Origin of the sequence: Mesorhizobium sp. WSM4976 (assembly GCF_029625685.1) — a bacterium.
In the GTDB taxonomy this organism is placed as follows: Bacteria; Pseudomonadota; Alphaproteobacteria; order Rhizobiales; family Rhizobiaceae; genus Mesorhizobium.
On sequence record NZ_JARTVT010000030.1, the window covers coordinates 1 to 57,671 of the forward strand.

Consider the following 57,671-nt stretch of genomic DNA (forward strand, 5'->3'; position numbering starts at 1 on the left):
GCGCCGCCGACAGCGCCTTGGCGGTCTGGTCGGAGAGGGTTGCGTTGTCATGTTCGGCGATGAGGAGAATTGCCATTATTTTATCCCTGACTTTCGTCTTCGAGGCTCCCTGAAATCCGGTCAGGCCGAGCCGAAAACGGTTGGTTTCGAGAACCGGAGCGGAGCGTACATCCGTACGTGAGCACCGGAAGGGCAGAAGCCAGCCGTTTGCAGGCCGGCCTCATCGGATTTCCTTAGAGCACGCCGGCTTCGTTCTTGAGCTTCTTGACGAGCTCGGCCACCGACTTCACCTTGACGCCCGCCTTGCGGCCACCGGGTTCCTCGGTCTTGATGACCTTGAGGCGCGGCTTGACGTCAGCGCCGAAGTCGGCCGGGCTCTTCTCGTCGAGCGGTTTCTTCTTGGCCTTCATGATGTTGGGCAGAGAGGCATAGCGCGGCTGGTTGAGGCGAAGGTCGGCGGTGACGATCGCAGGCATCTTCAGCTCGACGGTCTGCAGACCGCCGTCGACTTCCCGCGTCACCTTGGCCTTGTCCCCGGCGAGCTCGATCTTGGAAGCGAAGGTGCCCTGCGACCAGCCGAGGAGTGCGGCCAGCATCTGGCCGGTCTGGTTGGAATCGTCGTCGATCGCCTGCTTGCCGAGGATCACCAGGCCCGGCTTCTCGGCCTCGACCACGCCCTTCAGCACCTTGGCGACGCCGAGCGGCTCGGTCTGCTCGTCGGTCTTGACCAGGATGGCGCGGTCGGCGCCCATAGCGAGCGCGGTGCGCAGCGTCTCCTGCGCCTGCTGCGGGCCGACCGAGACGACAATGATCTCTTCCGCCTTGCCGGCTTCCTTGATGCGAATCGCTTCCTCGACCGCGATCTCGTCGAACGGGTTCATCGCCATCTTGACGTTGGCAAGCTCGACGCCCAGTCCGTCGGCTTTCACCCGGACTTTGACGTTGGCATCCACAACCCGCTTCACGGGCACCAAAACTTTCATCCCGGCAATTCCTTCCAATCAGGCCGCCGCTAGCGCTTCGTGTAATGCCGCGACAATCTTGTTCACGTCGCTTGTGGTGATCACGAGCGGTGGGGACAGGATGATGTTGTTGCCTGATACGCGGATCATGACCCCGGCCTCATAAGCCTTCTCGAAGACGAGGCCGATGACCTTCTTGTCGATAGGCTTCTTCGTGGAACGGTCGGCGACCAGTTCCAGCGCCACCATCAGCCCTTTGCCGCGTACATCGCCTACCACTTCGTGCTTTTCCTTGAGAGCCAAGCAACCGGCAAGCAACTCAGCGCCGCGCAGTGCAGCATTGGCCGGCACGTCCAGCTTTTTTGTCTCCGACAGACAGGCAAGTGCAGCGGCAGCCCCCACTGGATGCGCCGAATAGGTGTAGCCGTGGCCGATTGCACCAAATGCTGTGGCGTCATTCTCAAACGCGTCGACCACCTTCTCCGAGATCATCACCGCGCCGAAGGGGAAGTAGCCGTTGGTAATGGCCTTTGCCATGCAGGTGAGATCGGGTTTCACGCCCCAAAGACGAGAGCCTGTCCAGGCACCGGTGCGGCCGAAGGCGGTTATGACTTCGTCGGCGATGAGCAGGATGCCGTGCCTGTCGCAGATTTCGCGCACTTTGGGCATGAAGCTCTCATGAGGAGGGATAACGCCGCCCGCACCCAGAACGGGCTCCATGATAAACGCAGCGATGGTGTCAGCACCCTGGAAGACGATCTCGTCCTCAAGCGCAGCGGCACACAACTCGGCCAGTCTTGCCGGGTCCGTCTCGTTGAATGGATTGCGATAAAGATAGGGCGACGCAATCTGGAAGCAGCCCGGCAATAGCGGCTCATAGTTGCGGCGGAAATTGGTGTTGCCATTTACCGAAGCCCCGCCAAAATGCGTGCCGTGATAGCCTTTCTTCAGGCTCAGAAACTTGGTGCGGTCGCGCTCGCCGCGGATCTTGTGGTACTGCCGCGCTAACCTAAGTGAGGTCTCTACGCTGTCGGAGCCGCCGGACGTGAAGAAGCTGCGCACCAAGCCGTCTTGTTTGAACCATTCGGCGAGTTGATACGAGAGTTCGACCGCAGATCCCGTGGTGGTGCCGCGAAAGGCAGAGTAATAGGGAAGCGCGTTGAGCTGGTCGGCGATCGCCTTCTTCACGGGATCGCAGGAATAACCGAGATTCACGTTCCACAATCCGCCGACTGCATCGAGCGTCCGGTGGCCCTCGACGTCGGTCAGAGTCACGCCCTCGGCCCCAACCAGCACTTTGGGCGGGTGCGCGCGCATCTCGGCTGGATGCGCCATCGGATGCCAGAGATGTCGGGCGTTATTTTCCTTCAGAAAGTTGCTGTCATGCGCCACCATCTCAGTCCTCCGTCTTTGCGCTCAGCCCTAGGAGCCGAAGCGCTTCTGAATAGCTTTCCGCGGGCCGGCGCACGTCGAACTGGATAGCCTTCATTCCGACAGACAACGCCCCGCGCACGTTCTTCAACTGGTCATCAACGAAAACGCATGCGGCGGGTTCGAGCCCGAGCGCGCTCGTCACGGTCCGATATGCGCGCGAATCGGGCTTCAAGATCTGCGTGTAGGTGCCGTCGACGATGACGTCGAAGTCGGCCAGAAAGGGCAAACGCTGGCGAAAATCGGCGCCGTAGAAGAGGTCGAGTTCGTTGGACAGAATGCCGAGCTTTTTTCCAGCAGACTTTGCTTTTTCGATCGCGGCCAACGCCTCCGGCCTGATGACGGAAGCCGGATCGTCACCGCGTACCCGTCGTAGGAACTGAGGCAGCGTCGTCCAGTCCTCTCCTACCAATTGTCCCGTCTCAGACGCGCGACGATACCAATAGTCGCGCTCCGATATCTCGCCTGCTTGCATGGCACGCCAAATCGGATCGGTCCCAGGATCGAACGGCCCCAACCAGTCGAGCGTCCCGACCGGAAGTCCAAGAGCCGTCTCGCTTTGCCGGTGCGTCTCGAACAATGTCCTGGAGATCACGCCGCCAAAGTCGAGCACGAGTGCGCCAGGACGTTGTCTCATGCCGCGGGCCCTTTGTGAGTTTCAAGAAATCCCGAGGGTGGCACGGCCCCCAGGGCCCGCGTAATATCGACGGCGGCTTCGGTCACAGCAGCGGCGACACGGGCCTCTAGCGAAGCAGTGATACGCGAGGCGACGCACGCCACCGCCACCGTCGCCGACGCGAACCCCGTCCAGTCAAAGATTGGGCACGCAATGCCTATAGTTTCCAGCTCAAAGCTCTTGGCAGATATCGCATATCCGCGCTCGCGAATCCGGACGAGTTCAGAACGCAATTCCTTCGGATCGATGACGGTGTGCTGGGTATGAGCCCGGAGTTCACCGGCCGAAAGCGCGGCCTCCACTGCCTCATCTTTGGCGAATGCCAGATACGCCAGTCCAGATGCCGTCGCGTGGTAAGGAAGCGGCTGGGAAGGGTCCACATAAACCCGGGTGGCCCGCTGCGGTGCGACAATGCTGACCGTCGTAAGCGCCTCTCCGTTTGGCACTGACGCATGAGCCGTTTCTCCTGTGGCCTCCGCCAGATTCTCAAGTGATGGCTGGATGACCGTGACAAACGGGAAGGACGCCTCGCGGACCCTTGCGAGCTTCAAGACAGTCGTGCCTATGCGAAATTTCTTGGTTTTGGGATGCTGTTCGACGAAGCCGCCGCGCATCAGGCTGTTGAGCAACCGCAAGGTGGTGGTCTTGTCGTGCCCAGCTTCGCGAGCCAGCTCGCTCAATCCCCACTCTGGATCGGCAACCGTGAAGAATTCCAGCAAGATCAAAGCTTTGTCGACAGTCCCCATGGTCTTACTCATGAAACCGTGCTCCGCCCATCACTTTGACCGCGACCGCCGGTCGGGAGAAATGACTCTGTCACAGATACTCAGCCTTGATTTCGTCCCAGAAAACGGGCGAGCCCGACACCCAGTATCAATGCGCATCCGTTGATCAGATCGTTCACATACACGTCAGCACCGGCAAGGTTTAGCCCGCTATTGAGGGTGGCAAGGAAGAAAACAGCCACAATCACGCCGAACACATTATAGACGCCCGGCTTGATCGACGCTGCGCTCAAGAAGGCTGCGGCCAGCGCAGGCAAGGTGAATGCCTCTCCAACTCTAGGATTAGCCCCACCAGTCCTCGCCACTTGCAGAAACCCGGCGAGCCCCGCAAGCAATCCTGCCAGAACGAAGGTGCGAAACAGGATTCGGTTAGTGTTGATTCCAACCAGGCGGGCAGCAGACGCATTCGAGCCGATGGCGTACATGTAGCGACCGAAAGGTGTATGATACACTAGATACGCCAGAACCAACGTCAGGGCCACGAGAGCGAACATAGGCAAAGGAACGCCAAACAAAACGCCAGACCCAAATCGCGTGAGTTCAGGCGGGATATTGGTAACGATGCTCACGCCATTCGTTTTCCACACAACAATCCCGTGAATGATGATGGAGGTGCCCAAAGTCGCAATCAGCGAGTTTACACCTGCCTTGGTTATCAGCAGACCATTCACCACGCCTACACTTGCACCGACGCTCGCGGCGACCAAAAGCGCAATCGGCCACGGAACGCCAATCGACATGGCTGACGCGGCAAGAATTGATGCCAAGCCAAGATTTGCCCCTACGCTTACGTCAAATTCATTGATGATGAGTGGTGAAAATGCAGCCAACGCAACAATCGCAAGCACAGCTTGGTTTGCGATGACAATTCGAAGATTGGCGGCTGTTGGAAATGTCGCGTGCGTTGCAGGCAGAATCGAAAAGAAGATCGCAATCAACAACATCAATCCGACAAGCGTATACGCTTCGCCGTAGCGAATGATCAGCCCGGCGATTCTGCTGTTAGTTGTCCTAGACCCTTGCGTGGACATCTCGGTCACCATAGGCTCACTCATGCCGCTATCCTCATGTGGGCGAGTTGTTGAAGTTTTTCACTTGTCAGATGATCCGCGGCAAGGTCGGCAACGAAGCGGCCTCGGTTAAGGACGACCACTCGATCGCACAATTCCACCAGCTCAGAAAAATCGGAGGAGACGACGATCGCGCTCGATCCTCCAGAGACGGCATCGCGCACAAGTCGATGGATGTCAGCGCGAGCGCCGACGTCAACGCCCTGTGTTGGTTCGTCTAGAAGAAGCAATCGGGGGCGCCTTAGCAGCCAACGCCCAATTACAATTTTCTGCTGGTTCCCGCCCGAGAACTTGTTGATTGTCAGGTCCGTGCGCCGTGGACGTAGCCCCACCAGATCCGCGACCTTAGCCGTATCGTTGTGCTCGAGCTTCCTCAAAATTCGCATCTTCGACCAGTAGCGGTCGAGACTGGCTATGGAAATATTTCGGCTTACGGAGAGACTGGGAAACGTTGCATCGGCAAGACGATCCTCCGGCACATAAGCAATACCGTGACCAACCGCGTCTCCAGGACTGGCCGGACTATAGCTGGCCCCATCAAACACCAGTGTACCGGCGCTAGGACGAGCAAGTCCAAATAGGGCGCGCAGGAAGGATGTCCTGCCCGATCCAACCAGACCGGCAATTCCCAAAACCTCGCCAGCACGAAGCGTAATGTCCGCATCGACAAGGGGTCCCACGCACAAGCCCTTCGTTTCGAGAATTATTCGATCTATACCGGTCGCGGTTCCATGCTTCTCAACGATGGAAACTGAGTTTCCTGCTATGAGCTGGACCAGGATATCGTGGCTGATCTCGTCGCGAGGCAAATCTCCCACGACTTTCCCGTCGCGCAGAACGGTTACATGGTCAGAGAGATCGAGTACCTCATCGAGCCGGTGGGTGACAACGATGATGGTCTGGCCAGCGGCCGCATATCGTCGCAAAGCCTGCGCGAGACGCGCAACCTCGGCGGAGGACAGGGCTGCCGTAGGTTCGTCAAGGATGAGCAGTCCGGTCGAACTTCCCTCTTGATCCTGCAAAGCCCGCGCAATCGCAACCATTGTCTGCACAGCGGGTCGTAGTGAGGACAAAATCTGATCCGGACCCGCCTCGATGCCGAAACGGGCAAGAACGCGCTGGGCTCTTTCGCGCACGGTGGACCACGAAATCCGACCGCCCGTGCTCGTCTCATATCCCCGCCCAAGCGAGAGATTTTCTGCGACAGAGAGATGCGGGAACGTCGAGGAATGCTGGTGAACAACGTGGATCTGGTTCTTGCGCGCAAGACTGGCGGAGAAGGAGGCGGCATCAAACTGCGTGCCGCCGATGTGGATCCGGCCAGCGTCGGCGTGATCGACGCCGGCCAGAATGCGTATCAGCGTGGACTTTCCTGAGCCGTTGCCGCCAAGCAACGCATGGATCGACCCAGGCTTGACGCTCATCGACACACCGGCGAGCGCTCGCGTCGCACCATATGTCTTAACGATATCGGTTACTGTGAGAGCGGCAGCCGGCGGGTGCATCACTGTGAAATACCCCAGGCCTTCTTGAACCCGGCTATGAAGTCCGTCGAAGAGGAAAATGCTCCCGACGTTCCGGCGTTGTGATCCTTGTCGTAGACCTGTAACCCTGCGCCGGATCCGACCGGTTCCTTGTCCTGGAAGAGCCGGTTGAGCATGTCGACAGCGGAATAACCTTCCCATGCACTGGGAATGCCCACGCCGGCGGTCACTTGCTTGCTGCCAGCCCTCACCAAGTCCATGGTTGCCTGCTGACCCTCAGCGCCCATCACGATGATATCGCGACCGGAGGCCTCGATCGCCGAGCCCATCCCACTGAGGATGAGTGAATCCGCGGGCACGGCAATTCCATTCGCGTCCGGAAAGCGCAGCAGGGCCTGCTCGGCCAATTGCTGCAGTTCCGGCCCCTGCGAGGCATAGCTGAACTTGACTTCGTATACCTCGCACCCGGAGCACCGCTTGAGCTCCGCGATCGTTCCCTCGCTATTCAGTTTCGAGATAAGAACTTCGTCGCTGACAAATACGATAACCTTGGCTTTACCCTTTGTCCGGGCGATTATGTAATCCGCCTGCCACTCGCCATACTTCTTTACCCAGGAAATGACATCGCCTTCTACGTAACTCACCTCTCCGTGGAAGAGTGGCTGCTCTCCTGGGCTCGTCACACTGCAATCGGCACCCTCGATGCCGACGACCTTCATCCCGGCCTGACGGGCCTCCTCAAGGGGTGCCTTCACACCAGCGCAATCAGCGCCGGCAATGACGACGGCGTCATATTTTCCCGCGATCGCCTGCCGTATGCCGTTGCCCTGCGTGGCCGGATCATACTTTCCATCAAAAACAGTTGTCGTCCAACCGAGAAGTTTTCCCGCGTCGGTAATCCCCTGGGCTTGCGCCGCGCAGAGGCTGACGTCCTGACTGCAGGATATTACCCAGATCTTTTTGCCCGTGACTGGTTTCGGCGCACTCGTCGGGGGGCCCTGATACGTGCCCTTGTACAATTCCTCCAGGGAGGGAAAGGCGGCCTTGTCTTCTGCCCAAGCATGGGTCGCGATGGCGGTCGCGATCAGTCCGCCCATGCCGGCCAGCGCCAGCAGTTTGAAACAGGTATCTGAAATTCTCATGCATCTCTCCTCATGCTGCGGGCTTCGCGAGCCCCACTCATTCCCACACAGGCGCTAGGGTTTTCCCTTTTTGATGCGCTCGTTTTTGCACTTCCAAATATTTCTTGACACAAACCTAACCCTCTTGCAACATTATTTTCACCGTCGGTAACAATATTGAACCGATGATGAACTCGTAAACCATCGCATGCGCACCACTGGTCGGCGACGTTACGACGCCAAAGGCCTCGTCACGATTTGCGGCCGCATGGGCCAGGCAGCGTGCTGGTGATCAATGACATGGTCTAGGAAGGGGTAGCGATTGGTTAGCAGGTCCACCCAAGAGAGTATTGATGCGCTGCGCCTGAACTCCATCCCGCCGCAGGGCCTTTTCATCGGCGGGAAGTCGCATGACGCTGAAGGTGGCAAAACCCTGGAGGTGGTGTCACCGATCGATGGCCAGCCTTTGACATCGATCGCAGCAGCCGGCACCGCCGATGTGGACGCAGCCGTCAAGGTTGCGCGCAGAGCCTACGAAAAAGGCGCCTGGTCGCGCGCGGCGCCTGCCGCACGTAAGAAGGTCCTGCTTCGGATCGCCGAGCTTATCGACAAGCATGCGCTGGAACTCGCAGTGCTAGGCGTGCGCGACAACGGCACGGAGATAGCCATGGCGCTCAAGGCCGAGCCCGATAGCGCGGCCGGCACCTTCCGCTATTATGCGGAGGCCATCGACAAGGTCTATGGCGAGATCGCGCCGACGGCGGATAACATCCTGGGCCTGATCCATCGCGAACCCGTGGGCGTCGTCGCTGCGATCGTCCCTTGGAACTTTCCAATGATGATCGGCGCGTGGAAAATCGCGCCTGCCCTCGCGGCCGGCAATTCAGTCGTGCTCAAGCCGGCCGAGACAGCGTCGCTGTCGCTCCTGCGCTTGGCCGAGATCTGTGCGGAAGCGGGCTTGCCGGAAGGTACCCTCAATGTCGTGACCGGGCGCGGTGACGTAACGGGCGAGGCACTGGGGCTGCACATGGACGTCGACGTCCTCGCTTTCACCGGTTCCGGTGGCGTTGGACGCCGGCTGCTTGAATATTCGGCGCGCTCCAATCTCAAGCGCGTCTATCTCGAACTGGGCGGCAAATCCCCCAACATCGTTTTCGCCGATGCGCTGGATCTTGATCAGGCTGCAAAGGTTTCCGCCAGCGGCATCTTTCGCAATTCGGGGCAGGTCTGCGTCGCGGGCTCGCGGCTCCTTGTCGAAAAGTCGATCCATCGAGAATTCGTCGCAAAGGTAGTCGCAATCGCGGCGTCCATGAAGGTTGGGGATCCTCTCGACCTCTCGACTGAGGCCGGCGCCGTCTCAAGCGCTGATCAGCTCGACAAGAACCTGGCTCATGTACGGACAGCATTGGCCGAAGGCGGCGAACTCAGAACCGGCGGCAGCCGTATTCTGGAGGAGACTGGTGGCTTCTACATGGCGCCGACTGTACTCGACGCCGTGCGGCCCGACATGAAACTAGCGTTGGAGGAGGTCTTCGGCCCGGTTCTTGGCGTCATGGCCTTCGATGACGAAGATGAGGCAATCAGGTTCGCCAATTCCACCCGCTACGGCCTCGCCTCGGCCGTCTGGACACAAAATCTGTCACGCGCGCATCGCATGGTGCGGGCCATCAAAGCCGGCGTGGTGCATGTCAACACCTATGGCGGTGCCGACGGGACGGTTCCGCTGGGAGGCGTGAAGCAGTCTGGAAACGGCCACGACAAGTCGCTGCACGCGCTCGACAAGTTCCACGATCTCAAGACCGCTTGGATTCAACTGTGATGACGACAACCAAGGAACTCCTTGAAAAGCGGTCCAAACTGCTCGGACCGAACGTCTCCACCTTTTACGAAGAACCTGTCCATCTGGTCCGGGGCGACGGGGTCTGGGTTTGGGATGCCGACGGGCGAAAGTACCTCGACTGCTACAACAACGTGCCCCATGTCGGGCATTGCCATCCCTATGTCGTCGAGGCGATCTGCCGGCAAGCCTCAATGCTCAATACCCATACCCGCTACCTGCACGAAAATATCCTTGACTATGTCGAGCGGCTGACCGGCACCTTCGAGGGTGGCTTGTCGACCGCGATCATGACCTGCACCGGGTCCGAGGCAAACGACATTGCGTTGCGTATGGCCGAAGCGGTGACCGGCAAACGTGGGTTCATCGCCACCGACCATACGTATCACGGAAACACCACGGCGGTAGCGCACCTTTCACGCACGAACATTCCATTGACCGGGGATGGCAGTCATGTCCGTCATGTGCCAGCCCCAGACAGCTACCGTCCACTGGGCGGAGAGACCGGCCCGGCTCATGCGCTGGCCTTTGCCAACAAGGTGGCCGAGGCGATCGACGACCTGGAACGGTCGGGATATGGCTTTGCCGCGATCATCCTCGACCCCGCTTTCCTGAATGAGGGCTTTCCACGTCTCGATCCCGGGTGGCTGGATCTCGCATTGGCAGAGGTGCGCAAAGCGGGGGGCATCTTCATCGCCGACGAGGTGCAGCCGGGCTTTGGCCGCAACGGAGAGCGGTTTTGGGGCCACCAGCGTATCGGAGCGCAGCCGGATGTGGTGACGATGGGAAAGCCGATGGGCAACGGTCATCCGGTCGCAGCCGTCGTAACCACTCCAGACACAATGGCCGCGTTCCGCAATTCGTTCCGCTATTTCAATACATTCGGAGGCAATCCCGTCTCCTGTGCCGCCGCAAGCGCCGTGCTTGACGTGATCGAACACGACGGCCTGCAGGAAAACGCCCGCCTCGTCGGCTCGTATGCACGCGACGGCCTCAAGAAGTTAGCCGAAAAGTACTATTGGATCGCCGATGTCCGCGGCTATGGGCTGTTCTTCGGTGCCGAGATGGTCGTCAACCGTAAGACCAAGGTGCCCGCGCCGGGTTATGTGGCTCGCGTGGTTAACGAAATGCGCCGCCGCGGCGTTCTGCTGAACCGGCTGGGCATTCATTACAACACGCTCAAGATCCGGCCCCCGATGCCGTTCTCGAAAGAGAACGCCGATCACATGCTCGGCGTTTTGGACGGAGTGCTCGCGGACTTGGGAGCGCCTGATGAATGACCCGCGCGTTGCAGATGCGCTGGCGCTTTGGGGCCTTGAGGGTTGCCTGGTGACACTTGTCGCAGCGCGTGAGAACCAGGTTTTCCGCGTCGAGGCGCTCAGCGGACCGTTGGCGCTGCGCTTGCACCGGCCAGGCTATCGAAGCCGAGCAGAACTAGCCTCGGAACTCGCTTGGATGGCAGCTCTTGAAGGGCGCGGCGTCAAAGTACCGCGCCCGGTTCCGGCAAACGACGGCAGCCTGTGCGTTGCGGTCGCGGGCACCTTCGTCGATGTACTGACCTATCTTGAAGGCACTCCGCTGATCAAGGACGGCCAGGTGGCGCAGGACGCCGATTCTTCCGAGACGGCTTTCAGGCTGGGAGGAACACTCGCTCGGCTGCACGACATTTCCGACGAATGGAATGCGCCCGCCGGCTTTGTCCGTCCCGCATGGGACGTTGAGGGTCTGCTGGGCGATAATCCGCTTTGGGGGCGGTTCTGGGAAAACCCAGCGCTGACGCGGCATCAGGCTGAGCTGCTGACTGGGGCTCGGCGGGCTGCGCAGCGCGCCCTGTCGCGGCTTGGGCCGGACCTCGACTACGGCCTCATCCATGCCGATGCCGTCCCCGAGAACGTGTTGGTTGGCGATGGCGCGGTGTATCTCGTCGATTTCGATGATGGCGGCTTCGGGTTTCGCCTGTTCGATCTGGCGACGACCGTGAACCGCCTGCAACGACATGCGCCCGATGGCGCAGCCAGTCGCCGTTTCCTGGACGGATACCTAAAGGCCCGCCCCATCGATCTGCGACCGCTGCCGCTTTTCCGGCTGCTCAGAAGCTTGACCTATGTCGGCTGGGTGATTGCGCGCATCGACGAACCCGGCGCGGCTGCCCGCTGCACCCGTTTCATCGACGAGGCCATCAGCCAGGCGAAAACGTATCTCGAATACGCGAAGGACTAAGGAACCCAGAATGTCTGCGAGTGAGGAAAAATCAGGGAAAACGCTTCCGGAGACGGCGTCGGTCGTCGTCATTGGCGGCGGCATCATCGGCGTCTCGAGCCTCTATCACCTCGCCAAGAAGGGCATCGAGAACGCGGTGCTTGTCGAGCGCAAGACGTTGGCCTCGGGTACGACCTGGCATGCCGCCGGAATCGTCGGGCAGTTGCGTGAGAGCTCTGGCCAGACGGAGCTATCAAAATATACGGCACGCCTCTTTACCGAACTCGAGGAGGAGACCGGGCAGGCCACAGGCTACAAGCAGAACGGTACACTGCACGTGGCATTGTCCGATATCCGTTGGGAGCAGTTGCTGCGCAACCATGATCACGCGCACCGCATGGAGATCGAAAGCCGTCTGTTAAGCGTCTCGGAAGTGGCCGCCCATTACCCCTACGTAGCGACGTCGGATTTGATTGGCGGGTTTTTCGTGCCGTCGAATGGGCAGGTGAACCCGCTCGACGTAACCCAAGCCATGGCCAAGGGTGCGCGGGCCTGCGGCGCCCAGATATTCGAGAACACCAAGGCCATCCGCATTCTGACCCGCAATGGCCGTGTCAGCGGCGTCGAAACCGACAGGGGCGTGATCGCAACCGAAAAGGTGCTGCTGGCCGGCGGCATGTGGACCTCGCGCTTCGCGGCGCAGCATGGCGTCACCGTCCCGCTGCACGCAACCGAGCACTTCTACATTCTGACTGAGAGCATCGAAGGTCTGCCGCGCACACTTCCGGGCCTCGTCGTTGCCGAGGAACGGCTATACACCAAGGAGGATGCCGGCAAGCTGCTGATCGGAGGTTTCGAGGCGCGAGGAAAGAGCTGGGGCCAGGACGGCATCCCAGAAGTCTTTGAATTCGACGAACTGCCCTTCGATATGGAACATGTCGAACCGATGCTCGAGCGCGCCTTCGCTCGGTTCCCCTTCCTGGCGGAGACTGGAATCCACACCTTCTTCAACGGTCCGGAGAGCTTTACGCCTGACGGGCGTCCCTATCTCGGGCCCGCGCCGGAGATGCCTGGTCTCTTCATCGCGGCGGGAATGAACTCCAACGGGATTCTCAATGCAGGCGGCTTCGGCCTGACGATGGCTGCCTGGATCACTGAGGGCATGCCAGTGCGCGCGGTAGGTCCGATGCTGACCGCACGCGCCCATCCATTCCAGCGCAACGCCGCCTACAACGCCGAGCGTGCGGCCGAATCCATAGGGTTTCACTACGGCCTGCAGTGGCCCGGCCGTCAGATCGAATCCGCCCGGGGCATCCGCCGACTCCCGATGCATGACCGCCTGATCGCCGCAAGCGCGGTGATGGCGGAACGGATCGGCTGGGAAGTGCCGATGTACTACGACCCCTCAGGCCAGGGTTGGCCCTCCCGCCCCTCGATCGGCTGGCAGGACTGGTCACCGCTGGTCCGCGAGGAGTGCCTGGCCGCGCGGGACGCCGCCGTGCTGGTCGATCAATCCATGTACGCCAAGGTTCTGGTCCAAGGCCCTGATGCCGCACGCGCCCTCAATAGGGTATCGGGAGCGAGTATGGACGTGCCGGTGGGAACCTCCGTCTACACCCAGTTCCTCAATGCCAAGGGCGGCATCGAGGCCGACGTCACCGTTACTCGGATCGCGGACACCCAGTATCTGGTTGTCACTGGCCACCCCAGCCAGATCCGGGACCAGGCGCATATCCGTGCTCATGCCGAACCGGACTGGCGGTTCGAGGTCTTCGACGCCACCGCCGCCTATTCCCTGTTGACGGTTCATGGCCCCGCGTCCCGTCGGATCCTTCAGGCGCTGTCGGGTGACGACTTGTCTAGCGAAGCCTTCCCATTCGGCGCGGCGCGGGAGATCGACCTCGCTTTCGCAAGGGCCTGGGCGATACGCCGGTCCTTCTTCGGCGAACTCGGCTACGAACTCATGATCTCGACGGAGTTTACCGCGCATATCTACGAAGCGCTCATGCGCGAGGGCGAGACACACGGCTTGCGTCATGCCGGCATGTTCGCGATGAACGCTTGTCGCCTGGAAAAGGGCTTCCGCCATTTCGGGCACGACATTGCCGAGGAGGACACGCCTTACGAGACTGGTCTTGGCTTCGCGGTCAATCTCGACAAGGATGACTTCGTGGGTCGAAACGCCCTAGCCCGACAGAAGGCCGAACAGGGCGCGGCGACGAAGTTCCGCACCGTTGCGATCAGGCTGCGTTCCGCCACCGCGGAAGGCGGCCCGTATATTATCCATAACGAGCCCATCTGGAAAGGCGAGAAGTTGGTTGGCCACGTCACCTCCGGCGGCTGGGGGTGGCGACTCGGCGCGATGGTTGGCCTTGCTTCGGTCCACAGCGATGGTGGGGTCACCAAAGAATGGATCGCCGGCGGCGGCTTTGAAGTACAGATCGCGGGCAAGCGTTATTCGATCGATATGCAATTGGCGCCGTTCTACGACCCCACCGGCGCGATCATGCGGGGCTGAGGCGGGGATAAGGGGAAGAAGGAGGAGGAGATAATGACCGACACCAAAACCATTCTCGTCATCGGGACGTATGATACCAAGGACGCCGAACTGTCGTTCGTCTGCGACAGGATCCGCGATCTCGGAGGCGCCGTGATCTCGATGGATGTGAGCGTTCTCGGTGATCCGGAACATCCTACAGACATATCAAAGCATGACGTCGCTGCTGCCGCCGGAAAGACCATCCACGATGTTATCGAGGCGGGCGACGAGAACCATGCGATGCAGATGATGGCCGTCGGCGCGGCCGCGCTAACCGCGAAACTGTACGGCGAAGGCCGTATAGACGGGATGATCGGGCTTGGTGGCACAATGGGAACCGACCTGGTGCTCGACTGTTGCCAGGCGCTGCCTTTAGGCGTTCCGAAATACGTCGTTTCGACAGTCTCCTTCTCACCGCTCATCCCCGCCGACCGGCTCTCCCCGGACGTTCAGATGATCCTTTGGGCAGGCGGACTCTACGGGTTGAACTCGGTCTGCAAATCCTCCCTCAGCCAGGCGGCGGGAGCCGTGCTCGGTGCGGCACGTGCAGTCACACCGCCCGATCGTGAGCGGCCAGTGATCGGTATGACGAGCCTCGGCTCGTCCTGCCTGAAATACATGAAGCATCTTCGCGAACCGCTCGAGACGCGCGGATTCGAGGTCGCTGTGTTCCATGCCACCGGTATGGGTGGCATGGCGTTCGAAGCGCTCGCCCGGCAGGGCCATTTCTGCGCCGCGCTCGACCTTGCGTTGCCGGAACTGGGCAACCTTATGGTCGGGTCGGTCGTCAATGCTGGCGCGGACCGCCTCACCAATGCTGGAGCGGCCGGCATTCCGCAGATTGTCAGCCCCGGCTGTGCCGATCTGATTGACTTCGCAGGTTGGCAGGAGATCCCGACAGCTTACAAGGATCGTCCTTTCCATGCCCACAACCGTCTGATCAAATCATCGGCTTTGAATCCTGACGAGCGGCGCGCGCTCGTCCGCGACATCTCAAAACGGCTAAACGAAGCCAAGGCGCCCGTTGCGTTCCTCATGCCGCTTGGAGGTGTGGAAGAATGGGATCGCGAAGGCGGGCCCGCACACGATCCCCAAGGCCTTGCTGCGATGATCGACGAGGCGCGCCGAGCAATCAAGCCGCCGATCATGCTAACTGAGGTGGCATGCCACATTAACGATGCGGCATTTTCGAAGAAGGTCCTAGAAATTATCGATCGCTGGATCTCTGACGGGATCGTGCGGGTGGAGCGATAGAACTCGATGGATCCCCGCTACGAGATTCTGTTTCAGCCCGTGAAGATCGGACCGGTGACGGCACCAAACCGGCTCGTGTCAATGCCTCATGCCATCGGGCACAGTTACCTGATGCCGAACGGCGCCATCGGTATCCGTGAGACTCGAGCCGAAGGCGGCTGGGGCATTGTTTCCATGCAGCTCTCCGAGATCGATCCGACATCCGACCTTTCCGGCCTTCCATATGAACGGCTGTGGGACGATGAAGACGTGCGCGCCCACGCGAAGTCGAACGAACGGATCCACGCTCATGGAGCGCTGGCGTCTATCGAACTGGCCCATACGGGCATCCGCTCGCGCGGGATCTCGAACGGCTATCCGCCCCAAGGACCATCCGTTCTGCCAACGCTAAAGCCGGAGATGCCGCTGATGGCGCGGGCCATGACGAAAGACGATATCCGGCATCTGCGGCAGACCTACCGTGCCGCTGCGCGGCGTGCCAAGCAGGCGGGCTACGACATCGTTTATGTCTATGCCTCGCACGATGCATCGGTGCTCTGGCATTTCCTATCACCCGCCTACAACCGGCGGACCGACGAATATGGCGGCAGTTTTGAAAACCGGCTGCGGTTGTTCCGTGAGGTGCTGGAAGAAACCAAGGAAGAAGTCGCAGACGATATGGCTGTGGCGGTCCGCTTCGCTGTGCACGAGCTGTCGGGGCCAAAGCGCATCCTCAACACCGGTGAGGGTCGTGCCGTGGTCGAGGCGCTCGCCGAGCTTCCAGATCTCTGGGACGTGAATATCTCCGGTTGGAGCCGAGACAGTGGCACGTCTCGCTACGATCCCGAAGGGTTCCAGGAGGAGTTCACCAGCTTCGTCAAGCAGGTTACAGGCAAGCCTGTGCTCGGGGTCGGTCGCTTCACCTCGCCTGATGCGATGGTGGGCCAGATCCGGCGCGGCGTGCTCGACCTGATCGGGGGGGCGCGCCCGTCGATCGCCGATCCGTTCCTGCCAGCAAAGATCCGCGAGGGGCGGGTCGAGGATATCCGCGAATGCATCGGTTGCAATTTCTGCGTCTCGGCCGAGACAATCGGCGTCGAGTTGCGCTGTACCCAGAACCCCACGATCTCCGAGGAATGGCGCCGTGGCTGGCATCCCGAGCGCGTGCCGAAAGCGCCGAGGGCGGAGACCGCACTGATCATCGGCAGCGGCCCTGCTGGACTCGAAGCGGCATTGGTACTGGCGCGCGCCGGCCATGCGGTAACGGTGGCTGAGCGGCGCGAGGAATTTGGAGGTCGGGTTGCGCGCGAGGCGCGGATAAAGGGGCTCGCTGCCTGGGGCCGGGTCAGGGACTACCGGCTTTACCAGCTTCGCCAGATGCCTAATGTCGAACTTTATGCCGGCAGCGATCTCGACGCCGAGGCGATCGCCGAGTTTGGGGCCGACCATATCCTGCTTGCCACTGGCGCGCCTTGGCGCGGCGATGGGGCGGGGCGCACACGCCTCGATGCCATTCCCGGCTTCGTGGGCGTAGCACTGTCGCCTGATGATGTAATGGACGGCGCGCCTCTCGAAGGGTCGGTCGTCATCTATGACGACGACCACTACTACATGGCCAACGCGCTGGCCGTTGATCTCGCGGCCAAAGGGCATGCGGTCAGCATAGTCACGCCGCTACCTTCGCTCGGAGCCTGGATGTCGCAGACGCTGGAGCAGCCTCGCATGCTGGGTCAGTTGAAATCGGCGGGCGTCGAGATGCATCCCAATACCACCGCGATCGCATGGAAGGGAGAAGGACTATCGGTGTTCCGCTCCGATACCGGCGACGAGTTGCCGATGGTCGAAGGACGCACGCTGATCTCGGTCACGACGCGCCTGCCCGATCCGGCCCTGTCGCAGGCTCTCAGCGAACGTGGCGTTGCTCATCGCGTAATAGGCGACGCGGACTGCCCTGGCGTAATCCAGGCGGCGGTCTATTCCGGCCACCGGCACGCGCGGGAGATACTCGGTACGGAACCCGCAGATCGCATCTTCCGCCGTGAACGGCCGATGCTCTTCCTCTAGATGCAGGAACATCAACAATGACAGCCAAGCGGACTCCGCTCTACCATGCATTTCTCGCGCGAAACGCCCAGATGGCGGAGAAGGCGCATTTCCTCACCGCCAACGTCTTCACCGACGCAAAGACCGAGCACCGGGCCGTTCGAAACGCCGCCGGCCTGTTCGAGATTTTCGGTCAGTTCCTCGTCGAGGTCGCCGGCAAGCAAGCGGAACGGTTCCTGAACGAGACTCTGGTGGCGGAGGTCACCAACGTCGCGCCCGGCCGGGGCGTCTATTGCGGCATCCTGAATGAGCAAGGCGGCTACATTGACGATGTCATCACCTATCGTCCCGAGTCGGACCTTTTCTGGGTCGTGCCCGCCCCGCACCGGGTGGATCGCGTGGAAACCTATCTGCGCGAGCGCGGCGCGGCCTATGGCGTACACGCCGTTGCGCTCGGCTATCGCTATGTCTCGCTGTCGCTCCAGGGACCGAGATCGCGCGATTGTCTCGCTGCAGTAACTGACGCCGATTTGTCGAACACTGCATTGCCGGCGTTCGGATTGTTGACAGCGACAGTTGCGGACATTCCTGGCGTTGCCATCACGCGCACCGGCTTCACCGGCGAACTTGGCTATGAGCTGTGGGTGCCGACCGAGTACGTCGAAAGTTTCTACGACGCTCTGCTGAACGCTGGGAAACCCTTTGGCCTCGTGCCCTGCGGCGCAGGCTCGATGGGATCGCTCAGGATCGAGAAACGCTATCCGATCTGGGGCCGTGACATCGGCGAGGACACCACACCGGTCGAAGCCGGCCTCGGCTGGACGGTGAAGCCGAAGGACGCCGACTATCCCGGCAAGGCCGTCGTCGAACGTCAGAAGCGCGATGGCACCGAGCGGCTTTTGGTGTTGCTGGAACTGCCCGAGTGGGCGGCTCTCCCCGAGATGGGCGCCACGGTCACGCATGAGGGCGCAGCCGTGGGCAAGGTGACATCGGTCGCGATGGGCCATACCGTCGGCCGGCCCTTGGCGCTTGCTTATGTGAAACGCGATCTCGTGACCGATGGCCGGGTTGTGAATCTTCCTGGAGACGTGGCGGCTACAGTCCACCCCCGCGCGTTGTATGACCCTAAATCCACGCGCCCCCGCATATGACGTGGGCAGGCGTTGGCCAAGCATCGCGATGAGACAGGTAGGCCACTCGATCTTTGGCGCCATCCAACAAACGGTGACGCAATACCAAGAAGGAAGCATGAAACCATGGCTAAGCAATTCGCATCAGTCGGCGATATGGTAGAGAAGAAGATCTCCTTCACCGAGATCGGCCGCGACCTGTGGGCTTTCACTGCCGAGGGCGACCCGAACACCGGCGTCATCATCGGCGACGAGTCGGTGATGGTGATCGACGCGCAGGCCACGCCGCGACTGGCCGGCAAGGTGATCGAGAAGGTCAGGACCGTCACCGACAAGCCGATCAGCTATGTCGTGCTAACGCACTATCACGCTGTGCGGGTTCTCGGCGCTTCGGCCTATGGCGCACAGCAGACGATCATGTCGGAGAAGGCGCGCGCCATGGTCGCGGAGCGCGGGCAGGAGGACTGGGACTCCGAGTTCGGCCGGTTCCCGCGCCTCTTCCAGGGCCACGAGTCGATCCCCGGCCTGACCTGGCCGACGCTGACCTTCAATGACCGGTTGACGCTCTATCTCGGCAAGCGGCGGGTGGACCTCGAGTTCCTTGGCCGCGCACATACCGCAGGCGACATCGTCGCCTTCGTGCCCGACGCCAACGTCATGTTCACTGGCGATATCGTCGAGTACCATTCGGCCTGCTATTGCGGCGACGGGCATTTTGCCGACTGGCCGCACACGCTAGAGGCGATCCGGTCGTTCGACCTCGACGCGATCGCGCCGGGACGCGGCGACGCGCTGGTGGGCTCGGAGAAAGTCAATGCCGCGCTCGACAACACCGCCGATTTCGTCACCTCCACCTACGGGCCGGTGGCGCGGGTGGCGCAAGGCGGTGGCTCGCTAAAGGAGGCGTGGGACGCGGCACGCGCAGCATGCGATCCGAAATTCGCATCATACGCCATCTACGAGCACTGCCTGCCCTTCAACATCGCCCGCGCCTACGACGAGGCGCTCGGCATCGACACGCCGCGCATCTGGACCGCAGAGCGCGACCGGCAGATGTGGGCCGCACTTCAGGGCTAGCAGTCCGCGCGCGACCGGGAAGAAACATGGCAAAGATATTCGAGACGCCGATTTATCCTTATAGGCGGTCGCCTGATCAGGACGCAGCCGCGCCGGTGCGCCATCCGGTTGTTGTGGTGGGCGCCGGTCCGGTCGGCTTGGCCTGCGCCATCGATCTAGCTTGCCAGGGCATTCCCGTGGTGGTGCTGGACGAGAACGACAAGGTCAGCTTCGGCTCGCGCGCCATCTGCTTCGCCAAGCGGCCGCTGGAGATCCTGGACCGGCTGGGCTGCGGCGAGCCGATGGTCGAGAAGGGGGTGGTCTGGAACGTCGGCAAGGTGTTCTTCCATGACCGGCGGGTCTACGAGTTCAACCTGCTGCCTGAGGCTGGCCACAGGCGACCGGCCTTCATCAACCTGCAGCAGTACCATTTCGAAAAATTCCTCGTCGACCGCGTGCGCGAGCTGGAGGCGGAAGGCAGGCCGATCGAAATCCGCGGCAACAACAAGGTCACGGCGGTCGAACAGGACGGCGATGGGGTGGCGCTGTCGATCGAGACGCCGGAAGGATCCTACTGCCTGCGTGCCGACTGGCTGGTCGCCTGCGACGGCGCCAACTCGCCGATCCGCGCGATGACGGGGCTCGACTTCGTCGGTCGCGTGTTCGAGGACAATTTCCTCATCACCGACGTGGTCATGGAAGCCGAATTTCCGACCGAGCGCTGGTTCTGGTTCGACCCGCCTTTCAACCCCGGCCAGTCCGCGCTTCTGCACAAGCAGCCGGATGGCGTCTGGCGCATCGATCTCCAGCTCGGTTGGAACATCGACAAGGAGCGGGAAAGGCAGCCGGAGAACGTCATCCCGCGGCTAAAGGCGATGCTGGGCGAGGACACCAAGTTCAGGCTGGAATGGGTGTCGATCTACACCTTCCAGTGCCGGCGCATGGAGAGTTTCCGCCACGGCCGGGTGCTGTTCGCGGGCGACTCGGCGCACCAGATCTCGCCGTTCGGCGCGCGCGGCGCCAATTCGGGCCTGCAGGATGCTGACAACCTGGTGTGGAAGCTGAAGCTGGTGATGGACGGCAGGACGCCCGAAAGCCTGCTTGACAGCTACGATGCCGAGCGGATCCACGGCGCCGACGAGAACATCCTCAACTCCAGCCGGTCGACCGACTTCATCACGCCGAAGTCGGAGATGAGCCGGATTTTCCGCGATGCCGTGCTCGATCTGTCCGAGCACTTCGCCTTCGCGCGGCCGCTGGTCAATTCCGGGCGCCTGTCGGTGCCGTGCACCTATGACGGCTCGCCGCTCAACGGCCCTGACGCGAAGGGGCTGCCGCCGCGCACCCGGCCCGGCTCGCCGGCCGTCGACGCCCCGATAAAGGGCGGCTGGCTGCTCGACCGCCTCGGCGACCGCTTCCAGTTTCTAACCATCGATGCCGACGCGCCCGACATAATCGAAAGCGGCGGCATTGCGGCCGAGCGGCTGGCCCTGTCAACCGCGGACGATCCGACCGGCGCGCTGCAGGAGCGCTATCTCGGCGATGCAGGCATGGCGGTCTATCTGTTGCGGCCCGATCAGCACGTCGCCGCGCGCTGGACCGCGTTCGACCGCGCGGAGGTGGAAGCCGCGCTTGCGAAGGCCACGGGACGCTGACGGGAGAAACCGGCGATGATGACACTCAATACGGCTCCGAACATTCCGCAGCCGGACGATTTTTACGCCGAGCTATTGGCCCTGCACGAAGGGCGAAGCAAGGCCGAAAGCGACGCCATCAACGCACGGCTGGTCCTGCTTCTGGCCAATCATATCGGCGACCGCCGCGTGTTGAGCGATGCGCTTAGGGCCGCGGCGGACCCGCAACAGAAGTGATGATCAGGGAAGACGCGGCGGCTCCGGGTCGGTGTGTCTGGAGCCGCTGCCAGGGCAAAGGAGCCATTCCAATGAAGATCGAGAAATCCACCACGTCGCCTATCGCTGCAGGGATGCCAAAGAGACAGTCAACTGGTATGTCAATAACCTGAACCGCGCGCATGCCCGATCCGTCGCTCAGCAACGGGCTCGCGGAGCGCAATATCTCCCATCGTGTCATCGGTGACGCCGACGCGCCGGGAACGATCCAGTCCGCAGTGTTCTCGGGTCATCGCAACGCACAGGAACTGTTAGGACAGGTTCCCGCGTCCGGAAGCTTCAAACGGGAACGCCCAATCTTGTTCGCCTGAAGGCTCCTACTGGATTGTGAGGACCGAAACGTGGGACGAAACGACTGCCCGCGGCCGCAAAATCGGTCGCAGCGAGGTGAACAAATGAACATCACTTGTACCGAAAAATCCGTCGTTCTCATTACCGGAGCCAGTTCGGGAATTGGTGCGGCGGTTACCGCCATGCTGGCCCCCACACATCGTCTTGCAATCGTCGGCCGCAGGGCGGAGAAACTTGGCGCAATCGCCCGCGCGACCGGGGCGACAGCGCTTGTTGCCGACATAACCGACGCAGCGGAGTGCGAGCGCGTTGTCGCGGAAACCATCAGGGAATACGGCCGGCTCGACGGCCTGGTGCTGAACGCCGGAATCTCCCGAGCTGCGCCTCTTGCCGACACGTCGATCGACGACTGGGAGCTAGTCCTGCGCACAAATCTCACGAGCGCGTTCCTCGTCGCCAAGGCTGCGATCCCGCATCTATTGAAAACGAACGGCGCGATCGTATCAGTCTCGTCGCTCTCTGCTCTACGTGTGGGCCCCGGATTGGCGGCCTATTCCGCATCCAAGGCAGGATTGGTGCTGATGACGCAGGCCATCGCCCGTGACTACGGACCCAAAGGCCTTCGCGCGAATGTCGTTTGCCCGGGATGGATCCGCACCGAGATGTCAGAGATGGAAATGTCGGAATATTCGGAAGCCACCGGAATCGACAAAGAAGCGCTCTTCAAGAAGGGCGTCGAGCATGTTCCCGCTCGCCGGGTTGCACAGCCCGAGGAAGCAGCCGCCCCAATAGTATTTCTCTTGTCCCCACAAGCGTCCTACGTGAATGGCGCCGTGGTGTCCGTTGATGGGGGGGCTGCCATGGTCGATGTGGGGACCCTGGTGTTTGGATAGCTCTCCAAGGTTTACGGCAGCCGCTCAACGGCGACATCGCCGCTTGCAGGCCTCGCATACTTCCTCAGGAAAACCGCATCTCGGGATTCGCAGACTGATACATCGGCCGGCGCGAACAGCGGCGACGCGCACTGTCCCGGCGTGATCCGGCGGCGGTTTATTCGGGGCGTCGGCACGCGCGGGAAATCCTTGGCATCTTCCGGCGCGAACTTCCCCAACTCTTCGTCTGAGACAGGCACTGCGATGGTGCCTGCAAAGCGGACACCTCTCTGCTTGCATTTCTCGCGCGAAACGCCCGGATGTAGAGAAGGCACATTTCCTGACCGCAAACGCCTTCACCGACGCCAAGACCGAGCACGAGCTGTCCGTAGGGCTGCCGGCCCTGTTTGAGATACTCGGGCAATTCCGCAAGATCGGCCGGCCTGGCGTCTGTTGCGGCATCTTGGATGAGGAAGGCGGGTTCATCGACGACGCTTTCACACCTATCGTCCCGCGCTTTTCTGGGTCGTGCCGGCGCCGCACCGGGTGGATCGGGCCGAAACCTATCTGCGCGAACGCGGCGCAGGCTATGGCGTATAGACTGTTTCGCTCGGCTACCGCTATGTCCCGTTGTTGCTGCCGGATCGAGATTGCGCGATTGCCTCGCCGCCGCGACCGATGCGGATCTGTCGAATGGGGCATTGCCGGGGTTCGGACTGCTAACGGCGACAGTTGCAGGGAATCCGGGCGCGATCGTCACGCGGACCGGCTTCACTGGTGAATTGGGTACGAATTGCGGCGCAGGCTCCATGGGATCGCTCAGGATCGAGAAACGCTCTCCGAACTGGCCCATGACATCGGTGCGAACACCACGTCCGTCGAAGCCGGGCTCGGCCGTACGGTGAAGCGGACGCCGACTACCCCGGCAATGGCTTCGTCGAACGTCAGAAGGGCCATGGCACCGTGGCTTCTGGTGCTGCTGGAACTGCCCGAGGGCGCAGCTCTCCCTCTGATGGGCCCGGCGGTCACGTATAAGGGCGCCGCCGTCGGTAAGTGACATCGGCCGGGATAGGCCATACCGTCTGCGGGCCGCTGGTCTCGAAGAGCATGCTCACCCAGGGTCGGCGTGCGGCGTTTCTGGCTCGCCGCGAAAGACTTTTGCTTGAATTCGTCGACGCCGAGCATGCCGTCGATGGGTCACCGGCGCTCGAGGAAATCCAGGCGTTAGCCAGAAAGATCTTGTTAGGCGCTACTCGTGGCCAATTGGGCCAGGAGCTGGAAGAGCCGTGAGCGGTTGGCCTGATCGAATCGGTGCAAGCCCATTAGTTCGAGCATCATGATCCCCTCGCATGCCATCCAGACGAGGCGGGCGATATCTACGTCCTTTGCCTCGGCATCGATCATGTGCGCATAGCCCTGGTAGGCTTCCCGAACCGGCCGCATCAGCCTGGGATCTTCGGCAAGGGCAAGCATCATTGCCTCCACGTAAGACGGCGCCGACGGGTCCGTCGCCGAGAACGTTTCGACATAGGCGCGCAGTGCCGCGGCTGGCTCGCCTGAAAGAGCGGCGTGGCTGTGCCTGAAGCGTTCGTCCCAGTCGTCGCAGAGATCCTTCAACAACGCTTCGAAGAGCTTGGTCTTGCTGGGAAACGAATGCAGCACCGCACCTTTGGTAGCGCCGATCTCTCTCGCCACAGCCTCAAGGGTGACGTTTCCCGCCCCGCGCTCGAATGCGATCCGTCTCGCGGCCGCGATCATCTCCTGTTTGACGAACCTGCGCCTTGCCACACTCGATCCCTTCTGATACATACCTTCTGGTCGGTATGAATTCTACAATGCCTTTACCGCCGAAAGCGAACGTCCCAGCACACTTCAAAGCGATGATCAAAGCCAGGATTCTCAGCGTTGAACAATTATCGCCGGATGTGAAGTCCTTCGCTGTCGAAGCCACGACGGGCTAACGGATGTCGCCCGCAGAACCCGGCTCGCATATCGACCTTCACTTGCCCAATGGCCTGATCCGTCAATACTCGCTGTACAGGGAGGCGGACGGAAGCAAGTACGAATTCGCAGTCAAACGCACCCAGGATTCGAGAGGCGGTTCACAATTCATTCACGAGAAGCTGGCCAAGGGCGACATCCTCACGATTTCGCAGCCACGCAATAATTTTGTTCTCGGCCGGCACCCCCATACGCTGCTCATAGCCGGCGGAATCGGCATCACGCCAATCATTGCCATGAGCCGTAAGCTTGCCGCCGAGGGCCGGAGCTTCGCTCTTCACTATTTCTGCCGTGACGCGGAGCCGCCATTTAGGAATTGCGTAGATGAACTGACAAGCCGATGCGCGACCCGGTATGTCGGCCTGGATCCAGCGGCGACTGCGCGCAAGCTCAGCGAACTCGTTGCAGGCGACATCCCTGGGCAAACCCACGTCTATGTTTGTGGCCCAGAACCGCTGATGGACGAGACCGTCAGACTGGCCGCCCCCAAGCTGGGCAAGCACGCCATCCATCTCGAACGGTTCAGCCCGGGAAGCATTGCCGCCGATCGGGCCTGCCAAGCCTTCACCGTGAAGCTCTCCCGCAGCGGAAAGACGCTAGAAGTACCTCCTGACCGATCGCTTCTGTCCGTTCTAGTTGCTGCAGGGGTCCGCATATCCTCATCCTGCCAGGAGGGCATATGTGGCTCGTGCCTCACCGGCGTCCTTTGCGGTACCCCCGATCACCGCGATTCCTTCCTGACCGACGAGGAAAAGGAAGCCGGGCAGGACATTTGCCCCTGCGTGTCGCGTGCCAAGACTCCGGAACTTGTCCTTGATCTCTAACCCACGCAACCTGAATGGAGCAGCATGATGACCATTACAGTCAGTAGCCACGAGCCGCAGGCAACTGGCGACTGGAGGCCGGGTCATTGCCTGCCGCAGGCCCTATACCAGAGCGAGGGCATATTCCGCTCCGACGTGCAGATGCTGCTGGATAGCCAGTGGCTTTTGGTCGACCACGAAAGCCGCATTCCGAGCCCGGGAGATTACTTCCTGTTCGAGATCGGCGAGGAGAGTATCATCGTCCTCCGCTCACGTTCCGGCGCAGTGAACGCCTTCTACAATGTCTGCCGCCACCGCGGCTCGCGGATCTGTCTGGAGCCGCAAGGTAGCAAGCGCATCCTTACCTGCCCCTATCACGCCTGGAGTTACGATCTCGATGGCGGGCTGCGGGCCGCGCATTTAATGCCGGAGGATTTCGACCGTTCGAAGGTCTCGCTTGGGCCCATCAATGTCGGTGTGTTCGAGGGCCTCATCTTCCTTAACGCGGCGTCCGCGCCGCCCCTCTTTGAAGAATTCGTCGCGCCCTTCCATGAGTTGGTGCGGGGTCAGGGCGTGGCGGCCGGCAAGGTCGGTGCGCGTAAGCTCTATCCGACGCTGGCGAACTGGAAGCTGGTCGTTGAGAACTTCTTCGAGTGTTACCACTGCAATACTGCACATCCGACTTATTGCTCGGTTCACGATAGGATGAAGATGCTCGCCTTCGGCGCTGGCGCCGGATCGGGCGACGACGTGGCTGTCCAGGAATATGAGGAAAAGTTGAAGGTCTGGGAGGCCAGATCGGCTTCGCTCGGTTATCCAACCGGTATGTTTGCGGACGGACCGGAGACCCCGTTCTTCAGGTCGGGCAACCGCCTCCCGATTTCGGATGACGCCAGGACGGAGAGCGTCGACGGCAATCCCGTCGCGCCCCTGATGACCGCCTATGGCGAGTTCGACGGGGGTCAGACGGGATGCGTTTTCAATCCCGTAAGCACGGTCCTGGTTAACAACGACCATGCTGTGATCTTCCGCTTCACACCGCGCGGCCCGCAGTCGACGGATGTCGAGGCGGTTTGGATCGTCCGCGGCGATGCGCGCGAGGGCGCCGACTTCAGGCCGGAAGAGCTCATGCGCGTGTGGGATACGACGCTGCGGGAAGACAAAACGATCACTGAAAACAACCAGAAGGGCGTCAACTCCTCCGCTTACAGGCCCGGCCGATACTCCACCCAGGAAAGGCGCATCTCGGAATTCGCTGACTGGTACATGGGGCGGCGCGAACGGCGTTTGGAACGAAGCGCCACCTGAAAGATGTCTCCACCAGGGGCGGAACCCGGATCGACCCGCTGCCGCGGTCTGCCAGAGCGCGCTTTGGTTCGGCCAGTTCCAGGGAGCGGTGGCCTCGAACACCGGGAGTTTCGCGCAACGCTGTGCGATCGCGTTGACGTGCCGCAATAGACCTATGTCCGCATTCCAGCGCCTGGCGTTGTAGAGTTGTGGCACCAGGTACAGATCGGCCATCTTCGGTAGATCGCCGTGGCACAAGAGCCAGTAGCCGGACTGTCGAGCAGCGGTTAGCCGCGACTACTCACGCATCTATCGCGAGTGTTTTGGCCTATTTCGGCCCGAGTGGCACCTCCTGGCCACTCTTGGGCAGTTCGACACGATGACGCGGGGGTCGGGCAGGATCCATGCACAAGACAAAGGTTTCAAGCGCGGTTGCTGCCTTGGAGCAGCGCCGCTGGCTAAAGCACTGGCCTGACGACGCTGATCGCCGAGTGGAGCATCTGACGCTGACCGGAATTGGGCGGAACGTTTATCTGGAGATGGTGCCGCTGAGTGCCGACATTGCACGTGGAATCGTAGGAAAGGTCCGGCCTCGTGTGGACAGCTAAGCGATCAAATCCTTTCACCAAACCAAAGGTCGGCCGTTCACGATGGCCGCTCGGCTAACCTAGAAATACGGCAGCCTCCAAAATCGGCAATCATTGCACTCAGGTGCCGCGAATACTTAAGGGTTTTGGGTGCTGTAAGACGAAAACCTCTAAATCGACGAGGCATTCAGAGAAGCTTCGGCGCAATCGGCCACGGCTACACCTATTCGGGCCATCCGGTTGGGTGCGCGGCCGATCTGGCGGCACTCGCCGAGACGAAGCGGCTGGCTGTCAACGAGAATACGGCAGCCCGCTGAGTCGACCCGTACTCGTCTATTCACTAGCCCTCCGCCATGCCGCAGGCGCCACTCCAACCGCCTGCCGGAAGAAGCGCGAGAAATAGGCCGGATCGTTGAAGCCGGTCTCATAAGCGATGTCCTCGACCGTGCGTATGGTGAACCGCAGCAGACGCTTCGCCTCGACCAGCCGTCGTTCGCCGATCGCCTGGCGCACGCCCGAGCCGAGCACCTGGCGCGACGCTTTGTCGAGCAGATGCCGTGTGGTGCCGAGCTCCTCGACATAACGCTCGACCGACCAGTCGTCGCGGAAGTGGCGGTCGATCAGCCGCCTCAGCCGTCCGCCCAGAGCCACCGCCGCAGGCACGGTCACCGCATGCGACTGGGCGTCGAGACGGGCGACGTGCGACAATGCCACCGCGATCAGCGGCGGCAGGATCTTTTCCGCGCCGGCCTGAGCCTCGACATACTCAGCCTGGATCATTTTGATGGTGTCGGTAAGCCGCTCCCACAGCGCCGCGTCACCTCGTCCGGTCACGAAGACGGGCTGGTCGAGTGGTAGGGTCGAGTGCTCCGCCACTGCCGCGAGCGCCGCATCCGCGACCGAAACGACGATGGCGTCGGTGCCCGGCTCGATGTCGAAGCCATGCACCACGCCGCTCGGCATGAAGCTCACGGTCGGTGCCGAAAAACTCCAGGTTCTGTCCTCGATCCGATAGAGGCCCTGGCCATTCGTCCAGAAGGTAATCTGCGCCATCTGCGGGTGCTTGTGCGCCAGGACCCGACCGCGATGCACAGCGGCGCGGGCCTGCACGGTCTCGACATGCAAAAAGCCAACATCGAGCAGTCGCGCCGGCTCGCCGTAGACGAAGAACTCTGGAATGAGGAACTGGGTCATGACGTCGGAAAAAATCCAACCTATTTCGGATTTTGTCCATAACCTTCGACTGTCGGATTCGATAAATTTAACATGTTAAGGGAGGATCACGAATGCGATCGGAAGATTTTCGGGCCGACAATTCGCGACCGTTCACGGGCGCCGAATATCTGGCTAGCCTGCGAGATGGGCGCGAGGTCTATATCAACGGCGAACGGGTGGCCGACGTCACCAGCCATCCGGCGATGCGTAATTCAGTACGTTCGCTGGCGCGGCTCTACGACGCGCTGCACGATCCCAACCAGCAGCCGATGCTCACCTCGCCGACCGACACCGGCTCGGGCGGCTACACGCACAAATATTTCCGCGTCGCCCATTCCCCCGCCGATCTTGCCGCGCAGCAAGGCGCGATCGCGCATTGGGCGCGCATGACCTATGGCTGGATGGGCCGCACCGCTGACTATAAGGCAGCGCTGATGAACACGCTCGGCGCCAATGCCGAGTGGTACGGGCCGTTCAAGGACAATGCACTCGCCTGGCACAAACGCGCGCAGGAAGCGGTCCTGTTCATGAACCACGCCATCGTCAATCCGCCGATTGACCGCCACAAGCCGGCCGACCAGGTGAAGGACGTGTTCGTCCACATCACCAAGGAGAGCGACGCCGGCATCTGGGTGTCGGGCGCCAAGGTGGTGGCGACGTCGTCGGCGCTGACCCATTATAATTTCCTGGCTCAGAGCTCGGCGACGGTCACGGAGGATCCGTCGCTGTCGGTGATGTTCATCGTGCCGATGAACGCGCCGGGCATAAAGATGTTCTGCCGCGTCTCCTATGAGCAGACGGCGAACAGCGTCGGCCATCCCTTCGACTACCCGCTGTCCTCGCGCTTCGACGAGAACGACGCGATCCTGGTGCTCGACAACGTGTTTATCCCCTGGGAGGACGTGCTGGTGCTGCGCGACGCGCAAAAAATCCTGTCCTTCCATCCAGCGTCAGGCTTCATGCACGGCTACTGCTTCCAGGGCTGCACGCGTTTTGCGGTGAAGCTCGACTTCCTCGCCGGCCTGCTCGCCAAGGCATTGCGCGCGACCGGCGGCGATGCCTTCCGCGGCAACCAGGCCGCGCTCGGCGAGGTGATTGCGCTGCGCCACATGTTCTGGAGCTTTTCCAACGCGATGGCGCACAATCCGATCCCGTGGGCGAACGGCGCGGTGCTGCCCAACCTGGAAGCCGCGCTCGCCTACCGTACCTTCATGTCGGAGGCCTATCCGCGCGTCATCGACACGGTGCGCCGGGTGATCGCCTCGGGGCTGATCTACCTGCCCTCCTCGGCGCGCGACTTCGACAATCCCGAGATCGACCGCTATCTCGCGCAATATGTGCGCGGCTCCAACGACATGGGCCATGTCGAACGCATCAAGATCATGAAGCTGTTGTGGGACGCGACCGGCACCGAGTTCGGCGGACGGCACGCGCTCTACGAGCTCAACTACGCCGGCGCGCCGGAAGAGGTGCGGCTGCAGGTGCTGAAGGGCGCCGAGCGGGGCGGCCGGCTGAAGCAGATGGAGGAGCTCGTCGAGCAATGCATGGCCGATTATGACGAGAAAGGCTGGACCGGCGACACCTGGCTGCCGCCGCTCGGCGCCCAGGCCAACTGACGGAGGCCGGCGATGGAGGCGCCCATGGAGACACAAGTCGCGAGGCTGGAATTCCGCGAGGCGATGGCGCGGGTCTGCGCGCCGGTCAACATCGTCACCACCGATGGTCCGGCGGGGCGCGGCGGCTTCACCGCAACCGCCATGTGCAGCGTTTCCGATGACCCGCCGACCCTGCTTGTGTGCATGAACGAGCGTTCGGCGCAGACCTCAATGTTCCTCGCCAACCAGCGTTTTTGCGTCAACGTGCTGACTCAGTCGCACATGCACTTGGCGGCCAAATTCGCCGGCGCGATCCCCGATATGACCGAGCGCTATCAGGCGGCGCGCTGGCAGACGATGCCATCCGGCATGCCGGCGCTGCTCGATGCGATCGTTTCCTTCGATTGCGAGATCGGCGCGGTGAACAAGGTCGGCACGCACAATGTGATGTTCGGCCGCGTCGTCGACATCCGCCACGGCAGCGACGAGGCGGCGCTGCTCTATGTGGGACGCAACTACATGCAGCCGAGCGCGCTGGGGAGCTTTGGCGGGTGAGGAACGGTTCGCGAAGCGGACGAAAAGCCAATTGCTTGGCTTTTCGAGTGACGAACGCCCGGAGCTTGCGACGGGCCGGCCAACCTTACTCGGGAAGCGACTCCGACTGGATCAGGCTCTCCAGCATGTCCAGCAGGCGCTCGTGCTCCTCGGCGCCATAGCGCTTCTCGATGGCGTCGTAGATGGCGACGCGCTCGGGCGCCAGTTCCTCGATCAAGGCCAGGCCGGCCGGGCTGATGGCGAGCAGCGCGCGGCGTCCGTCGTCCTTGACCTTGTTGCGGGTGATGAACTCGCGCTCTTCCATCGCCTTGATGATGCGGGTCAGGCTCGGCGGCAGGATCGAGGCGCGGTTGGCGAGCTCGGTCGCCTCCAGCGGGCCGGTTTCGGCGAGCACGCGCAGCACGCGCCACTGCTGCTCGGTGATGTCGTGACGGGCGAGCATCGGCCGGAAATGCGCCATGATCACTTCGCGGGCGCGAAGCAGAGCCATGGGCAAGGAGCGGCGGGTGCTGGGCGGTAGCAAAATCAGGTCTCCGAAAATTCCAGTCCGTAGGACTCGCAACAAGGATAAAGGCCCGGATCGCAGCTATATCCGCGATTTTGCCGGGAGCGGCAATCCCACCCCGGAAGCTGCATCCACAGAGGGAACGACGCTTGACATTCCGGCGTCAAGATGTAATTCACATGTTAACTACAAGGTGGAGGAAACCTTGCCCCATATGGCGATCGAATATTCGGCGAATCTCGACGCGAAGGTCGACATGGGCGAGCTTTGCGCGCTGGTCTCGCGCACCATCCTCGAAACAGGACTGTTCGAACCGGGCGCGGTCAGGGTGCGCGCCTTCCGCGCCGAAGCCTATGCCATCGCGGACCGGCTTCCGGAAAACGGCTTCATCGACATGAATTTCCGCATCGGCAAGGGCCGCAGCGCGGCGGAAAAGAAGAGCGCCGGCGAGGCGATCTTCGCAGCCGTGACCGATCATCTGGCATCGCTGTTCGCCACGCCGCATTTCGCGCTGTCGCTGGAGATCCGCGAGATCGACGCCGAGCTGAGCTGGAAGAAGAACGCCATCCATCCGCGCCTGCGCGGCAAGTGATCTAGAACGGGAAAGAAATCATGGCGGCACTGGACGACAATCTGCGGAAGGCCGAGGCCTATCTGGAACGATTCCGGAAAAACGGCGTGCTGAACCAGATCGGCGGCGAAGCGGTGCCTGCCGCGGACGGCTCGACCTTCGAGACGCTTTCGCCCGTCGACCTCAAGCCGATCGCCACCGTGGCGCGCGGCAAGGCCGCCGACATCGACCGCGCGGCAAAAGCGGCCAAAGCCGCCTTCAAGGACTGGGCGGCGATTTCCGGCGACGCGCGCAAGAAGCTGCTGCACAGAATAGCCGACGCCATCGTGGCGCGGGCGGAAGAGATCGCCTTCGTCGAATGCATGGACACTGGTCAGTCGCTGAAATTCATGGCCAAGGCGGCGCTGCGCGGCGCCGAGAACTTCCGCTTCTACGCCGACCGCGCGCCGGAAGCGCGTGACGGCCGCACGATCCGCGCGCCGAACCAGGTCAACATGACGACGCGCGCGCCGATCGGCCCGGTCGGCGTGATTACGCCGTGGAACACGCCCTTCATGCTGTCGACCTGGAAGATCGCGCCGGCTTTGGCGGCCGGCTGCACGGTGGTGCACAAGCCGGCCGAGCTGTCGCCGCTCACCGCCCGGCTGCTGGTCGAGATCGCCGAGGAGGCGGGTCTGCCCAAGGGCGTGTGGAATCTCGTCAACGGTCTCGGCGAGGATGCCGGCCGGGCGCTGACCGAACACCCCGACATCAAGGCGATCGGCTTCGTCGGCGAAAGCCGCACCGGCTCGATGATCATGAAGCAGGGGGCGGAGACGCTGAAGCGCGTGCATTTCGAGCTCGGCGGCAAGAACCCGGTCATCGTCTTCGCCGACGCCGACCTGGAGCGGGCGGCGGATGCCGCCATCTTCATGATCTATTCGCTGAATGGCGAGCGCTGCACGTCGTCCTCGCGCCTGCTGGTCGAGGCTTCCGTCCACGACAAGTTCACCGACCTGGTGGCGGAGAAGGCGAAGCGCATCAAGATCGGTCATCCGCTCGATCCCGAGACGGTGGTGGGCCCGCTGATCCATCCGGTGCACGAAGAAAAAGTGCTCTCCTATATCGAGATCGGCAAATCGGAAGGCGCGGTCGTCGCCGCCGGCGGCGGCAAGTTCGCCGGTCCGGGTGGCGGCTGCTATGTCAGCCCGACGCTGTTTACCGGCGCCACCAACAAGATGCGCATCGCCCAGGAGGAAATCTTCGGGCCGGTGCTGACGGCGATCCCGTTCAAGGACGAGGACGAGGCGCTGGCTCTCGCCAATGACACGCAATACGGCCTGACCGGCTATCTATGGACCTCCGACGTCACCCGCGCACTGCGTTTCACCGACGCGCTCGATGCCGGCATGATCTGGGTGAATTCGGAGAATGTGCGCCACCTGCCGACACCATTCGGTGGCGTCAAGAGTTCGGGCATCGGCCGCGACGGAGGCGACTGGTCGTTCGACTTCTACATGGAAACCAAGAACATCGCGTTCGCCACGGCGCCGCATTCGATCCAGAAGCTCGGCGGCTGACCGGAGACAATTATGGCCCTACCCCAACCCAACCTCTACCCTGCCTTCAACATCGTGCGGCTCTCCCATGTCGAGCTCGCCGTCACCGACCTGGCGAAATCCCGCGCCTTCTATGTCGACACACTCGGCCTGCAGGTGACCGACGAGACCAGCGACGCCATCTATCTGCGCGCCATGGAGGAACGCGGTCACCATTGCATCGTGCTGCGCAAGGGTACGACGCCGGAAGCGCGCGACCTCGGCTTCAAGGTTTTTTCCGACGAGGACCTCGACAAGGCGGAGCATTTCTTCAAGGGAAAAGGCCTGCCGGTGGAATGGGTCGAGCGGCCCTACCAGTCGCGCACCTTCCGCACCCGCGATCCGCACGGCATCCCGCTCGAATTCTATTCGAAGATGGAGCGGCTGCCGCCGATCCACCAGAAATACGCGCTCTACAAGGGCGTGAAGCCGCTGCGCATCGACCACTTCAACTGCTTCTCGCCGAATGTCGATGAATCGGTATCCTTCTACAATGAGCTTGGCTTCCGCGTGACCGAGTACACCGAGGACGCCGAGACTGGGAAGCTGTGGGCCGCCTGGACGCACCGCAAGGGTGGCGTCCACGACATCGCTTTCACCAACGGCCTTGGCCCGCGGCTGCACCATGTCGCCTTCTGGGTGCCGACGCCGCTCAACATCATCGACCTGCTCGACCTGATGGCGACCACCGGCTGGCTGCCCAATATCGAGCGCGGCCCCGGACGGCACGGCATCTCCAACGCCTTCTTCCTCTACATCCGCGATCCCGACAATCACCGCATCGAGATCTATTGCTCGGACTACCAAACGGTCGATCCGGACCTGGAGCCGATCAAATGGGACCTGAAGGACCCACAGCGCCAGACGCTGTGGGGTGCGCCGGCGCCGAAGAGCTGGTTCGAGGAAGGCAGCGTGTTTGCGGGTATCGAGCCGCGCAAGTCCGATCTGGCCGCCTCGCCGATCGTGGCGCCCTAAGACCAAGGAGCATCGGCATGAGCGCGGGACGCCTCGCCACCTTCACCGTCGGCGGCAAGATGCGCTATGGAGCTATCACCGACAAGGGAGTGATCGACCTTTCAGCGCGCCATGCTCAATGGCCAACGCTGCGCGAAGTGGTCGAAGCCGGCGCTCTCCGCCGCCTGGCCGAGGAAGCGGACGCCTTCGCCGCCGACTTCGCGGCCGAGGACATCGCCTATGAAATCCCGGTCCCCTCCCCGGAAAAAATCGTCTGCGTCGGCGTCAACTATCCGGACCGCAACGAGGAGTATAAGGACGGGCAGGCCGCGCCCTCCAACCCGTCGCTGTTCATCCGCTTCCCGCGTTCCTTCGTCGGCCACGGCGCGCCGCTGGTGCGGCCGCCGGAATCGCCGCAACTAGACTATGAGGGCGAGGTCGTGATCGTCATCGGCAAGGGCGGCCGCCGCATCGCGGAAGCCGATGCGCTCGGACATATCGCAGCACTTTCGCTGTGCAACGAAGGCACGATCCGCGACTGGGTGCGCCATGCCAAGTTCAACGTCACCCAGGGTAAGAATTTCGATCGCACGGGTTCGATCGGGCCATGGCTGGTGCCGTTCACCGACGAGGCGCAGATCGCCGACATCAGCCTCACCACTCGCGTCAATGGCGACGTGCGCCAGCTGGACCGCACCAGCCGCATGATCTTTTCCTTCCGAAAGATCATCAACTACGTCTCGACCTTCACCACGCTGGTGCCGGGCGATGTCATCGTGACCGGCACGCCGACCGGCGCCGGCGCCCGCTTCGATCCACCGATCTGGCTGAAACCGGGCGACGTGATCGAGGTCGAGGCCGAGGGCATTGGGCTGCTGCGCAATGGCGTCGTCGACGAAGGGTCTGGCAGATGATGACGGAAAGCCAAGTCGAGGGCGCCGCGCTGCGGCTGTTCGAAGCCGAGCGCGACCGCCGCCAGATCAGGCTGCTCAGTCTCGATTTTCCGCAGGCGACGATGGACGACGCCTACCGCGTCCAGGCGGCGCTGGTGAAGCGAAAGGTTGCATCGGGCCTCGCCATCAAGGGCTGGAAGATCGGCTTGACCTCGAAGGCGATGCAATCCGCGCTCAGCATCGACATCCCGGATTCCGGCATCCTGTTCGACGATATGTTCTTCGAGGACGGCGGCACGGTGCCGGCCGGCCGCTTCATCCAGCCGCGCATCGAGGCCGAGATCGCCTTCGTCATGAAGGCGCCGCTCGCCGGTTCGGACGTGTCGATCAACGACGTGCTCGACGCTACTGATCACATCACCCCGGCGCTGGAAATCCTCGATACCCGTATCGAGCGGATGAACAAGGAGACCGGCAAGATCAGAACCTTCTTCGACACGATCTCGGACAATGCCGCCAATGCCGGCATCGTTGTCGGCGGCCGCTCCGCAGGCCCGCGCGAGGCGGACCTGCGCTGGATCGGCGCCATCGTATCGCGCAACGGCGAGGTCGAGGAGACGGGCCTGGGCGCCGGCGTACTCGACCATCCGGCCACGGGCATTGTTTGGCTCGCCAACCGGCTGCATCGATACGGCATGCAGATCGAGGCCGGACAGGTGGTGCTGTCGGGCTCGTTCATCCGGCCGGTCGAATGCCGTCACGGCGACGAGATCCTCTCGGATTTCGGTCCGTACGGATCGATCCGTATAAGCTTCGCCTGATCAGGCTACGAACCTCCAAATTACCTTCGACGCAAAGGGCCAGCGCAAAGAACTCTGGTCCAGTGACGAAGAATAGATGTTGGGCCGGCGTCGACGTGTCCGCAGCACTGCTCCGCTGTTGCCAAGACGAAGCACTGTCGCCTTTGCGTCCGCCACGCGGTGTCGCGGCTGGGACGAACTGCCCTGCTTCCTGCACAATGGTCGCAACGCGCTCCAACCAATCCTGTCGAGCCCGCGATCAGGTACGTCGCGCTCGGCCGCAAGCTTTCCTGGTAATCAACACGTTAGGCTGCGTCAGGTTTGTGAATTGCTTTTACTTCTTGAAAGTCTTCAAGACCAAACTTGCCACCCTCGCGGCCATTTCCGGACTGCTTGTAGCCGCCAAATGGACTTCCGTAGCGGTGCGGCGCCCCGTTGATATGAACCATGCCGGCCCGCAGACGCGAAGCAACTCGTTCTCCTCTGATCGGATCACCGGTTTGCACATAGGCGGCAAGGTCGTAAATCGTGTCATTCGCCATCGTGATAGCTTCTTCTTCGCTGTCAAAAGGAATAATCGCAAGAACCGGCCCGAAAACCTCTTCGCGTGCGATGCGCATCCCGTTCTCGACGTCGACGAAGATGGTTGGCTTTACGAAGTAGCCAGCTTCGAAGCCTGCCGGTTTGCCCGGGCCGCCGACGATCAATTTCGCACCTTCATCGATCGCAGCGTTGATCAAGGTTTGTACACGGTCAAACTGAATGGCGCTCACCAGAGGTCCAATATGCGCCCCACCCTTCATGGGATCCCCAACTTCGGCGGCCATGCCGGCGCGACGCGCTATCTCGATTGACGGGTGATAGACGGAGCGCTGCACGAGAAGGCGGGTCGGAGCATTGCAGGATTGGCCAGAATTGTTAAAGCAGTCAGCGACACTGGCGGAAATGCGCTCTTCGAGATCCACATCTTCGAAAACGATGTTCGGTGACTTGCCACCAAGCTCCAGGGTCACCCTTTTAACAGTGTCCGCAGCATCTTTGCTGACTGCGATCCCTGCTCTCGTTGAGCCGGTGAACGACACCATGTCAACGTCATTGTGCTTGGAAAGCGCCGCGCCGCAGTCGGCGCCACCATTGACCAAATTGAAGGCACCCGCGGGAAAGCCTGCCTCATCAATCATCTCAGCGTACAACATAGCATTGAGAGGCGTGAGTTCGCTGGGCTTCAGGATGCATGTGCACCCTGTCGCGAGGGCCGGCACCACCTTCAATGCGATCTGATTGATCGGCCAATTCCATGGCGTAATCAGACCACAGACGCCGATAGGTTCGCGCAGAACGAGATCGCCATTCGGCAGCGTCTCGCGGACTTTCAGATCGCGCAGCGCATCGACGAAGCCGCGCAGATGGCCAACACCGACATCGGCCTGCTGCTCGCGGCTCATGGTGATAGGGGCGCCCAGCTCCAACGTGATCGTTTCAGCCATCTCGTCGTAACGACGCTTGTAAATGGCCAGGAATCTTTCGAGCAATCTAAGTCGCTCTTCAAGAGGAGTTCGGCTGTAGGACTCGAACGCATTCTTTGCCGCCTTGACAGCCTTGGCGATATCCTCTTTCGAGCCCATGGAAATGACGGCAATCGGCTTTTCGGTTGCAGGGTTCAGGACTTCGAGGTCCAGCGCCGCGATTGGAGATACCCACTCGCCACCGATATAGAACTTCCGCTTATCGAGCATGACGATGCTCTCCCCAATTCGAAAAAGCTCACAGCCGACTCATTAGGGATGGGCTAAACGTCAGTAGGCTCAAAATTTCAAAGAGCACCTGAGCCCCCACCTGCGCTGTGTTGGTTGTCGCGTCGTATTGCGGGGCCACTTCGACGACGTCTGCGCCGACAAGATTGACGCCCTTCAGTCCCCTGATCAGCTCCAATACCTCGCGCGTCGTGAGCCCGCCAATCTCTGGAGTGCCTGTCCCCGGTGCGAATGCCGGGTCGACGCTGTCGACGTCAAAAGAAAGGTAGGTCGGGCCGTCGCCGACAATCTCCCTCGCCTTGCGGATCACGGCTTCGATTCCAAGACCCGAAATTTCTTCGGCGTGGATGACCGTCATGCCGGAGGCATAGGAGAATTCCCACAAATATTCCGAAGGGCCGCGAATTCCGATCTGGATTGTCCGGGCAGGATCGAGCACGCCGTCCAGGGCCGCGTTACGCATCGGCCCTCCGTGATGGAACTTAGTCTGGTCGAAGGGGCCGCCGGTGTCGCAATGCGCATCTATATGGATCAGTCCGACCGGGCGATCGCGGCCGACGGCCCTAAGGATAGGGTGAGTGACCGAGTGATCGCCGCCAACAGAGACGGGAATTACGCCCGCAGCGACGACCGCCGCAATCGCCGCGTGGATATCATCGTGACTTTGCTCCAGGCGATAGCGGCTTTTAAAAGGAACGTCGCCTATGTCGGCTATCCTGAGATCGAACGCGGGAGCGCATTCGAGGACATGATTGTAGGGCCCAATCCGCTCGATTGCTCGTATCGCTCGCGGCCCGAAACGCGATCCGGGTCGGTTGCTTACACCAAGGTCCATTGGCACGCCGACCACCGCCACCTGGAGATCGCCGAAGTCGGGCGCGTTAAAATCGATTGTCTTCATTGGCAAGCTGGCAAAGGTTGAGATGCCGGAATACGGCGCCAGACGGGTTCCCCCGCTGAATATCTTCTCACCAACCTTGCGAAAGTTTGGATCGTGAAACTCGAGACTGTCGGCGAATTTCGCCCGCAGCGCTGCAAGGCGCTCATTAAACTCAGACATTGCGAAACCCTCTCCTTGTGTCGCGTTGCTTCTCAGGAATCACGACATGAAACTGGCCGACGGCGCGTCCCGCCATCCAGGCCCTGAATGGCTTCAACGTGGCGCCCTCAATGTTCATATTTCCCACCCGTAGGGGGAGCCGGAGCATAGATGATCATCATGATCTGGGGCGGGGTGACCCGGGGGCGTTCAAACTCTCCGCGACCGCGCCGACATAGCGGTCCAGGATGATTGCCAGCGCGGAAATCGCGAGGCCCGCAAGCAACCCTCTGCCGGGCTCGACGCGAGCGATGGCATCCACGGTCTCCAGTTCAAGCCCTTGTGAGCCAACCAGCGCGGTGATGACCACCATCCCAACGCACATGAGGATGGTCTGGTTGAGACCCAGCATCAGACCGGGTCGGGCAAGAGGTAGGCGAACCTTCCAAAACGTTTGAAGCGGGGTGGCCCCGAACGCCACCGCGGCTTCGATCGTGGTCGGATCGACATTGCGGATGGCATGGTCGGTGTATCGCACCGTCGTCGCCACGGAGTAGAGCGCGATGGCGATCACCGCAGTTGCATCTCCGGGGCCTAGAAGCATGACAACGGGCACCAGGTATACGAAGGAAGGCAACGTCTGCAGGGTCGTGACGATAACCTCCGAGACCGCGTGCACGCGGCGAGAAGATCCGGCCCATATGCCCAGCGGCGCCCCGACAAAAAGGGAGAGCAGCGTCCCGACCGTCACCAGATTGAAGGTGATCAGCAACCTGTCCCAATAGCCGATGGCGGCGATCAGGATGAGTGTGGCGCAAGACAGGACAGCCAGAGAAGGCCGCCTCAGCGCTAAGCCGAAACAAAGGATGCAGGCAGCAATCGACGCCCAGCCGAGATCCCTCAGTATCGTCAACAAGGGCCGAATGACGCCGAGCGTGATGATCAGCCGGGTGGCTTCGAAACCATCGCCCCAGTTGCCGTTCAGCCAAGTGATGACGCGTGACCAGAAATCAGCGGTCGAGATTGTCAACGCGGCTGGATATTGCGCCAGAGGTGAGATTGCGACGCCCGCGACTGTGGGAATGATCAGGATGGCGGCCACAATCGCGAGATGCGTCATCGGTTGTGGTCGGGACAGATGAGAAGGTCGACGCACAGCGATGGAATGTCCATAGCCGTAAAGCAGTACGGCGAGGAGAGTTATCGCAATCCCCGCCTCCAACCCGCGACCGATCTTGAGAGATTGGATCGCGCGAAGCACTTCCGACCCCAGACCACCTGCGCCGATCATGGAAGCCAGAATGACCATGGCCAGCGCCATCATCACCAGTTGATTGACGCCCAGAAGGAGGTCGTCCCTCGCGCTTGGCAAAAGGATCTTCGATGTGGCCTGCCAACGGGAGGCACCGGTCATGCCCGACAACTCGAACGTATGGTCCGGCAGCCGACGCAGGCCATAAACCACCGCTCGCGCCATCGGCGGCAAAGCGAAGATCAGTGTTGCCACCAATGCCGCGACGGGACCAAACCCGAAGAGGATCAGGACTGGGACCAGATAGCTAAATGGCGGAATCGTCTGCATGGCGTCGAAGACGGGGTTCAATAGGGTTTCGAGCGAACGCCAACGAAACAGCATCACGCCCAGCGCGAGCCCAAAGACCACGCCGACGACGATCGCAAACGCCACGGAAGCGAGCGTCAATGTCGCTTCTGCCCAAAGATTGAAAACAAGAAAGTACGCGAAAGTGGCAAACGCCAGGACAGCCAGGCGGCGCCCACCGGCGAGCCAACCCAAGTAGGTTGCAGCCAGAACGACCGACACCCACGACAATGGCGGCAGAGTAACCGTTTCGGACGCAGTGCGACCCGGAAAGGACCAGCCGGCGGTCAGAAGGTTCTGCAGGCCACGCATCGGAAGGCCGATCGCCTCCCCGCCCGCGCGCGTCCAGACACGGAGAGGCTCGCCAAAGATTTCAGATCGGCGAAGCAACTCGTTGAGCACATCATTGGACATTTTTAGCAGTGGCAACAGCCATTGCTTCGGCCAGACATACAAAACTTCGGGTAGCGCCGCCCGCCCGACATAGGCGGCGAACAGCAAAAAAAGGCCGAATGCTCCCCACAAACGGCCGCTCGGCAGCCATTTGGGGCGAAGGAGCGGCGCCATTGATGTCACGCCGAAGCTTATTGAAGCCACGGCGACCACTTCTTCTGGTTCTCAGAGATCCACTCAGCCGCGGCCGCTTCGGGCGTGAGCCCGCCCTTATCCTGCTTGAGGATGCCCCAGGCAACATCCTCATTGGTCAGAACAAATTTCTTCAAGAGCCCTGTGACGTTGGGCTCTCGCTTGGCAAAATCATTGTTGATCAACTCGATGATATCGCCCGTGGGCAACGCGCAGTCACCCACGAGATCGGGGTTGACGCCCCAGGCGGGATCGCTGCGGCACGCATCTTCATAAGGCGGAAAATCGACAAAGGTGCCCTCGCCGGAGCCGTACAACCAGTGAGGCACGAAACCAAAGCCAATGATCGGTTTTTTCCTCTCGATTGCGCCCTGCATCGTGGCGACCATGGCCGCCATGGTGCCCGGCAAGGTTATGTGAACGTTGAGGCCCAGCGCCGCGATGCGGCGCTCGTCATCGGAGTCGAAGTCTGCCGGTGTGCCGAGATAATTGATTTTTCCGTCCGTCTCAGGGTTGGATAGTGCTTTGATGCAGGCAGGGTTCTTGAGCGCCTTCCAGTCCGGCAGCCCCGGACATAGCTCAGCAACATAGTTGGGGTACCACCAGGTTTCCCTGATCTTGACGCCGACCGACCCCACCTTCGTCACAGAGCCCGACGCAAGCGCAGCTGCGATCAATTCGGGAGAAGACGACCAGATTGCCGGACTGATCTCGAGGTCGCCGAGTTCTATGGCCGTGAACTGTGCCGTGTAGTCGGTATGCACGTACTGGATGTTGTATCCGGCCTTCTTGAGCAGGGTGCCGAAGACATTCGTGATAAAGTCCGCATCGGGCGCACTAACGATCGCTAGCCGTACCGGATTTTGGGACTCGGCGGCGGCGAGCGCCTGGCCGGAAGAAATGCACAGACTGGCGCAAAGCACAGAAGCGAACGAAACCGACGAGAGTGGAAACCGCATGGCGAAACACCCTTTCAAATGTCCTATGGACCAAGGTTAGGGCGCAATTCTTATCACATGTCAATCACAAAAATCAAAAAACTTGGTTGCATTGCCAAGGCTTATCGAGTTGAATGAGGCATGAGCCTAGATGATAAAAATCACAAATGAGTCACAAATGACGAAGAAGGACGAGGAGAGCACGACCGCTTCGGACCGCGTGTACAAGCTTGTCCGTCAGGATATCCTTGAGTGCCGTTGGCGGGCTGGTCAGCGACTGAAGATCCGCGACATCGCCGCCGAACTGGGCGTCAGCCCGATGCCGGTCCGTACGGCGTTCCGGCGTCTGGGCGAAGACGGCATTCTCATCATCGAGGAAAACCGGTCAGCTCGTGTCCCCTTCGTTTCCCGGCAGAGCTTCAACGAGTATCTTGAAATCTCGGTGAGCCTCGAATGCCTGGCGCTCGAGAGGGCAGCCGCGCGCATTTCGGGTGAAACGATCCAGGCGCTCCGAAACGAAGCCGAGCGCATGCAGCGCGACATCGAGGCTGGCGACACTGTTGGCTACGCCCGTCGGTTCAACGGCCTTTTGATGAAGATCTATGTGCGAGGGGAATCTCAGGCGCTCATCGAGATGATCGAAAGCGTCTGGATCAAGACAGCTCCGCCGGCGCGCGAGGCCTTCGAGGAAAAGGGCATGATCACGCGGCTGAATGCGGCCCTGATTGCGATCATCGACGCTTTGGAAGCGTCAGACGCGGCCAGCGCCAAGGCTATTCTGACGTCGGCCCTGCAGTATGCCTGCAAGGGCGTAAATCTGTTCCTTGAAATGGATCAAGACCAGAAACTGAGGCCAAAAGCCAAAAAGAGGATCGAAGAGCAATATGTCGAATCCAAGTGAAGTTCCGATCGCGCTGGTCACCGGCGCCTCCCGCGGTATCGGGCGAGCGACAGCAGAAATGTTGCTTCGAGACGGCTACGAGGTGCATGCCACCTACCTCAACGATGCAGCAGCGGCAGAGAACCTCGTTTCATATGGCGAGGAATTGGGGCGCAAAGTCACGCTTCACCATTTTGATGCCGGTGCGCGAGAGAGCCAGGACGCGTTGATGCGGCGCCTGCAGGGCGTCCAACTTCGGGGCATCGTTCACAATGCGGGAATCGTCAAGTTCGAGAGATTTGCTGAATACGATATCTCGATCTGGGACCGCACCTTCGAAGTCAATCTGAATGCAACGTTGCGCCTGACTCTTGGACTGCAGAAGCAGATAGTGTCGGGAGGATCGGTGGTTCTGGTCGCCTCCACCGACGCGTTCGTCGGCTCCTACGCAAGTATGGCTTACGCTGCGTCCAAGGCGGCGATGGTCAATCTGGCCAAGAGCCTCGCATGCAATTTCGGCTCCCGAAACATCCGCGCCAACGCGGTCTCGCCGGGATGGATCCAAACCGACATGACGACCGGGGCGTCCTCGGGATCAGCGTCGGTCACCCCCCTTGGGCGAGACGGAAGGCCCGAGGAAGTCGCTGGCGTGGTCGCCTTCCTTCTATCCGACCGGGCCAGCTTCGTCTCGGGTACGAGCATCACCGTCGATGGCGGCTATACCTCCTCTGACGCGATCATGTTGAACGAAGCCAGGGAACTGGGCTGATTACGAGCGGGGATAGCCATGTTGAGCTGCAAGAACCTTTGGAAGATCTACGGATCGGCCAAGGCGCATAGTATCGATCCCGGCTTGCCACTTAGCGAGAACATCTCCTCGGTGGAGCAGCGCGGCGGTTTCGTGGCATTGGCCGACATCGATCTCTCCGTGGCGAAGGGCGAGATCCTGGTCATCATGGGACTTTCTGGATCCGGAAAGTCTACCCTGCTTAGATGCTTGACGCGCCTGGTGGAGCCGACGGCCGGAGAGTTGCGCTTCGAGGGTCAGGACCTGCGCGCTGTGCCTGACAAGAGCCTGCAACTGCTGCGCCGGACACACATGAGCATGGTGTTCCAGAATTTCGCGCTGCTTCCCCACCGTACGGTGGTCGGCAATGTGGAGTTGCCACTGGAGATCCAAGGTGTACGAGCAGCTGATCGGAGGCAGAAAGCGCTCGATATGATCGGGCTTGTCGGGCTGTCCGGCAAAGAGGATCACTACCCGCATGAGCTATCCGGAGGCCAACAGCAGCGTGTCGGCATTGCCCGCAGTTTGTCAACCAATCCGAGCCTCTGGCTGCTGGACGAGCCGTTCTCGGCGCTAGACCCACTCATTCGCGAAGAAATGCAGGACGAGATTCTCAGGCTACAGAAAACGCTGTCCAAGACTGCCGTGTTCGTGACACACGACTTCAACGAGGCTGCTCGCGTTGGAGATCGCATCGCCCTTTTGCGCAAAGGCCAGCTCGTCCAGACCGGCAGCGCGGCGGAACTGATCCTCAATCCTGCGGATTCCTACGTGAGAGCATTCACCGCGAGTGCGGAACGCAGTCGAATACTGACGGCGGAAAATTTCATGCAGCCTGGAGAGCCGGGCGCATTCGACGTGCAACTCGAGACTGAGGCGACACTGCGAGAAGTCGCGGAAACGTTCCAGGGCGGGGCCAGCGTGATCGCCTTCGGCAATTCCACGGGCACAACGGTAGGGTTCATGAGACGCCAAGATCTGGGCGACGCGCTCACGTCTGCTATGACGGCGTAGCTGGCCGGGCGTCGAAATCGAGGTACCAGTTCGACCATGCAAACGACGATCACCGAGACTGAAGCGCGCTCGCTCCTGCGCAGCATCAAGGCGCCGCGACTGGACCTGAAGCCGGTCGCGGAGCATGTGCTCGAGCACTACGGGCTGGCAGGCGAATGGCATCAGCTGGGGGGGGAAAGAGAGCAGAACTATCGTCTTGCCACTGCCGCGGGCGAGAGGTTGGTCGTCAAGATCGCATCTCTCGAAGAGGATGAGGAAAGCCTCATCTTTCAGGCGAAAGCACTTGAACATATCGAACAGGTAGACCCGACCCTCCAGGTCCCACGGGTCCGCAGGACCCTTGCAGGTGACCTGCTTTCCAGCATTTCGGCTGGAGAGGGAAAGAAGCATTCCTTGCGGGTTCTCTCGTTCGTGGCCGGCGAAACTGTCATGGATCTGTTGAGCCGGCGAGGCTTCACCCTGTCCACCGACGACCTTCTGAGCCTCGGCGCGGCACAGGGCCGCCTTGCACGCGCGCTCCAGGGCTTTAATCATCGCGGCGCCCTTCGACCGATGCCGTGGGACCTTGCAAATGGCCTGGTCCTTGGTGACTGGCTGCGCGACTATATCCCCGAAGAAATCCGCCCAGAGGTCGACCGGGCACTGGAGCACTTCGCCGGATCGACCTTTGCGGCCCTGCCGCGCCTCCGATCCCAGGTCATCTACAATGATTTCCACGAGAGCAACGTTCTGGTCCGGGCGGAGCCTTCGCTCGAAGTTGTGGGGGTTATTGACTTTGGCGACCTGGTCTACGGCACAGTCGCGCAGGACCTGGCAGTTGGCGTGGCGTCTTTCATCCATTGGAGTCCGCAGCCAGTCGCGGCCGCGGCAGCCGTCGTGCGCGGCTACCAAAGGCATATGCCTCTGGAGGCCGCCGATCTTGCGGTGCTCAAAGATCTGGTACTGGCCCGGCTGATCCTGCAGGTCGGGCTCGTCCGCTACCAGGCTGTCGTCAACGGCCGGATTGACCAGCACCTCGAGGAACTGCAATCACTGTATTCGTCCGCCGTATCCCGCCTCGCCCACATCGACAACGGCGCGTTCGTCGCCTCGATGACACCGTCCGTGGTGCCCACTCCAATTCCATCGCCCGTGGTGGAACAGACTTCGAGCGATATCAAAGCCCTGATCTTGCGCCGGCAATCGGTGTTGGGCGAGACCTACACTTTTTACAATGAGCCGCTCGAACTCGTACGCGGTCGCGGCACCAAACTGTTCGACGCCTCCGGGACGGAGTACCTGGATTGCTACAACAACGTCGCCAATGTGGGGCATTGCCATCCCTATGTGGTTGAGGCGCTCGCACAGCAGGCGGCCACGCTCAACACCAATTCCCGCTATCTCCACCGCGAGATCCTGCGGCTGGGAGAGCGGCTGACGGCGACCCTCCCAGAAGGGCTGGATACCTGGATCTTTGTCTGTACCGGCTCGGAAGCCAACGACCTGGCGGTTCGTATTGCGCGGTCGGTCACCGGCAACGAAGGCGTGATTGTCACCGAGAACAGTTATCATGGCAACACCTCGGTGGTCGCGCCGCTCTCGTTGCTGGAATACGACCTCAAGGACAAGCCGAGCTGGGTCGACGCGGTACCGCCTCCCAATGTCTACCGGGGCATCTATCGAGGTGCCCAGGCCGATTTGGGGGAACGATACTCCGGTCACGTGACGGAAGCGGCGGCCCGCCTCAAAGCAAGGGGACCGGGCGCCGCGGCGCTGTTGATCGACTCGATCTTTGACGGCAACGGCGCTTTGGTCCCGCCAGCGGACTACATGGGCCGGGCCTTCGACAAAGCGGGCCGCGCAGGAGCGTTGTGCATCGCTGACGAAGTTCAAATGGGCTTCGGTCGATCGGGCACGCATATGTGGGGCTTCGAGGCCTTCGGTGTTCGTCCCGACATAGTCACTATGGGAAAGCCGATGGGCAACGGGCATCCTATCGCCGCGCTCGTGACGCGCCGCGACATCGCTCTGGCGTTCCAGCGTCGCACTGGCTATTTCAACACCTTCGGCGGCAACACGGTGTCGGCGGTTGTCGCCAACGCCACTTTGGACGTGCTGCAGGGCGAGAACCTGCAAGGCAACGCCGAACGTGTCGGCGCGCATCTCAAGGCATCTCTCGACGGCTTGATCGGCACGCACGAGCTTGTCGGCCACATCCATGGGCGCGGCCTTTTCCACGGGGTCGAGCTAGTCGTCGATCGGGCATCGCGCGCTCCCGCGAAACTCGCGGCCCGCTGGGTGCGTGAGCGGATGAAGAGCCTGGGTGTCCTGGTTGCCTCGACGGGCCCCTTGGGAAACATCATCAAGATAAGGCCGCCCTTGGCCTTCAGTGTCGCCGACGCCGACCGGTGCTTCGAGGCTCTACAGACCGCGCTGACAGAGGTGCCGCCCGATCTTCGGATCGCAAACAGCGCCTGAGCCAACCGGGGATCATCAAATGAGAATCTACAAATGCGATGCTCATCTGGAGCATCAGTCGAAAATCGAACTCAACCCCGGGAAGTTCGTCCCGACACTCGACGTGGCGAAGCGCACCGGCGTTGTTCTGGACGCCTTACGGCAGGCCGGCCACATTGATGTCTTGGACTGTGCACCCGCATCGAGGCCAGATCTGCGCACCATTCATTCCGGAGACTACCTTGAATTCCTCGCCACGGCTTGGGATGAATGGTCGAGATCATTCGGCACCGAACTAGACGGCGTCGGCTTCGTCTGGCCGCACCGCAACCGACCGCCTCGATGCCCAAGCGCGATAGAAGGCAAGATCGCCTACTACATGTTCGATGGCGTGAGCACGATCACGCCGGCCATGTGGCCTGCAACACTCGGCGCAGCCGGGGCTTCCCTTCAGGGGGCCAGGGATCTTCGCCTCTCTGGCTCGACGGGCCTGGTTCTGGCTCGTCCCCCGGGGCATCACGCCTGCCGGAACATGGGTGGAGGGACGAGTTATACCAACCACACCGCACTGGCCGCACAGGAATTGGCGCGAGATGGCGCCCGGGTCGCGATCCTGGATGTTGACGCTCACCATGGCAACGGTGCTCAAGACATCTTCTGGACCAGGTCCGACGTCCTCACGATCTCTCTCCACACGGATCCCGCGGTGGACTACCCCTATTTCTCCGGCTACGCCGACGAGATTGGCGCCGAGGCTGGAGAAGGCTTCAACTTGAACGTGCCACTGCGACCCGGTACCGACTGGTCGGGCTATCGCGAAGGTTTGACGATGGCGCTCGAGAGGCTGCGCGATTATTCTCCGGACTACATGGTGGTGGCACTTGGGGTAGACACCTATGCCAAGGATCCCGCAGGGCGTCTGGCCCTGGAGTTGGATGATTTCAGCCGGATTGGAGAAACCGTTGCATCCATAGGCTGCCCGCACATGTTTGTGCTGGAAGGGGGATACTGCCTTGAAGCAATTGGTCCCTGTGTTGTGAATGTTGTCGGGCCGGGAGGTTAGATGCGCCTATGCCTCGCCGGATGCTTCGAACGACCTGCCAAGGGGAACGGATTGGCCTCAGGAAGCGAGTAGCCACTTGCGTTGGCAACCGGGATGATCGCCGTCGGGACCAACTTTCTCAGTATCTCCTAATTTTGTTTGGCAAACGATCGGAGGGTTTAGTTATGGAAAAGCATGACAAAGAAGAAAGCTTCGAGAGCCGAATGATGCGCTTGGTTGAAAAGTGCCATCAGGAACAGAGGCTCATTATGAACCACGTCTGCATTCGGGTCGACGACATCGGTCGCACGGAAAGGCTGCTTACCGAGTCTTTTGGTATCGGCAAGGGAGGTTTCACTCGCGTCGAAGGAGATTTGTTCAAGGGGGAGGCTTTTGTCAGCGGCGCCTGGGTGAACGACGATTTCTACCTGGAACTGATGGAACCGCTGGAAGAACAGAAGCTGGGATACGAAACTGGGTGCGGCGCACCAATTGGACACTTGAGTGAAATCGGCTTCCTCACCCCTAATATGGACGCAGAATTGGACCGGCTATCGAAACTGGGATGGCAGGTGACCGACACGCTTTCATCTGAATATTCCAGAGAAGTAAAGATGGACATGGAGCCGTCCATTGGGCTCCCCATAGAGCTGATGGAGGTGAAACTGCGCGGCAGATAATCTATTTTAATAATTTTGCTAGAATAGAAATGCTTCAATGACGCGGGAACATACTGGAATGGCTTACATTGAAATCTTCCCTAAATCCATTGACTCTCAAAAGAAATTGTCTGACCGCCGCGCTTCTGTGATGGATATTCTTTATGCGGCGACGAAGGAAATCCTCAACGTTCCTGACCACGATATCATCGTCGAGTTGAATCAGTGTACAGCAATTGCATTTAACTCCCTAGCAGTGCAGGCCTCCGCGGTTCCAGATGTCGTGATAAAGATTTCAACCAGCGATCATGACTTTCAGCCAAAATTTCAATCTCTATGCGATCATATCGTGGGCAATTGGAACGAACAGTTCGGGAATACACTTAAGTTGGAAATCTGGGTAAACGTGATTAGTGCCTGGGGCTGCAATATCGATTTCAATTAGAAGGGAGCACCGCTCTGTGCGTTGCGGTTAGGCGCCGATCGCGCTTTCATTCCGCTGATCCGGCCGGCGGCAGCAAGAATGATGCTGATTGAACAACCTATTGACCGGCGCCGTCAAAGACAGCCAGCGAGCTTCGCACGCTGCCGAATGAGCGCCTCCACGATGTCGATCGTCGGGGTCGCCTGACCGGTAAGACGGCCCAGTTCCTGGACGGCAGTCACCAGAGCGTCGATCTCCATCGGCCGGCCAAGTTCCAGATCCTGCAGCATCGAGGTCTTGTGCGCCCCGACCGCAGCGGCGCCGGCGATGCGTCGATCGACATCGACCCCGAAACTTGCCCCCAGCGCCTCGCCGATCGTCTGCGCTTCGACCATCATTGCGCGAATGATCGCCCGCGTGCCTGGATCGGCGCAGATTTCGTCGAGCTTTCCGCCGGTCAGAGCGGAGACTGGATTGAGCGATAGGTTGCCCCACAGCTTCACCCAGATCTCATTGCGGATTTGCGGGCGGACTGGCGCCCTGAATCCCGCCGAGACGAGGAGAGCAGATAGATTGGCGGTCCGTTCGGTCTTCTCGCCTGAGGGTTCGCCAAGCGGCAGCCGATCGCCTTCGATATGCCGAATGACGCCGGGAGACGCGATTTCGGCGGCCGGATGTACGACACAGCCGATGACGCGCTGAGGTCCGATCGCCTCCCACAGCACACCATTCGGATCGACGGCCTCGATGCGGCGGCCTTCATGCACGCCCCCATGCTTGTAGAAGTACCACCAGGGAACACCATTCTGCGCCGTGACGACCGCCGTTTCAGGTCCCAGAAGCGGCTTCAAGCTGGCCAAGATGCCCGGAAGTGAATGAGCCTTGAGAGCCAGGAAGACATAATCCTGCGGGCCGAGATCCGCGGCCTGATCCGTCGCGCGCACGGTAACGGTGGTCTCGTCCTCTTCGGACTTCAGTGTCAAACCCTTGTCGCGCAACACGGCAAGGTGGGCGCCTCTGGCGATGAGACTTACTTCGGCCTCGCCTCGCGCGGCGAGCCTGGCACCTACGAGACCTCCGATCGCTCCCGCGCCGAACACGCAGATCCGCGTCATCCGGCCCTCCGTTGCCCTGTCGGACAGTCCACCAGCATCCGATCCACCTCTCGCGACAAGCTTCCAAGGGTTGGCCGCAACAGAGGCTGAGACATGCCTTGGACCGGCGATCTAATAGCCAAGCGCGCACCCGTCCATGCGCGGATCCGAGCCTCCGACAAGCACTCCTTCGGACCAGTCGATCTTTATCATTTGTCCGCCGCCGAGCGGCTCAATTGGCTGGACGATCCGATGGCCGAGTTTTCTGAGCCCCTCGACCGCATCCATCGGAACGCCACGCTCGACCTGAGTTTCGCCGAGCGAATGGAAGACGCGGGGCTGGTCGATCGCCTCCTGCGGGTCGAGCCCGAAGTCGACGACGCCCGTCAACACGTGTGTATGTCCAAATGGCTGATAGTCACCACCCATGACCCCGTAGCAAAGCAATGGCCGACCATCCTTCAAGGCAAGCCCGGGCATGATCGTGTGGAGGGGGCGCTTGCCCGGTCCTATCGCGTTGGGATGAGCGGGATCGAGCGAAAAGCCCATACCGCGATTTTGGAGGGTGATGCCATAGGTCGGAGCGACCCGGGTTGATCCAAAGCCCCAATAGACGGAATTGATGAAGCTGACGCAATTGCGATCGCGGTCGACGACCGTCAGGTAGACCGTGTCCGACTTGCGCATCAGTGGCGGCGGCAGATGGTCTGCCACACGATCGCGCCGGATCTCATTTCGCAGGCGTGCGGCGTAATCCTTGGACAGGATTTCGTTCACTGGAAATGCGGCATGCCGCGTATCGCAGACAAAAGCGTCACGATCACGGTAGGCCAGCCTGCCCGCTTCGATTTCAAGGTGGAGGCGTTCAGCGCTCATAGGCTTGAGCGCCGCGAGATCAAAACCCTCAAGGATGTTGAGCATGAGGAGCGCGGTGATGCCCTGGTTGTTGGGCGGAATCTGGCAGACTTCCATGCCCCGGTAATCCGTGCGGACCGGCTCGACATATTCGCCTGCGGCGATCTCGAAATCCTCAATTGTGTGATGGCCACCCAGGCTGCGCAGATAGTTCACGATATCCTGAGCCACTGGCCCCTTGTAGAATCCATCTCTGCCTTTGGCGGCGATCAGGCTGAGCGCGTCGGCCAGGCCTGGGTTGCGAAATACCTCCCCTGCCCGAGCGGCCCGGCCACGTGGAAGAAAAACGCGGGTCGCATTGGGGTCGCGCCGCAACCGCGGTTCCTCCAAAGCCCAATCTTCCGCCACGCGAGGGTGGACCGGAAATCCCTCCCGGGCAAAGGCAATTGCGGGAGCAAGAAGCTCACCGATGTCCTTGCGTCCATGATCGGCCACGAGCCGGGTCCACGCATCAATCGCGCCGGGGATGGTGACGGCATGCGGGCTTGAATCCTCAAGTTGGCCCTGGCCAACGGCGAGTTCGTCAGCTGGAAGCCTGGAAGGTGCTCGTCCGGAACCATTATAGGCAACAATCTGATCGGTGCCATTCTTGGCCATGATGACAAAGCAGTCGCCACCAATTCCAGTTTGCTGGGGTTCGACGACCGCAAGCACCGCGGCCGCGGCGACTGCCGCATCGATTGCCGCGCCTCCCTTTTGCAGCACCTCAATGGCCACCCGCGCCGCATGCGGGTTGTGAGTGGCCGCCATGCCGTTCATGGCCATGGCCGGAGAGCGGCCAGGAAGTTGGAAGTCGCGCATGGTGTTCTCCTGTCGAGAATGAAACCTGCGAGCCTAAAGCCGCGCCGCCATTCCCATTGCTTGTCAGTTACATTTGAAAAATGTCGCGACGGCCCTGGGCTTCGTGTCCTGCGGGCCTCGAATTGGCTTTCCTGAAGCAAAGGAGCACGGCTTCGCAACCGCTCCTGGCGCGTGAGACGTTGTTGGTCATGCCTATGCCAGCCCAAGTTTTGCCGCGAGGCCAATGCGCTGCATCTTGCCGGTGGCGCCCTTCGGAATTTCCGGCACAAAGACAACTCGTCTTGGCACTTTGAAGTCGGCGAGCCGACCAGCAGCGAACTCGCGAATATCGCGCTCGCCGGCCTGGGCGCCCTCCCTCAGGACGATGACCGCGGCAACGTCCTCACCGAGCTTGTTATGCGGTATGGCGAAGGTCACCGCCTGGTGAACCGCTGGGTGGGCCATCAGGACTTCATCGACCTCAAGCGGGGCGATCTTTTCGCCACCGCGATTGATGATCTCTTTGAGCCGGCCGGTAAGGCGAAGAAAACCGTCATCGTCCATCACGCCCTGATCCCCTGTGCGAAACCATCCGTTGGTGAACGCCTCGGAGTTGGCCTTCGGGTTATTCTCGTAACCACGCGTCACATTAGCGCCGCGTGTGACAATCTCTCCTACCTGCCCCAGAGGAAGCAACCTTCCGTCTTCGGACATGATCGCAACCTCGGGTCCCGCGGCGAGCCCGACACTTCCTGGCTTGCGCTGGCCTGGCGGCAACTGATTGGATGTCATTTGATGGGCGTTCTCAGTCATCGAATATGCTTCGATCACCGGACACCCGAACGCCCGTTCCATTTCGGTGAAGACAGGTGCCGGCAAAGATGCCGAGCTCGACCGGATGAACCGCAAAGGGTTGGCAGCGATCGTTTCTGCGTTGCCGCTGCTGCGGGCGAGAATCGCCTGATGCATGGTCGGCACGGCCGTATACCAGGTCGGCCTAGCCTCGTTCATCCAGCCGAAGAACTTCAGGGCGTTGAAGCCCGGCGTGCAGAAAACACTGCCGCCAGCCGACAGGCTTGCCAGCACGGCCGCAACCAGACCGTGAATATGGAAGAGCGGCATGATATTGAGGCAACGGTCCGACGGCCCAAGCTTGAGCGTGCGTACGATGTTTGCCGCTGAAGTCAGGAGGTTCGTGTGACTAAGCGGCACTATTTTGGGCCTGGAGGTCGTACCCGAAGTATGCAGGACCAGCGCGACATCCTCAGAATTCGCCGGTCCCGGCGTAGTGGCCGCGGCCGACGTGCCCGACAGATCGAAGAGCCCCGCTGGACCTTCCTGTCGCGCGTGCAGGTGGATTATCGGTATCTCTAAACGCGCAGCCGCAGCAAGCGCCGGACTATCGCTACCGGCTGCGACGAGAAGCGCCTTCGCCTTGAGATCGTCCAGATAAAAGGAGAACTCGTCCTCGCGATAGGCTGGATTGAGTGGAGCTGTCGTACAGGCGGTTGCGCAGGCAAGGAAGGCGGCAACCATCTCGGGGCCGTTATCAAGAACGATCGCGAGCTTGTCACCCCTGCCAATGCCAAGACTGTTGAGCGACAGGACCGTTCGGTCGACAAGAGCCAGCAGTTCTCCGAAGGCGACGTCTGGGCGAGCAGGAGCGCCAATTGCTTGGCCCTCCGAGGTCGCGGAACTCAGAATATCGCGGATCGTATTCATGCCTGCCGCTCTCACTCTTTCCTGCTGATGACCCGAGACAAAAACGCCGCGGTTCTTTCATGAGCCGGCGCGGTGAAGAACTGCTCCGGAGGAGCGTCCTCTACTATCCGGCCGCCATGCATCATGATCACGCGGTTTGCCACCTCACGCGCGAAGCCCATCTCGTGGCTCACCACAATCATGGTCATGCCCTCACGGGCGAGTTCCTTCATGACGTCCAGGACTTCGCCAATCATCTCAGGATCGAGCGCGCTGGTCGGCTCGTCGAAAAGCATGAGCGCAGGACGCATGGCCAGAGCACGGGCGATGGCCACACGCTGCTGCTGGCCACCAGAGAGTTGCGCGGGGTAGGAATCCTCTTTGTCGGCCAGGCCAACGCGGGCAAGTAGTGCGCGGCCGGTTCTGAGCGCTTCCTCGCGCGGGATCTTGCGAACGTGAATCGGTGCTTCGATGATGTTTTCGAGAGCCGTCAGATGCGGAAACAGATTAAACTGCTGGAAGACCATTCCAATCTCGCAACGCTGGCGGGCAATGTTGCGCTCGCTGTCTTCCACAAGCTGACCGTTGCGTTCGCGGTAGCCAATCAAATGGCCGTTGACCTCGATCCGACCTTTCTGGATCCTCTCGAGATGATTGATGCAGCGTATGAACGTGGTCTTGCCCGACCCCGATGCGCCAACGATGACGACCACCTCTCCCTTACGAACGGTGAGATCGATGCCCTTGAGGACCTGAAGGTCACCGAAGCGCTTCTCCACCCCGCGCGCGGTAACAATCGCGGGTTCAGCCGCCGGATCATCGCTCATCGCGGTTCTCCAATCTGGCCAAAACCAAACAGGCGCCGATGTCCCTTTGATCCAAGCTTCCGGGAAGCTGCCGCGGCGGTGTCGCCAAACCGTGACTCGAGGCGCTGCTGTACGAAGCCCCAGAGCGTGGTGAGCGTCAGGTAGTAGCAGGCGACCACCATATACAATTCAAAAACACGAAAGGTTACAGAGGTCACCATCTGCGTTGCAAGCAGCAGTTCAGGAACGCCGATCACGCTGAGCAGCGTTGTGTTTTTAAGCATGCTGTTGAACTCGTTGCCGAGTGGCGGAACAACGACGCGCGCTGCCTGGGGCAGGATGATGCGCCGCATGTAGAGGCCATAAGTCATTCCCAGGGACTTCGATGCTTCCGTCTGGCCTATGGCGACGGAATTGATACCCGCGCGAATGATCTCCGCCATGTAGGCCGCTTCGTTGAGCGTCAACGCAAGAATTCCTGCCTGCATATTGCCGGGAAGGACCGCGAAGCCGAGATCGATATCCTCGAAACGAAAAATGTTCGCGGCAGCCAAACCGGTGTAAATGAAGACGATCTGCACCAACAATGGCGTGCCGCGAAAACCCCATACGAAGATTCGTGCGGGCAGCTGTAGGACGTGATGCTTCGAAATCCGGGCCAAGGCTATGAAGAGCCCCAGGAGCGTTCCGAAGCCCTGGGCGATAACGCTGATGCTTAAGGTCAGCCAAAGACCGTGCAAATAGACGGAACTTGGCCGGAACAGGTATTCCCAAAAAACGCTCCATTCGAAGTTCATGGAGACCGCCTACTCAATGGCGTCCCCTTCGAGTCCCCATTTCGCGAGTAACTTCTTGTAGGTGCCGTCGGCCTTCATCGATTCGAAGGCCTTCTGAACGGCGTCGTGCATCTCGGTCTCACCCTTGCGGGTTGCGATGCCGGTCTTGATCTTGGCGAACGGCTCACCGCCAATATCGAAAATATGGCCGGCCTTCTGGAGGAAGAAAGCAGCCGTTTCGAGGGTGGTTCCGTAGACATCGACCTGGCCAATTTGCAGCGCCTGGCGGGCATCGGAATCCTTGGGGAAGACCGTGACGGCCACCTCGGGTTTTCCAGCCTCCTTGAATTTCTTGTTCTGTTCATCGAGCAGGCTCTGGATCGTCGTTCCATTGTCCACAGCAGCCTTGAGGCCTGACAGATCATCAAGCCCCTTGATGTTCTTCGGGTTTCCCTTCGGTACCAAGAGCGACTGGCTCGAATACATGTAGTTGGTGAAATCCACGACTTCGCGGCGCTGCGGCTTGTCGAAAAGCTGCGACAGAATGGCGTCACATTGCTTCGCCAGGAGAGCCGGAATGATCGCGCTGAATGCGGTTTCCTTCCATTCGACCTTTACCCCCAGCCGCTTCCCGATCTCGGTGCCGATATCGACATCCAGACCTCCCAAAACCTGGTTTTCATCATAGAAGCCGAGCGGCGGGTTCCCGAATTCTGCGCAATACGTGATCTTGCCTGCCTTGGCGATATCCGCTGGCGGCGCCACCTCGGCTGCATGTGCAACGCCAACGGCGAAGGCGAACGCAAGGGCGGAACCGGCACTTTTGTAAATACGAGACATCTGACAACCTTCCCCTTCGTTATCGGTCCAACGAATTGGACCATTGCGTATTGGTCTATATCCCGATAGTGTTCTTGTTATGAGTTTTGCTATCTAATCCCCAACCTGAAGGCCCTGTCAACATACTTGGTCTGCTGCCGATCAAAATAAACCAATATTGAATGGTCTAAAATGAAGAAATCCGACTACGCCCACCAGAAGCTTGACGAGATGCTGCGGGAGAACCGCTTCCAACCGCAGAGTCGACTTCCGCCGGAACGTGATCTGGCACGTCAGCTTGATGTCAGCCGAATGGGGCTGCGGGTGGCGCTTGATCGGCTGGAAGCGGAGGGACGAATATGGCGCCATGTTGGTCAGGGCACCTTTGTTGGGCCGCGTCCGGAAAAGGTACCGACACAGTTGTCGTTCGTTACCGCAAACACGAGCCCAGCCGAGGCTCTCGAGGCGCGACTGGCGATCGAGCCTCAGATCGCCCGAATGGCAGCGCTGCGTGCGAGCGAACTTCAGATTTCCGATCTGTTCGGGCTTGTTCAGAAGGGACGGGCCTCGGGGGATCCTGCAGCGTGGGAGTCCTGGGATGGGCAATTCCACCGGGCTCTTTGTCTGGTCACAGGCAATCGACTCCTGCTTTCAATTTTCGATAGCTTCAATGCGATAAGGCGGCAAAGGACGTGGAGCGAGCTGCGTCAGGCTGTACTCACGCCGGAGCGACGGGAGCACTATGCGCAGCAGCACAAGAATATTCTGGATGCGATCAGCGCTCGCGACGCCGCGCAAGCGGAATTCGCTATGCGCGCGCACATAGAAGACGTAGCACGCAGCCTGCTCGATCCCCGCAAGTAGGCGATCGGCCAGCACTATGGGCTGGACGACGACGCGGAGAGGGACGACCTGATCGCACGCTTGACGCTGCGCAACGCTGCTGGCTGAGGAAATGTCAAGGCCGGGCTTCAATTCGGCAACTTCCAAAAGGGCTGGGAACGCCACGAGGATTGGCTGGTCGTATCAAGCCTGCAGCAAAACTGCATGACCCATGCGCCGGCGGCAGCGACAAGAATGCCCGCCAATCACGGAGCAGCCGCGACCGCAGTCTGTTGGGCGTTGACGAGACAGTAAGCGCCATTCACCTTTGCGATCCGATTCAGCCAAACCCGGCTGGCCGCATCGCCGGGGGGAACATGCGACAGACGAAAGCGATCAAAGCAGAGAAAGCTACCAGCAAGGTCCAGAATGCGAAGGTAGACCTGATCGCAGTGGTCGTTGCTATGACCGACCGGGCACCGTGCGTCCTTACCGTGCCAGCCAACGCCCTGCCCTCTGGTCCGTTCGAGCTTGGTCATCGTTCCCTTCAATTCGGCCTCAGGACCTGGGTGGAACAGCAGACCGGTCACCACCTCGGCTATATCGAGCAGCTCTACACGTTCGCCGACCGCGACCGGATCGGCGAGCAGCGCCAGCAGCGCGTGATCTCGATCAGCTATCTTGCCCTGACGCGCGCCGAGCACGCCGCCGGATCGGGCAAGCGTGCCTGGCGGAACTGGTACGACTATTTCCCCTGGGAAGACCACCGTTCCGGCGCGCCGCCGATGGTCTCGGACATACTGCAGTCGCGCCTGCTG

At 60.9% G+C, this 57,671-nt stretch carries 50 protein-coding genes and 1 pseudogene (1 of these 51 running past the window's edge); 31 read left to right on the top strand and 20 right to left on the bottom strand.

Annotation, left to right across the window (positions count from 1 at the left end; genetic code table 11):
* A partial coding sequence (locus tag P9272_RS29215; protein ID WP_278163211.1) for a hypothetical protein occupies positions 1–181 on the top strand: 181 nt, incomplete at its 5' end.
* Between the two features lie 52 nt (positions 182–233).
* On the opposite strand, the gene P9272_RS29220 is transcribed toward P9272_RS29215, so the two are convergent.
* From P9272_RS29220 to P9272_RS29250, 7 genes are all read right to left on the bottom strand, one after another.
* Positions 234–983, bottom strand: a complete 750-nt coding sequence (locus P9272_RS29220; RefSeq protein WP_278163212.1) for an electron transfer flavoprotein subunit beta/FixA family protein — start codon at positions 981–983, stop codon at positions 234–236.
* 18 nt (positions 984–1,001) lie between these two features.
* The gene (locus P9272_RS29225; RefSeq protein ID WP_278163213.1) at positions 1,002–2,357 is read right to left on the bottom strand and encodes an aspartate aminotransferase family protein; all 1,356 of its coding nucleotides are present in this window, start codon (positions 2,355–2,357) and stop codon (positions 1,002–1,004) included.
* A 1-nt stretch (position 2,358) separates the two neighbouring features.
* Positions 2,359–3,030: an HAD-IA family hydrolase gene (locus P9272_RS29230; protein ID WP_278163214.1), complete on the bottom strand. Its 672-nt coding sequence runs from the start codon at positions 3,028–3,030 to the stop codon at positions 2,359–2,361.
* Positions 3,027–3,827 (bottom strand): IclR family transcriptional regulator, encoded by an 801-nt coding sequence (locus tag P9272_RS29235; protein WP_278163215.1) that lies wholly within the window; start codon positions 3,825–3,827, stop codon positions 3,027–3,029. The genes P9272_RS29230 and P9272_RS29235 overlap by 4 nt, the downstream gene beginning before the upstream one ends.
* 68 nt (positions 3,828–3,895) lie before the next feature.
* Positions 3,896–4,909: an ABC transporter permease gene (locus P9272_RS29240; RefSeq protein ID WP_278163216.1), complete on the bottom strand. Its 1,014-nt coding sequence runs from the start codon at positions 4,907–4,909 to the stop codon at positions 3,896–3,898.
* The gene (locus P9272_RS29245) at positions 4,906–6,348 is read right to left on the bottom strand and encodes a sugar ABC transporter ATP-binding protein (protein WP_278163217.1); all 1,443 of its coding nucleotides are present in this window, start codon (positions 6,346–6,348) and stop codon (positions 4,906–4,908) included. The genes P9272_RS29240 and P9272_RS29245 overlap by 4 nt, the downstream gene beginning before the upstream one ends.
* An 80-nt stretch (positions 6,349–6,428) precedes the next feature.
* The gene (locus tag P9272_RS29250) at positions 6,429–7,550 is read right to left on the bottom strand and encodes a substrate-binding domain-containing protein (RefSeq protein WP_278163218.1); all 1,122 of its coding nucleotides are present in this window, start codon (positions 7,548–7,550) and stop codon (positions 6,429–6,431) included.
* 301 nt (positions 7,551–7,851) lie between these two features.
* Here P9272_RS29250 and P9272_RS29255 point away from each other — a divergent pair, with 301 nt between their 5' ends.
* The 11 genes from P9272_RS29255 (at position 7,852) to P9272_RS29305 (ending at position 22,660) form a co-directional block, all read left to right on the top strand.
* Positions 7,852–9,348 carry an aldehyde dehydrogenase gene (locus P9272_RS29255; RefSeq protein ID WP_278163219.1) on the top strand — a complete coding sequence of 499 codons (1,497 nt, stop codon included), beginning with the start codon at positions 7,852–7,854 and terminating at the stop codon, positions 9,346–9,348.
* Entirely contained in the window at positions 9,348–10,646 is a 1,299-nt protein-coding gene (locus tag P9272_RS29260; RefSeq protein ID WP_278163220.1) for an aminotransferase class III-fold pyridoxal phosphate-dependent enzyme, read from the top strand. Before P9272_RS29255 ends, P9272_RS29260 begins: the two co-directional genes overlap by 1 nt.
* Positions 10,639–11,586, top strand: coding sequence for a phosphotransferase (locus P9272_RS29265; RefSeq protein ID WP_278163221.1), 948 nt, complete (start codon positions 10,639–10,641; stop codon positions 11,584–11,586). Before P9272_RS29260 ends, P9272_RS29265 begins: the two co-directional genes overlap by 8 nt.
* Entirely contained in the window at positions 11,486–14,083 is a 2,598-nt protein-coding gene (locus P9272_RS29270) for an FAD-dependent oxidoreductase (protein ID WP_278163222.1), read from the top strand. Before P9272_RS29265 ends, P9272_RS29270 begins: the two co-directional genes overlap by 101 nt.
* 33 nt (positions 14,084–14,116) lie before the next feature.
* Positions 14,117–15,358, top strand: coding sequence for a Tm-1-like ATP-binding domain-containing protein (locus P9272_RS29275; RefSeq protein ID WP_278163223.1), 1,242 nt, complete (start codon positions 14,117–14,119; stop codon positions 15,356–15,358).
* A gap of 6 nt (positions 15,359–15,364) precedes the next feature.
* Positions 15,365–17,401, top strand: coding sequence for an FAD-dependent oxidoreductase (locus tag P9272_RS29280; protein WP_278163224.1), 2,037 nt, complete (start codon positions 15,365–15,367; stop codon positions 17,399–17,401).
* A gap of 17 nt (positions 17,402–17,418) precedes the next feature.
* Positions 17,419–18,531 (top strand): aminomethyltransferase family protein, encoded by a 1,113-nt coding sequence (locus P9272_RS29285; RefSeq protein ID WP_278163225.1) that lies wholly within the window; start codon positions 17,419–17,421, stop codon positions 18,529–18,531.
* A gap of 105 nt (positions 18,532–18,636) precedes the next feature.
* Complete coding sequence (locus P9272_RS29290; protein ID WP_278163226.1) at positions 18,637–19,587, top strand: MBL fold metallo-hydrolase; 951 nt, start codon at positions 18,637–18,639, stop codon at positions 19,585–19,587.
* 26 nt (positions 19,588–19,613) lie between these two features.
* Complete coding sequence (locus P9272_RS29295; RefSeq protein WP_278163227.1) at positions 19,614–21,221, top strand: FAD-dependent oxidoreductase; 1,608 nt, start codon at positions 19,614–19,616, stop codon at positions 21,219–21,221.
* Between the two features lie 18 nt (positions 21,222–21,239).
* Positions 21,240–21,437 (top strand): DUF2783 domain-containing protein, encoded by a 198-nt coding sequence (locus P9272_RS29300; protein WP_278163289.1) that lies wholly within the window; start codon positions 21,240–21,242, stop codon positions 21,435–21,437.
* Positions 21,438–21,871: 434 nt separating this feature from the next.
* Positions 21,872–22,660, top strand: coding sequence for an SDR family NAD(P)-dependent oxidoreductase (locus P9272_RS29305; protein WP_278163228.1), 789 nt, complete (start codon positions 21,872–21,874; stop codon positions 22,658–22,660).
* Positions 22,661–23,881: 1,221 nt separating this feature from the next.
* On the opposite strand, the gene P9272_RS29310 is transcribed toward P9272_RS29305, so the two are convergent.
* The gene (locus tag P9272_RS29310; protein ID WP_278163229.1) at positions 23,882–24,397 is read right to left on the bottom strand and encodes a TetR/AcrR family transcriptional regulator; all 516 of its coding nucleotides are present in this window, start codon (positions 24,395–24,397) and stop codon (positions 23,882–23,884) included.
* Positions 24,398–24,603: 206 nt separating this feature from the next.
* Here P9272_RS29310 and P9272_RS29315 point away from each other — a divergent pair, with 206 nt between their 5' ends.
* From P9272_RS29315 to P9272_RS29325, 3 genes and pseudogenes are all read left to right on the top strand, one after another.
* The gene (locus P9272_RS29315) at positions 24,604–25,464 is read left to right on the top strand and encodes a PDR/VanB family oxidoreductase (protein ID WP_278163230.1); all 861 of its coding nucleotides are present in this window, start codon (positions 24,604–24,606) and stop codon (positions 25,462–25,464) included.
* Between the two features lie 27 nt (positions 25,465–25,491).
* On the top strand, positions 25,492–26,751 hold the full coding sequence (locus tag P9272_RS29320; RefSeq protein WP_278163231.1) for an aromatic ring-hydroxylating dioxygenase subunit alpha: 1,260 nt from the start codon (positions 25,492–25,494) through the stop codon (positions 26,749–26,751).
* A gap of 262 nt (positions 26,752–27,013) precedes the next feature.
* A pseudogene (locus P9272_RS29325) lies at positions 27,014–27,284 on the top strand (MarR family winged helix-turn-helix transcriptional regulator); the annotation flags it as partial.
* A 366-nt stretch (positions 27,285–27,650) separates the two neighbouring features.
* On the opposite strand, the gene P9272_RS29330 reads toward P9272_RS29325, so the two are convergent.
* Positions 27,651–28,511 carry a helix-turn-helix domain-containing protein gene (locus P9272_RS29330; RefSeq protein WP_278163232.1) on the bottom strand — a complete coding sequence of 287 codons (861 nt, stop codon included), beginning with the start codon at positions 28,509–28,511 and terminating at the stop codon, positions 27,651–27,653.
* Positions 28,512–28,603: 92 nt separating this feature from the next.
* Here P9272_RS29330 and P9272_RS29335 point away from each other — a divergent pair, with 92 nt between their 5' ends.
* Positions 28,604–30,148, top strand: coding sequence for a 4-hydroxyphenylacetate 3-hydroxylase N-terminal domain-containing protein (locus tag P9272_RS29335; protein WP_278163233.1), 1,545 nt, complete (start codon positions 28,604–28,606; stop codon positions 30,146–30,148).
* Between the two features lie 24 nt (positions 30,149–30,172).
* Positions 30,173–30,682 carry a flavin reductase gene (locus tag P9272_RS29340; protein ID WP_278163234.1) on the top strand — a complete coding sequence of 170 codons (510 nt, stop codon included), beginning with the start codon at positions 30,173–30,175 and terminating at the stop codon, positions 30,680–30,682.
* 85 nt (positions 30,683–30,767) lie between these two features.
* Here the strand turns inward: P9272_RS29340 and hpaR are convergent, their stop codons facing one another.
* The gene (gene hpaR / locus P9272_RS29345; protein ID WP_278163291.1) at positions 30,768–31,172 is read right to left on the bottom strand and encodes a homoprotocatechuate degradation operon regulator HpaR; all 405 of its coding nucleotides are present in this window, start codon (positions 31,170–31,172) and stop codon (positions 30,768–30,770) included.
* A gap of 220 nt (positions 31,173–31,392) precedes the next feature.
* Here hpaR and P9272_RS29350 point away from each other — a divergent pair, with 220 nt between their 5' ends.
* The 5 genes from P9272_RS29350 to hpaH are packed head-to-tail and all read left to right on the top strand — an operon-like array spanning position 31,393 to position 36,003.
* Positions 31,393–31,779 carry a 5-carboxymethyl-2-hydroxymuconate Delta-isomerase gene (locus tag P9272_RS29350; protein ID WP_278163235.1) on the top strand — a complete coding sequence of 129 codons (387 nt, stop codon included), beginning with the start codon at positions 31,393–31,395 and terminating at the stop codon, positions 31,777–31,779.
* Positions 31,780–31,799: 20 nt separating this feature from the next.
* Positions 31,800–33,317, top strand: a complete 1,518-nt coding sequence (gene hpaE / locus P9272_RS29355) for a 5-carboxymethyl-2-hydroxymuconate semialdehyde dehydrogenase (protein ID WP_278163236.1) — start codon at positions 31,800–31,802, stop codon at positions 33,315–33,317.
* Between the two features lie 12 nt (positions 33,318–33,329).
* A complete protein-coding gene (gene hpaD, locus P9272_RS29360) occupies positions 33,330–34,310 on the top strand; it encodes a 3,4-dihydroxyphenylacetate 2,3-dioxygenase (protein WP_278163237.1) in 981 nt (326 codons plus the stop codon).
* Between the two features lie 59 nt (positions 34,311–34,369).
* Complete coding sequence (locus P9272_RS29365; RefSeq protein WP_278163292.1) at positions 34,370–35,203, top strand: fumarylacetoacetate hydrolase family protein; 834 nt, start codon at positions 34,370–34,372, stop codon at positions 35,201–35,203.
* Entirely contained in the window at positions 35,200–36,003 is an 804-nt protein-coding gene (gene hpaH, locus P9272_RS29370) for a 2-oxo-hept-4-ene-1,7-dioate hydratase (protein ID WP_278163238.1), read from the top strand. Before P9272_RS29365 ends, hpaH begins: the two co-directional genes overlap by 4 nt.
* Before the next feature lie 284 nt (positions 36,004–36,287).
* Here hpaH and P9272_RS29375 read toward each other — a convergent pair whose 3' ends face one another.
* From P9272_RS29375 to P9272_RS29390, 4 genes are all read right to left on the bottom strand, one after another.
* Positions 36,288–37,718 carry an aldehyde dehydrogenase family protein gene (locus tag P9272_RS29375; RefSeq protein ID WP_278163239.1) on the bottom strand — a complete coding sequence of 477 codons (1,431 nt, stop codon included), beginning with the start codon at positions 37,716–37,718 and terminating at the stop codon, positions 36,288–36,290.
* Positions 37,719–37,746: 28 nt separating this feature from the next.
* On the bottom strand, positions 37,747–38,796 hold the full coding sequence (gene speB / locus P9272_RS29380) for an agmatinase (protein ID WP_278163240.1): 1,050 nt from the start codon (positions 38,794–38,796) through the stop codon (positions 37,747–37,749).
* 157 nt (positions 38,797–38,953) lie between these two features.
* Positions 38,954–40,942: an ABC transporter permease subunit gene (locus tag P9272_RS29385; protein WP_278163241.1), complete on the bottom strand. Its 1,989-nt coding sequence runs from the start codon at positions 40,940–40,942 to the stop codon at positions 38,954–38,956.
* A 17-nt stretch (positions 40,943–40,959) separates the two neighbouring features.
* Entirely contained in the window at positions 40,960–41,919 is a 960-nt protein-coding gene (locus P9272_RS29390) for an ABC transporter substrate-binding protein (protein WP_278163242.1), read from the bottom strand.
* Positions 41,920–42,076: 157 nt separating this feature from the next.
* On the opposite strand from P9272_RS29390, the gene P9272_RS29395 reads away from it, so the two are divergent.
* The 7 genes from P9272_RS29395 (at position 42,077) to P9272_RS29425 (ending at position 49,161) form a co-directional block, all read left to right on the top strand.
* On the top strand, positions 42,077–42,799 hold the full coding sequence (locus P9272_RS29395) for a GntR family transcriptional regulator (RefSeq protein ID WP_278163243.1): 723 nt from the start codon (positions 42,077–42,079) through the stop codon (positions 42,797–42,799).
* Positions 42,783–43,547: an SDR family oxidoreductase gene (locus tag P9272_RS29400; protein ID WP_278163244.1), complete on the top strand. Its 765-nt coding sequence runs from the start codon at positions 42,783–42,785 to the stop codon at positions 43,545–43,547. Before P9272_RS29395 ends, P9272_RS29400 begins: the two co-directional genes overlap by 17 nt.
* Before the next feature lie 18 nt (positions 43,548–43,565).
* The gene (locus P9272_RS29405; RefSeq protein WP_278163245.1) at positions 43,566–44,579 is read left to right on the top strand and encodes an ATP-binding cassette domain-containing protein; all 1,014 of its coding nucleotides are present in this window, start codon (positions 43,566–43,568) and stop codon (positions 44,577–44,579) included.
* A gap of 36 nt (positions 44,580–44,615) precedes the next feature.
* Positions 44,616–47,036: an aminotransferase class III-fold pyridoxal phosphate-dependent enzyme gene (locus P9272_RS29410; protein ID WP_278163246.1), complete on the top strand. Its 2,421-nt coding sequence runs from the start codon at positions 44,616–44,618 to the stop codon at positions 47,034–47,036.
* A 19-nt stretch (positions 47,037–47,055) separates the two neighbouring features.
* The gene (locus tag P9272_RS29415) at positions 47,056–48,078 is read left to right on the top strand and encodes a histone deacetylase family protein (RefSeq protein ID WP_278163247.1); all 1,023 of its coding nucleotides are present in this window, start codon (positions 47,056–47,058) and stop codon (positions 48,076–48,078) included.
* 164 nt (positions 48,079–48,242) lie between these two features.
* Positions 48,243–48,737, top strand: coding sequence for a VOC family protein (locus tag P9272_RS29420; protein WP_278163248.1), 495 nt, complete (start codon positions 48,243–48,245; stop codon positions 48,735–48,737).
* A gap of 58 nt (positions 48,738–48,795) precedes the next feature.
* Entirely contained in the window at positions 48,796–49,161 is a 366-nt protein-coding gene (locus P9272_RS29425; protein WP_278163249.1) for a hypothetical protein, read from the top strand.
* 113 nt (positions 49,162–49,274) lie between these two features.
* On the opposite strand, the gene P9272_RS29430 is transcribed toward P9272_RS29425, so the two are convergent.
* From P9272_RS29430 to P9272_RS29455, 6 genes are all read right to left on the bottom strand, one after another.
* Positions 49,275–50,255, bottom strand: a complete 981-nt coding sequence (locus tag P9272_RS29430) for a 2-dehydropantoate 2-reductase (RefSeq protein WP_278163250.1) — start codon at positions 50,253–50,255, stop codon at positions 49,275–49,277.
* Positions 50,256–50,366: 111 nt separating this feature from the next.
* Positions 50,367–51,950 (bottom strand): gamma-glutamyltransferase, encoded by a 1,584-nt coding sequence (gene ggt, locus P9272_RS29435; RefSeq protein WP_278163251.1) that lies wholly within the window; start codon positions 51,948–51,950, stop codon positions 50,367–50,369.
* Positions 51,951–52,142: 192 nt separating this feature from the next.
* Positions 52,143–53,651 carry an acyl--CoA ligase gene (locus P9272_RS29440; protein ID WP_278163252.1) on the bottom strand — a complete coding sequence of 503 codons (1,509 nt, stop codon included), beginning with the start codon at positions 53,649–53,651 and terminating at the stop codon, positions 52,143–52,145.
* 11 nt (positions 53,652–53,662) lie between these two features.
* Positions 53,663–54,457: an amino acid ABC transporter ATP-binding protein gene (locus tag P9272_RS29445; RefSeq protein ID WP_278163253.1), complete on the bottom strand. Its 795-nt coding sequence runs from the start codon at positions 54,455–54,457 to the stop codon at positions 53,663–53,665.
* The gene (locus tag P9272_RS29450) at positions 54,454–55,233 is read right to left on the bottom strand and encodes an amino acid ABC transporter permease (protein WP_278163254.1); all 780 of its coding nucleotides are present in this window, start codon (positions 55,231–55,233) and stop codon (positions 54,454–54,456) included. The genes P9272_RS29445 and P9272_RS29450 overlap by 4 nt, the downstream gene beginning before the upstream one ends.
* Before the next feature lie 9 nt (positions 55,234–55,242).
* On the bottom strand, positions 55,243–55,977 hold the full coding sequence (locus tag P9272_RS29455; RefSeq protein ID WP_278163255.1) for an ABC transporter substrate-binding protein: 735 nt from the start codon (positions 55,975–55,977) through the stop codon (positions 55,243–55,245).
* Positions 55,978–56,223: 246 nt separating this feature from the next.
* On the opposite strand from P9272_RS29455, the gene P9272_RS29460 reads away from it, so the two are divergent.
* Positions 56,224–56,895 carry a FadR/GntR family transcriptional regulator gene (locus P9272_RS29460; protein WP_278163256.1) on the top strand — a complete coding sequence of 224 codons (672 nt, stop codon included), beginning with the start codon at positions 56,224–56,226 and terminating at the stop codon, positions 56,893–56,895.
* A 335-nt stretch (positions 56,896–57,230) separates the two neighbouring features.
* Positions 57,231–57,671 carry the 5' portion of a hypothetical protein gene (locus P9272_RS29465; protein WP_278163294.1) on the top strand. 504 nt of this gene lie beyond the right edge of the window, so only the first 441 of its 945 coding nucleotides appear in the window; it begins with the start codon at positions 57,231–57,233; its stop codon lies off the right edge, out of view.

Excerpts from the sequence above, each read along its gene's own strand:
- P9272_RS29410 (WP_278163246.1), top strand. The coding sequence starts at position 44,616 with ATGCAAACGACGATCACCGAGACTGAAGCGCGCTCGCTCCTGCGCAGC.
- P9272_RS29285 (WP_278163225.1), top strand. The coding sequence starts at position 17,419 with ATGACAGCCAAGCGGACTCCGCTCTACCATGCATTTCTCGCGCGAAAC.
- P9272_RS29425 (WP_278163249.1), top strand. The coding sequence starts at position 48,796 with ATGGCTTACATTGAAATCTTCCCTAAATCCATTGACTCTCAAAAGAAA.
- P9272_RS29310 (WP_278163229.1), bottom strand. The coding sequence starts at position 24,397 with ATGATCGCGGCCGCGAGACGGATCGCATTCGAGCGCGGGGCGGGAAAC.
- P9272_RS29375 (WP_278163239.1), bottom strand. The coding sequence starts at position 37,718 with ATGCTCGATAAGCGGAAGTTCTATATCGGTGGCGAGTGGGTATCTCCA.
- P9272_RS29315 (WP_278163230.1), top strand. The coding sequence starts at position 24,604 with ATGTCGCCCGCAGAACCCGGCTCGCATATCGACCTTCACTTGCCCAAT.
- P9272_RS29250 (WP_278163218.1), bottom strand. The coding sequence starts at position 7,550 with ATGAGAATTTCAGATACCTGTTTCAAACTGCTGGCGCTGGCCGGCATG.
- P9272_RS29240 (WP_278163216.1), bottom strand. The coding sequence starts at position 4,909 with ATGAGTGAGCCTATGGTGACCGAGATGTCCACGCAAGGGTCTAGGACA.
- P9272_RS29405 (WP_278163245.1), top strand. The coding sequence starts at position 43,566 with ATGTTGAGCTGCAAGAACCTTTGGAAGATCTACGGATCGGCCAAGGCG.
- P9272_RS29400 (WP_278163244.1), top strand. The coding sequence starts at position 42,783 with ATGTCGAATCCAAGTGAAGTTCCGATCGCGCTGGTCACCGGCGCCTCC.
- P9272_RS29460 (WP_278163256.1), top strand. The coding sequence starts at position 56,224 with ATGAAGAAATCCGACTACGCCCACCAGAAGCTTGACGAGATGCTGCGG.
- hpaD (WP_278163237.1), top strand. The coding sequence starts at position 33,330 with ATGGCCCTACCCCAACCCAACCTCTACCCTGCCTTCAACATCGTGCGG.
- P9272_RS29415 (WP_278163247.1), top strand. The coding sequence starts at position 47,056 with ATGAGAATCTACAAATGCGATGCTCATCTGGAGCATCAGTCGAAAATC.
- hpaE (WP_278163236.1), top strand. The coding sequence starts at position 31,800 with ATGGCGGCACTGGACGACAATCTGCGGAAGGCCGAGGCCTATCTGGAA.
- P9272_RS29390 (WP_278163242.1), bottom strand. The coding sequence starts at position 41,919 with ATGCGGTTTCCACTCTCGTCGGTTTCGTTCGCTTCTGTGCTTTGCGCC.
- P9272_RS29220 (WP_278163212.1), bottom strand. The coding sequence starts at position 983 with ATGAAAGTTTTGGTGCCCGTGAAGCGGGTTGTGGATGCCAACGTCAAA.
- P9272_RS29305 (WP_278163228.1), top strand. The coding sequence starts at position 21,872 with ATGAACATCACTTGTACCGAAAAATCCGTCGTTCTCATTACCGGAGCC.
- P9272_RS29395 (WP_278163243.1), top strand. The coding sequence starts at position 42,077 with ATGACGAAGAAGGACGAGGAGAGCACGACCGCTTCGGACCGCGTGTAC.
- P9272_RS29235 (WP_278163215.1), bottom strand. The coding sequence starts at position 3,827 with ATGAGTAAGACCATGGGGACTGTCGACAAAGCTTTGATCTTGCTGGAA.
- P9272_RS29300 (WP_278163289.1), top strand. The coding sequence starts at position 21,240 with ATGACACTCAATACGGCTCCGAACATTCCGCAGCCGGACGATTTTTAC.
- P9272_RS29330 (WP_278163232.1), bottom strand. The coding sequence starts at position 28,511 with ATGACCCAGTTCCTCATTCCAGAGTTCTTCGTCTACGGCGAGCCGGCG.
- P9272_RS29445 (WP_278163253.1), bottom strand. The coding sequence starts at position 54,457 with ATGAGCGATGATCCGGCGGCTGAACCCGCGATTGTTACCGCGCGCGGG.
- P9272_RS29290 (WP_278163226.1), top strand. The coding sequence starts at position 18,637 with ATGGCTAAGCAATTCGCATCAGTCGGCGATATGGTAGAGAAGAAGATC.
- P9272_RS29340 (WP_278163234.1), top strand. The coding sequence starts at position 30,173 with ATGGAGACACAAGTCGCGAGGCTGGAATTCCGCGAGGCGATGGCGCGG.
- P9272_RS29450 (WP_278163254.1), bottom strand. The coding sequence starts at position 55,233 with ATGAACTTCGAATGGAGCGTTTTTTGGGAATACCTGTTCCGGCCAAGT.
- P9272_RS29230 (WP_278163214.1), bottom strand. The coding sequence starts at position 3,030 with ATGAGACAACGTCCTGGCGCACTCGTGCTCGACTTTGGCGGCGTGATC.
- P9272_RS29245 (WP_278163217.1), bottom strand. The coding sequence starts at position 6,348 with ATGAGCGTCAAGCCTGGGTCGATCCATGCGTTGCTTGGCGGCAACGGC.
- hpaR (WP_278163291.1), bottom strand. The coding sequence starts at position 31,172 with ATGGCTCTGCTTCGCGCCCGCGAAGTGATCATGGCGCATTTCCGGCCG.
- P9272_RS29385 (WP_278163241.1), bottom strand. The coding sequence starts at position 40,942 with ATGGCGCCGCTCCTTCGCCCCAAATGGCTGCCGAGCGGCCGTTTGTGG.
- P9272_RS29280 (WP_278163224.1), top strand. The coding sequence starts at position 15,365 with ATGGATCCCCGCTACGAGATTCTGTTTCAGCCCGTGAAGATCGGACCG.
- P9272_RS29295 (WP_278163227.1), top strand. The coding sequence starts at position 19,614 with ATGGCAAAGATATTCGAGACGCCGATTTATCCTTATAGGCGGTCGCCT.
- P9272_RS29440 (WP_278163252.1), bottom strand. The coding sequence starts at position 53,651 with ATGAATACGATCCGCGATATTCTGAGTTCCGCGACCTCGGAGGGCCAA.
- P9272_RS29260 (WP_278163220.1), top strand. The coding sequence starts at position 9,348 with ATGACGACAACCAAGGAACTCCTTGAAAAGCGGTCCAAACTGCTCGGA.
- P9272_RS29320 (WP_278163231.1), top strand. The coding sequence starts at position 25,492 with ATGACCATTACAGTCAGTAGCCACGAGCCGCAGGCAACTGGCGACTGG.
- P9272_RS29275 (WP_278163223.1), top strand. The coding sequence starts at position 14,117 with ATGACCGACACCAAAACCATTCTCGTCATCGGGACGTATGATACCAAG.
- P9272_RS29225 (WP_278163213.1), bottom strand. The coding sequence starts at position 2,357 with ATGGTGGCGCATGACAGCAACTTTCTGAAGGAAAATAACGCCCGACAT.
- P9272_RS29420 (WP_278163248.1), top strand. The coding sequence starts at position 48,243 with ATGGAAAAGCATGACAAAGAAGAAAGCTTCGAGAGCCGAATGATGCGC.
- P9272_RS29265 (WP_278163221.1), top strand. The coding sequence starts at position 10,639 with ATGAATGACCCGCGCGTTGCAGATGCGCTGGCGCTTTGGGGCCTTGAG.
- P9272_RS29430 (WP_278163250.1), bottom strand. The coding sequence starts at position 50,255 with ATGACGCGGATCTGCGTGTTCGGCGCGGGAGCGATCGGAGGTCTCGTA.
- speB (WP_278163240.1), bottom strand. The coding sequence starts at position 38,796 with ATGTCTGAGTTTAATGAGCGCCTTGCAGCGCTGCGGGCGAAATTCGCC.
- P9272_RS29335 (WP_278163233.1), top strand. The coding sequence starts at position 28,604 with ATGCGATCGGAAGATTTTCGGGCCGACAATTCGCGACCGTTCACGGGC.
- P9272_RS29365 (WP_278163292.1), top strand. The coding sequence starts at position 34,370 with ATGCGCTATGGAGCTATCACCGACAAGGGAGTGATCGACCTTTCAGCG.
- ggt (WP_278163251.1), bottom strand. The coding sequence starts at position 51,950 with ATGCGCGACTTCCAACTTCCTGGCCGCTCTCCGGCCATGGCCATGAAC.
- hpaH (WP_278163238.1), top strand. The coding sequence starts at position 35,200 with ATGATGACGGAAAGCCAAGTCGAGGGCGCCGCGCTGCGGCTGTTCGAA.